The sequence below is a fragment of the Lentzea sp. DG1S-22 genome (genome assembly GCF_036321065.1).
GTDB lineage: Bacteria > Actinomycetota > Actinomycetes > Mycobacteriales > Pseudonocardiaceae > Lentzea > Lentzea jiangxiensis.
In genome coordinates, this window is record NZ_CP143276.1 from 4270038 (window position 1) to 4325268 (window position 55231).

At 70.2% G+C, this 55231-nt stretch carries 61 protein-coding genes and 1 tRNA gene (2 of these 62 only partly in view); 22 read left to right on the plus strand and 40 right to left on the minus strand.

Going from position 1 to position 55231, the window contains the following annotated elements; translation table 11 throughout:
• A protein-coding gene (locus tag V1227_RS19310; protein ID WP_329787023.1) for a sensor histidine kinase crosses the window boundary here: on the plus strand, positions 1 to 244 show its final stretch. The gene continues 1982 nt to the left of window position 1, outside the view; 244 of the gene's 2226 nt are visible here — the last part of the coding sequence; its start codon lies off the left edge, out of view; it ends in the stop codon at positions 242 to 244.
• A 291-nt stretch (positions 245 to 535) separates the two neighbouring features.
• Here the strand turns inward: V1227_RS19310 and V1227_RS19315 are convergent, their stop codons facing one another.
• Together V1227_RS19315 and V1227_RS19320 are read right to left on the minus strand one after the other, a co-directional pair.
• A complete protein-coding gene (locus tag V1227_RS19315; RefSeq protein WP_329787024.1) occupies positions 536 to 1543 on the minus strand; it encodes a ketoacyl-ACP synthase III family protein in 1008 nt (335 codons plus the stop codon).
• 5 nt (positions 1544 to 1548) lie between these two features.
• Entirely contained in the window at positions 1549 to 2136 is a 588-nt protein-coding gene (locus V1227_RS19320) for a flavodoxin family protein (RefSeq protein WP_329787025.1), read from the minus strand.
• Positions 2137 to 2244: 108 nt separating this feature from the next.
• Between V1227_RS19320 and V1227_RS19325 the strand changes: the two genes are divergently transcribed.
• A complete protein-coding gene (locus V1227_RS19325; RefSeq protein WP_329787026.1) occupies positions 2245 to 2850 on the plus strand; it encodes a response regulator transcription factor in 606 nt (201 codons plus the stop codon).
• A gap of 106 nt (positions 2851 to 2956) precedes the next feature.
• On the opposite strand, the gene V1227_RS19330 is transcribed toward V1227_RS19325, so the two are convergent.
• From V1227_RS19330 to V1227_RS19345, 4 genes are all read right to left on the minus strand, one after another.
• Positions 2957 to 4174, minus strand: a complete 1218-nt coding sequence (locus V1227_RS19330) for an NAD(P)/FAD-dependent oxidoreductase (RefSeq protein ID WP_329787027.1) — start codon at positions 4172 to 4174, stop codon at positions 2957 to 2959.
• A 1-nt stretch (position 4175) separates the two neighbouring features.
• Positions 4176 to 4955, minus strand: a complete 780-nt coding sequence (locus tag V1227_RS19335) for an SDR family NAD(P)-dependent oxidoreductase (RefSeq protein ID WP_236223591.1) — start codon at positions 4953 to 4955, stop codon at positions 4176 to 4178.
• Between the two features lie 13 nt (positions 4956 to 4968).
• The gene (locus V1227_RS19340; protein WP_236223592.1) at positions 4969 to 5292 is read right to left on the minus strand and encodes a 2Fe-2S iron-sulfur cluster-binding protein; all 324 of its coding nucleotides are present in this window, start codon (positions 5290 to 5292) and stop codon (positions 4969 to 4971) included.
• Between the two features lie 150 nt (positions 5293 to 5442).
• Positions 5443 to 6687: a cytochrome P450 gene (locus V1227_RS19345; RefSeq protein ID WP_329787028.1), complete on the minus strand. Its 1245-nt coding sequence runs from the start codon at positions 6685 to 6687 to the stop codon at positions 5443 to 5445.
• Between the two features lie 143 nt (positions 6688 to 6830).
• Here V1227_RS19345 and V1227_RS19350 point away from each other — a divergent pair, with 143 nt between their 5' ends.
• Positions 6831 to 7952 carry an epoxide hydrolase family protein gene (locus V1227_RS19350; RefSeq protein WP_329787029.1) on the plus strand — a complete coding sequence of 374 codons (1122 nt, stop codon included), beginning with the start codon at positions 6831 to 6833 and terminating at the stop codon, positions 7950 to 7952.
• Positions 7953 to 8014: 62 nt separating this feature from the next.
• On the opposite strand, the gene V1227_RS19355 is transcribed toward V1227_RS19350, so the two are convergent.
• Complete coding sequence (locus V1227_RS19355) at positions 8015 to 9442, minus strand: DHA2 family efflux MFS transporter permease subunit (protein WP_329787030.1); 1428 nt, start codon at positions 9440 to 9442, stop codon at positions 8015 to 8017.
• Positions 9443 to 9660: 218 nt separating this feature from the next.
• On the opposite strand from V1227_RS19355, the gene V1227_RS19360 reads away from it, so the two are divergent.
• Positions 9661 to 10143, plus strand: a complete 483-nt coding sequence (locus V1227_RS19360; protein WP_329787031.1) for a hypothetical protein — start codon at positions 9661 to 9663, stop codon at positions 10141 to 10143.
• Positions 10144 to 10930: 787 nt separating this feature from the next.
• On the opposite strand, the gene V1227_RS19365 is transcribed toward V1227_RS19360, so the two are convergent.
• The 3 genes from V1227_RS19365 to V1227_RS19375 all read right to left on the minus strand — a co-directional run bounded on the left by V1227_RS19365 (position 10931) and on the right by V1227_RS19375 (position 13914).
• Positions 10931 to 12349, minus strand: coding sequence for an alpha/beta hydrolase (locus V1227_RS19365; protein WP_329787032.1), 1419 nt, complete (start codon positions 12347 to 12349; stop codon positions 10931 to 10933).
• Positions 12350 to 12367: 18 nt separating this feature from the next.
• Positions 12368 to 13390: an NADP-dependent oxidoreductase gene (locus tag V1227_RS19370; RefSeq protein ID WP_329787033.1), complete on the minus strand. Its 1023-nt coding sequence runs from the start codon at positions 13388 to 13390 to the stop codon at positions 12368 to 12370.
• An 86-nt stretch (positions 13391 to 13476) separates the two neighbouring features.
• Positions 13477 to 13914 carry a nuclear transport factor 2 family protein gene (locus V1227_RS19375; protein WP_329787034.1) on the minus strand — a complete coding sequence of 146 codons (438 nt, stop codon included), beginning with the start codon at positions 13912 to 13914 and terminating at the stop codon, positions 13477 to 13479.
• Between the two features lie 158 nt (positions 13915 to 14072).
• Here V1227_RS19375 and V1227_RS19380 point away from each other — a divergent pair, with 158 nt between their 5' ends.
• A complete protein-coding gene (locus V1227_RS19380) occupies positions 14073 to 14555 on the plus strand; it encodes an SRPBCC domain-containing protein (protein WP_329787035.1) in 483 nt (160 codons plus the stop codon).
• 248 nt (positions 14556 to 14803) lie between these two features.
• On the opposite strand, the gene V1227_RS19385 is transcribed toward V1227_RS19380, so the two are convergent.
• Genes V1227_RS19385 through V1227_RS19395 form a run of 3 tightly spaced genes read right to left on the minus strand, consistent with a single transcriptional unit; the run spans position 14804 to position 17609 of the window.
• Positions 14804 to 15064 carry an ACT domain-containing protein gene (locus V1227_RS19385; RefSeq protein WP_090100688.1) on the minus strand — a complete coding sequence of 87 codons (261 nt, stop codon included), beginning with the start codon at positions 15062 to 15064 and terminating at the stop codon, positions 14804 to 14806.
• Positions 15064 to 16776, minus strand: coding sequence for an acetolactate synthase large subunit (locus V1227_RS19390; protein ID WP_329787036.1), 1713 nt, complete (start codon positions 16774 to 16776; stop codon positions 15064 to 15066). Before V1227_RS19390 ends, V1227_RS19385 begins: the two co-directional genes overlap by 1 nt.
• 17 nt (positions 16777 to 16793) lie before the next feature.
• Positions 16794 to 17609 carry an AfsR/SARP family transcriptional regulator gene (locus V1227_RS19395; RefSeq protein WP_329787037.1) on the minus strand — a complete coding sequence of 272 codons (816 nt, stop codon included), beginning with the start codon at positions 17607 to 17609 and terminating at the stop codon, positions 16794 to 16796.
• A gap of 406 nt (positions 17610 to 18015) precedes the next feature.
• Here V1227_RS19395 and V1227_RS19400 point away from each other — a divergent pair, with 406 nt between their 5' ends.
• Positions 18016 to 19080: a sensor histidine kinase gene (locus V1227_RS19400; protein ID WP_329787038.1), complete on the plus strand. Its 1065-nt coding sequence runs from the start codon at positions 18016 to 18018 to the stop codon at positions 19078 to 19080.
• A gap of 39 nt (positions 19081 to 19119) precedes the next feature.
• Here V1227_RS19400 and V1227_RS19405 read toward each other — a convergent pair whose 3' ends face one another.
• The 3 genes from V1227_RS19405 to V1227_RS19415 form a co-directional block, all read right to left on the minus strand.
• Positions 19120 to 19725, minus strand: coding sequence for a response regulator transcription factor (locus V1227_RS19405; RefSeq protein ID WP_329787039.1), 606 nt, complete (start codon positions 19723 to 19725; stop codon positions 19120 to 19122).
• A 246-nt stretch (positions 19726 to 19971) separates the two neighbouring features.
• Positions 19972 to 20652, minus strand: a complete 681-nt coding sequence (locus V1227_RS19410) for an SDR family NAD(P)-dependent oxidoreductase (protein WP_329787040.1) — start codon at positions 20650 to 20652, stop codon at positions 19972 to 19974.
• 66 nt (positions 20653 to 20718) lie between these two features.
• A complete protein-coding gene (locus V1227_RS19415) occupies positions 20719 to 21309 on the minus strand; it encodes a TetR/AcrR family transcriptional regulator (protein ID WP_329787041.1) in 591 nt (196 codons plus the stop codon).
• An 89-nt stretch (positions 21310 to 21398) separates the two neighbouring features.
• Between V1227_RS19415 and V1227_RS19420 the strand changes: the two genes are divergently transcribed.
• Genes V1227_RS19420 through lipA form a run of 3 tightly spaced genes read left to right on the plus strand, consistent with a single transcriptional unit; the run spans position 21399 to position 23651 of the window.
• Complete coding sequence (locus V1227_RS19420) at positions 21399 to 21707, plus strand: hypothetical protein (protein ID WP_236223608.1); 309 nt, start codon at positions 21399 to 21401, stop codon at positions 21705 to 21707.
• Positions 21704 to 22594: an oxidoreductase gene (locus V1227_RS19425; RefSeq protein WP_329787042.1), complete on the plus strand. Its 891-nt coding sequence runs from the start codon at positions 21704 to 21706 to the stop codon at positions 22592 to 22594. The genes V1227_RS19420 and V1227_RS19425 overlap by 4 nt, the downstream gene beginning before the upstream one ends.
• Before the next feature lie 55 nt (positions 22595 to 22649).
• Positions 22650 to 23651, plus strand: coding sequence for a lipoyl synthase (gene lipA, locus V1227_RS19430; RefSeq protein WP_236223610.1), 1002 nt, complete (start codon positions 22650 to 22652; stop codon positions 23649 to 23651).
• A 57-nt stretch (positions 23652 to 23708) separates the two neighbouring features.
• Here lipA and V1227_RS19435 read toward each other — a convergent pair whose 3' ends face one another.
• The 9 genes from V1227_RS19435 to V1227_RS19475 are packed head-to-tail and all read right to left on the minus strand — an operon-like array spanning position 23709 to position 27503.
• Positions 23709 to 24248 carry an alkaline shock response membrane anchor protein AmaP gene (locus V1227_RS19435; RefSeq protein WP_329787043.1) on the minus strand — a complete coding sequence of 180 codons (540 nt, stop codon included), beginning with the start codon at positions 24246 to 24248 and terminating at the stop codon, positions 23709 to 23711.
• Entirely contained in the window at positions 24245 to 24763 is a 519-nt protein-coding gene (locus V1227_RS19440; protein WP_329787044.1) for a DUF6286 domain-containing protein, read from the minus strand. Before V1227_RS19440 ends, V1227_RS19435 begins: the two co-directional genes overlap by 4 nt.
• Complete coding sequence (locus V1227_RS19445; protein WP_329787045.1) at positions 24760 to 25080, minus strand: Asp23/Gls24 family envelope stress response protein; 321 nt, start codon at positions 25078 to 25080, stop codon at positions 24760 to 24762. Before V1227_RS19445 ends, V1227_RS19440 begins: the two co-directional genes overlap by 4 nt.
• 2 nt (positions 25081 to 25082) lie before the next feature.
• Entirely contained in the window at positions 25083 to 25259 is a 177-nt protein-coding gene (locus V1227_RS19450; protein WP_236223614.1) for a hypothetical protein, read from the minus strand.
• A gap of 10 nt (positions 25260 to 25269) precedes the next feature.
• A complete protein-coding gene (locus V1227_RS19455) occupies positions 25270 to 25710 on the minus strand; it encodes an Asp23/Gls24 family envelope stress response protein (protein WP_329787046.1) in 441 nt (146 codons plus the stop codon).
• 57 nt (positions 25711 to 25767) lie between these two features.
• Positions 25768 to 26067, minus strand: a complete 300-nt coding sequence (locus V1227_RS19460; RefSeq protein WP_329787047.1) for a hypothetical protein — start codon at positions 26065 to 26067, stop codon at positions 25768 to 25770.
• Positions 26061 to 26408 (minus strand): Asp23/Gls24 family envelope stress response protein, encoded by a 348-nt coding sequence (locus V1227_RS19465; RefSeq protein ID WP_329787048.1) that lies wholly within the window; start codon positions 26406 to 26408, stop codon positions 26061 to 26063. The genes V1227_RS19460 and V1227_RS19465 overlap by 7 nt, the downstream gene beginning before the upstream one ends.
• A gap of 4 nt (positions 26409 to 26412) precedes the next feature.
• Complete coding sequence (locus tag V1227_RS19470) at positions 26413 to 26955, minus strand: Asp23/Gls24 family envelope stress response protein (RefSeq protein ID WP_329787049.1); 543 nt, start codon at positions 26953 to 26955, stop codon at positions 26413 to 26415.
• Positions 26946 to 27503: an RNA polymerase sigma factor gene (locus V1227_RS19475; protein ID WP_236223619.1), complete on the minus strand. Its 558-nt coding sequence runs from the start codon at positions 27501 to 27503 to the stop codon at positions 26946 to 26948. Before V1227_RS19475 ends, V1227_RS19470 begins: the two co-directional genes overlap by 10 nt.
• A 155-nt stretch (positions 27504 to 27658) precedes the next feature.
• Here V1227_RS19475 and V1227_RS19480 point away from each other — a divergent pair, with 155 nt between their 5' ends.
• Positions 27659 to 27847 carry a CsbD family protein gene (locus V1227_RS19480; RefSeq protein ID WP_329787050.1) on the plus strand — a complete coding sequence of 63 codons (189 nt, stop codon included), beginning with the start codon at positions 27659 to 27661 and terminating at the stop codon, positions 27845 to 27847.
• Positions 27848 to 27856: 9 nt separating this feature from the next.
• On the opposite strand, the gene V1227_RS19485 is transcribed toward V1227_RS19480, so the two are convergent.
• The 8 genes from V1227_RS19485 to V1227_RS19520 all read right to left on the minus strand — a co-directional run bounded on the left by V1227_RS19485 (position 27857) and on the right by V1227_RS19520 (position 32599).
• Positions 27857 to 28882 (minus strand): saccharopine dehydrogenase family protein, encoded by a 1026-nt coding sequence (locus V1227_RS19485; protein ID WP_329787051.1) that lies wholly within the window; start codon positions 28880 to 28882, stop codon positions 27857 to 27859.
• Between the two features lie 9 nt (positions 28883 to 28891).
• A complete protein-coding gene (locus V1227_RS19490; RefSeq protein ID WP_329787052.1) occupies positions 28892 to 29185 on the minus strand; it encodes a hypothetical protein in 294 nt (97 codons plus the stop codon).
• A gap of 105 nt (positions 29186 to 29290) precedes the next feature.
• Positions 29291 to 29755 carry a GNAT family N-acetyltransferase gene (locus V1227_RS19495; protein WP_329787053.1) on the minus strand — a complete coding sequence of 155 codons (465 nt, stop codon included), beginning with the start codon at positions 29753 to 29755 and terminating at the stop codon, positions 29291 to 29293.
• A gap of 13 nt (positions 29756 to 29768) precedes the next feature.
• Positions 29769 to 30968, minus strand: a complete 1200-nt coding sequence (locus V1227_RS19500; protein WP_329787054.1) for a cytochrome P450 — start codon at positions 30966 to 30968, stop codon at positions 29769 to 29771.
• A 40-nt stretch (positions 30969 to 31008) separates the two neighbouring features.
• Entirely contained in the window at positions 31009 to 31389 is a 381-nt protein-coding gene (locus V1227_RS19505; protein WP_329787055.1) for a hypothetical protein, read from the minus strand.
• Positions 31390 to 31512: 123 nt separating this feature from the next.
• A tRNA-Val gene (locus V1227_RS19510) sits at positions 31513 to 31584 on the minus strand.
• Between the two features lie 42 nt (positions 31585 to 31626).
• The gene (locus V1227_RS19515) at positions 31627 to 32091 is read right to left on the minus strand and encodes a peroxiredoxin (protein ID WP_329787056.1); all 465 of its coding nucleotides are present in this window, start codon (positions 32089 to 32091) and stop codon (positions 31627 to 31629) included.
• Positions 32092 to 32167: 76 nt separating this feature from the next.
• Positions 32168 to 32599, minus strand: a complete 432-nt coding sequence (locus tag V1227_RS19520; RefSeq protein ID WP_090100657.1) for a DUF3052 domain-containing protein — start codon at positions 32597 to 32599, stop codon at positions 32168 to 32170.
• 320 nt (positions 32600 to 32919) lie between these two features.
• Between V1227_RS19520 and aceE the strand changes: the two genes are divergently transcribed.
• Complete coding sequence (aceE, locus tag V1227_RS19525; RefSeq protein WP_329787057.1) at positions 32920 to 35679, plus strand: pyruvate dehydrogenase (acetyl-transferring), homodimeric type; 2760 nt, start codon at positions 32920 to 32922, stop codon at positions 35677 to 35679.
• Positions 35680 to 35745: 66 nt separating this feature from the next.
• Here aceE and V1227_RS19530 read toward each other — a convergent pair whose 3' ends face one another.
• From V1227_RS19530 to pnuC, 3 genes are all read right to left on the minus strand, one after another.
• Entirely contained in the window at positions 35746 to 36513 is a 768-nt protein-coding gene (locus V1227_RS19530; RefSeq protein ID WP_329787058.1) for a GNAT family N-acetyltransferase, read from the minus strand.
• A 115-nt stretch (positions 36514 to 36628) separates the two neighbouring features.
• Positions 36629 to 37804, minus strand: a complete 1176-nt coding sequence (locus V1227_RS19535; RefSeq protein ID WP_329787059.1) for a M14 family metallopeptidase — start codon at positions 37802 to 37804, stop codon at positions 36629 to 36631.
• A complete protein-coding gene (gene pnuC / locus V1227_RS19540; protein WP_329794062.1) occupies positions 37801 to 38412 on the minus strand; it encodes a nicotinamide riboside transporter PnuC in 612 nt (203 codons plus the stop codon). The genes V1227_RS19535 and pnuC overlap by 4 nt, the downstream gene beginning before the upstream one ends.
• 67 nt (positions 38413 to 38479) lie before the next feature.
• Here pnuC and V1227_RS19545 point away from each other — a divergent pair, with 67 nt between their 5' ends.
• Both V1227_RS19545 and V1227_RS19550 read left to right on the plus strand, forming a co-directional pair.
• The gene (locus V1227_RS19545) at positions 38480 to 39568 is read left to right on the plus strand and encodes a phytase (RefSeq protein ID WP_329787060.1); all 1089 of its coding nucleotides are present in this window, start codon (positions 38480 to 38482) and stop codon (positions 39566 to 39568) included.
• Between the two features lie 9 nt (positions 39569 to 39577).
• Entirely contained in the window at positions 39578 to 40618 is a 1041-nt protein-coding gene (locus tag V1227_RS19550) for a winged helix DNA-binding domain-containing protein (protein WP_329787061.1), read from the plus strand.
• On the opposite strand, the gene V1227_RS19555 is transcribed toward V1227_RS19550, so the two are convergent.
• The 3 genes from V1227_RS19555 to V1227_RS19565 form a co-directional block, all read right to left on the minus strand.
• Positions 40615 to 41658 (minus strand): glucose-1-phosphate thymidylyltransferase, encoded by a 1044-nt coding sequence (locus V1227_RS19555; RefSeq protein WP_329787062.1) that lies wholly within the window; start codon positions 41656 to 41658, stop codon positions 40615 to 40617. The genes V1227_RS19550 and V1227_RS19555 overlap by 4 nt on opposite strands.
• A 141-nt stretch (positions 41659 to 41799) precedes the next feature.
• Positions 41800 to 42570, minus strand: coding sequence for a mechanosensitive ion channel family protein (locus V1227_RS19560; RefSeq protein WP_329787063.1), 771 nt, complete (start codon positions 42568 to 42570; stop codon positions 41800 to 41802).
• Positions 42571 to 42776: 206 nt separating this feature from the next.
• The gene (locus V1227_RS19565) at positions 42777 to 44336 is read right to left on the minus strand and encodes an alpha/beta hydrolase (RefSeq protein ID WP_329787064.1); all 1560 of its coding nucleotides are present in this window, start codon (positions 44334 to 44336) and stop codon (positions 42777 to 42779) included.
• Between the two features lie 119 nt (positions 44337 to 44455).
• Between V1227_RS19565 and V1227_RS19570 the strand changes: the two genes are divergently transcribed.
• The 5 genes from V1227_RS19570 to V1227_RS19590 all read left to right on the plus strand — a co-directional run bounded on the left by V1227_RS19570 (position 44456) and on the right by V1227_RS19590 (position 49256).
• The gene (locus tag V1227_RS19570; RefSeq protein ID WP_329787065.1) at positions 44456 to 45655 is read left to right on the plus strand and encodes a PucR family transcriptional regulator; all 1200 of its coding nucleotides are present in this window, start codon (positions 44456 to 44458) and stop codon (positions 45653 to 45655) included.
• Positions 45656 to 45849: 194 nt separating this feature from the next.
• Complete coding sequence (locus V1227_RS19575; RefSeq protein WP_329787066.1) at positions 45850 to 46779, plus strand: ACP S-malonyltransferase; 930 nt, start codon at positions 45850 to 45852, stop codon at positions 46777 to 46779.
• Positions 46776 to 47753, plus strand: a complete 978-nt coding sequence (locus V1227_RS19580) for a beta-ketoacyl-ACP synthase III (protein WP_329787067.1) — start codon at positions 46776 to 46778, stop codon at positions 47751 to 47753. The genes V1227_RS19575 and V1227_RS19580 overlap by 4 nt, the downstream gene beginning before the upstream one ends.
• Positions 47754 to 47787: 34 nt before the next feature.
• Complete coding sequence (locus V1227_RS19585) at positions 47788 to 48024, plus strand: acyl carrier protein (RefSeq protein ID WP_030465146.1); 237 nt, start codon at positions 47788 to 47790, stop codon at positions 48022 to 48024.
• Positions 48021 to 49256, plus strand: a complete 1236-nt coding sequence (locus V1227_RS19590) for a beta-ketoacyl-[acyl-carrier-protein] synthase family protein (protein WP_236223637.1) — start codon at positions 48021 to 48023, stop codon at positions 49254 to 49256. Before V1227_RS19585 ends, V1227_RS19590 begins: the two co-directional genes overlap by 4 nt.
• Positions 49257 to 49480: 224 nt before the next feature.
• Here V1227_RS19590 and V1227_RS19595 read toward each other — a convergent pair whose 3' ends face one another.
• Positions 49481 to 50053, minus strand: a complete 573-nt coding sequence (locus V1227_RS19595; RefSeq protein WP_329787068.1) for a hypothetical protein — start codon at positions 50051 to 50053, stop codon at positions 49481 to 49483.
• Between the two features lie 603 nt (positions 50054 to 50656).
• On the opposite strand from V1227_RS19595, the gene lanKC reads away from it, so the two are divergent.
• The 4 genes from lanKC to V1227_RS19615 form a co-directional block, all read left to right on the plus strand.
• A complete protein-coding gene (gene lanKC, locus V1227_RS19600) occupies positions 50657 to 53221 on the plus strand; it encodes a class III lanthionine synthetase LanKC (RefSeq protein WP_329787069.1) in 2565 nt (854 codons plus the stop codon).
• A gap of 37 nt (positions 53222 to 53258) precedes the next feature.
• A complete protein-coding gene (locus V1227_RS19605; protein ID WP_090006228.1) occupies positions 53259 to 53420 on the plus strand; it encodes a SapB/AmfS family lanthipeptide in 162 nt (53 codons plus the stop codon).
• A gap of 143 nt (positions 53421 to 53563) precedes the next feature.
• Positions 53564 to 55180, plus strand: a complete 1617-nt coding sequence (locus V1227_RS19610) for an ABC transporter ATP-binding protein (RefSeq protein WP_329787070.1) — start codon at positions 53564 to 53566, stop codon at positions 55178 to 55180.
• Positions 55180 to 55231: the 5' portion of an ABC transporter ATP-binding protein gene (locus tag V1227_RS19615; RefSeq protein WP_329787071.1), read on the plus strand. It continues 1664 nt past the right edge of the window; the window shows 52 of its 1716 coding nt (coding positions 1-52); it begins with the start codon at positions 55180 to 55182; its stop codon lies beyond the right edge, outside the window. The genes V1227_RS19610 and V1227_RS19615 overlap by 1 nt, the downstream gene beginning before the upstream one ends.

Consider the following 55231-nt stretch of genomic DNA (forward strand, 5'->3'; position numbering starts at 1 on the left):
GGGCGTGACGAACCTGCTGCGGCACAGCAAGGCCGGGCGCTGCGAGATCGTGGTGTCCAGCTCTGGCGAACTCGTCACGATGGACATCGTCAACGACGGGATCTCGTCGAGCCACCAGAGTTCGCGGGACGGCAGCGGGATCGGCAACCTCACCACCCGCGTCCGCGCGCTGGGCGGTGACCTGCAGGCGGGCCTCACGCCCGAGCACACCTACCGGTTGCGGGCCGAGATCCCCATCGCCTGATCGCCCGCTGCCGCGGCGGCACCCAACACCCGGCTGGACGCCGGCCGCCGAGGTCGGCGGGTGGGCACCGCCCGGGTTGCTCGGCACCCACCACGAGGAACGCCGACTTCGCGGCCAGGCGGATGATGTTCACGCTGGTCCAGCCGGCACTGCTCAGCCCGGGCAGGGCGGTACGGCGAACCCGCCTCGGCGCTCGCCGCCCGGCCTGGCGTCCGGCACGGGGTCACCGGTCCACCAGCCCGGAGGCCGGACGGAGGCCCTGGGCGCGGCTCGCCAGCAGCTCGCCGGCGGTCACAGCATCTCGAGGACCGCGCATCCCCAGCTGTAGCCGGCGCCCACGCCGAACATGACGATCCGCTGCCCGGACCTGGCCTTGCCGGTCCGCACGAGGTGGTCGAGGCTCGCGAACTGGTCGCCCGCGCCGAGGTGGCCGACCGTGCGGCTCCACTCCCAGGTGGTGCGCTCCGGCGCGATGTCGTACGGGCGCAGGTAGTTCACGTCCAAGCGGCGGCGGCCGAAGTGCGGCAGGATCACCCAGTCGGCGTCGCCGATCTTCATGTCGGCCTCCGACAGCGCCTGCTCGACGGCGAGCGCCTGGCCTGCGTTGGCCTTGTTGATGCCGTAGGAGAGGCCGAACTCCCGGCTGAACGTCTGCTTGGCCTCCTCGAAGTCCACCGGGATGCGGTGCGAGAACGGCGCGAGGCCGAACGGCACGTCGCCGCGGTGCAGCGGCTCGAGGTCCGAGTCGGCGTTGATGGCGAGCGAAAGCAGCTGCGCGTAGCCGCCGCGCGTGGACAGCACGATGGCCGACGCGCCGTCGCCGTAGGGAGTTCCGGGATCTGTGCGCCACCGGTCGATGCCGGGCAGGCAGAAGCGGTCGGAGGACGTCAGGAGCGCGTCCCTGCCCGGCCTCGCGGCGAGGTAGGACACCGCGAGGTCCATCGCGGCCAGGCCGCCGTTGGACATCTGCCGGATCTCCAGCGCCAGGCAGGAGTTCCGCACTGTCTCGCGTTGGATGTACGAGCCGACGGGCCACAGGTCCTGGCCCTGGTGGTAGGTGGTGGCGTGCAGGATCAGATCGACGTCGCCGGGCGTGGATCCCGCGTGGGCCAGCGCCGCCCTCGCCGCCTCGACCGCCATTTCCGCCGCCGACTCGTCCGGGGACACCGAGACGGACTCGACGTCCGTCCGCGCGACGAGCCTGGGCTCGCACTCCCCCGAGACGATCGCGTCCGCGACCGTCAGCGTCGACGGCAGCCGCACTCCGTTGCCACTGACGAAAACATCCTTCACTCGCACCGCGGTCAGACCTCCTTCAGCGCGCGTGCGACCCGCACGACGCGTTCCGCCTGCAGTTGAGCCGCCCGCAACGCCCTGTCGCCGACCGGCGCGTTGTCCGCGCCCAGGACGTGCGAGGTGCCGTAGGGGTTCAGGTCGCCACCCGGGGGCACGATGATCCCGCCGAAGTGGCAGGCCATGTTGTAGATGGACACGAGCGTGGTCTCCATACCGCCGTGCGCGCTGACGCCGGAGGTGAAGGCGCTGTACACCTTGTCCGCGAGCAGGCCGCCGGACCACGCGGGCCCCAGCGTGTCGATGAACTGCTTGAGCTGCGCGGAGACGTTGCCGAAACGGGTCGGCGTGCCGAACAGGACGGCGTCGGCCCACAGCACGTCGCCGGCCGACGCCACCGGGACGTCCTCGGTGTCCCTGAGGTGCGCCGCCCAGGCGGGCCGGGAGTCCACCACGTGCCGCGGCGCCAGCTCCGCGGCACGGACCAGCCGCACCTCGGCGCCCTGCTTCTCGGCCGTCTCGGAGATCTCCGAGGCCAGGCGGTGGATCGTCCCGGTCGAGGAGTAGTACACGACTGTCACGTTGACGCTGCGTTCCACGGCGCATCCCTTCACCAGGCGGCTCTTCCCACCCTTCTCGGGTCGCCTCGATGTGGCGTGGAGCGCGACATGAACGTTCGGAGATATGGTGGCGCGCGGAGGGGCGCGATGATCAGGGTTCTGCTCGCGGAGGACATGCACATGGTGCGCGGTGCTCTCATCGCGCTGCTCAACCTCGAACCGGACATCGAGGTCGTGGCCGAGGTCAGCTCGGGCGACAGGATCGTGCCGACCGCGCGTCACCACAGCCCGGACGTCTGCGTGATCGACATCGACCTGCCGATCCTCGACGGGCTGACTGCCGCGGCGACGATCCGCGAGACGATGCCGCAGATCAGAACGCTGATGCTCACCTCGCTCGGCCGGCCGGGCACGCTGCGCCGGGCGCTGGCGGCCCGCGTCGACGGGTTCCTGCTGAAGGACGCGCCACCCTCGGAGCTCGCCGAGGCGATCCGCCGCGTCAACGCGGGCGAGCGCGTCGTGGACAGCCAGCTCGCCCTCGCCGCGTGGGACCGCGGCGAGTGCCCCCTCACCGACCGCGAGCTCGAGGTGCTCCGGCTGGCGGCGAACGGCACCGACGCGCCTGACATCGCTGTCGCACTGTCGCTTTCGGTCGGCACCGTCCGCAACTACCTGACGACGATCATGACGAAGCTCAACGGCCGCAACAAGGTGGACGCCATCCGCATCGCCGAGGAAGCCGGCTGGCTCTAGCCGTGTCCCGCGAGTCCGTCCGGCGGGGGTCACGGGCGAGGGCCGCGACCCCCGCGGACGGGAATCGCGGGACGGCGCCCCGGGCATCAGCCCCGGCCCGCACCCGTCACGCCGCCTGCTGCCCGCTCGTCCGCAGGTCGAAGCCCGGACGGGCGACGATCTCCGGGGTGAGCGCGTTGCCCGCCTCGAGGATCCGGCGTCCCATCAGGAAGTCGATCGGGCGGTTGCACGCCTCGACGCCGACCAGCCGGTCGTCCTTGAAGCAGAACACCGAGAACCTGCCTTCCGCCGGGTCGCCGACGGTGACCGCGCGGTCGTGGCCGTCGGTGAGTCCCGCGATCTGCAGCTTCAGGTCGTACTGGTCGCTCCAGAACCACGGCAGGGCGGTGTAGGGCTCCGCACCGCCCAGGATCGCGCTCGCGACCGTCGTGGCCTGGTCCGTGGCGTTCTGCACGGACTCGAGGCGCGTGAGGCCGCCGGTGAGCGTGCTGGCGAACCGCGCGCAGTCCCCGACCGCGTGAACGCGCTGGTCGGTGGTGCGCAGGTGCGCGTCGACGACGATGCCGTCGTCCACCGCGAGTCCGGCGCTCCGGGCGACCTCGGTGTTCGGGACGACCCCGATGCCGGCGACGACGAGGTCCGCCACGAGCACCGTGCCGTCGGTGAGCTCGACGAGACCTTCCCTGACGGCCGCGACACCTGTTCCGGTGAGCACCTGGACGCCCTCGCTCCGGTGCCGGTTGGTCAGGTGCCGCGCCGTCTCGGCCGAGACGGCCCTGTTCATGACCAGCGGCTGGGCCTCGACGACGGTCACCTCGTGGCGCAGTTTCCTGACCACGGCGGCGAACTCGAGGCCGATGAACCCGCCACCGATGACGACGACGTCGAGACCGGTCCGGCCGTCGAGCTTGCGCCGGATGGCGTCCGCGTCGGCGACCGTGCGCAGGTTCAGCACGTGCTCCGCGCCGGGGATCGGCAGCGTGCGCGGCCGCGCCCCCGTCGCGAACACCAGGTGCTCGTAGCTCACGGTGCGGGCACAGCCGAGCACCGCGACGCGCGCCTGGAGGTCGACACCGACCACCCGCTCGCCGCGGACGAGGTCGATGCCCTGGTCCTCGTAGTAGGAGTCCTGCCTCAGGACCAGCCCGGCCAGGTCGGTCTGCCCCGCCAGGTAGTCCTTCGTGAGCGGAGGCCGCTGGTACGGCGCGGCCTGCTCGTCACCGATGAGCGTGATGGGGCCGCGGTGTCCCTGCTCGCGCAGGGACACCGCGACCTGGCAGCCCGCCTGCCCGGCCCCGACGACGACTACCGACTCGCCGCGCATGTCAGTAGTTGCCCAGCCCGCCGCAGACGTTGAGCGCCTGCGCGGTGATCGAGGACGCGGTGTCCGTGGTCAGGTACGTCACGAGACCGGCGACCTCTTCCGGCGTGCTGTACCGACCCAGCGGGATCTTGGCGTTGAACTTCTCGAGGACCTCGTCCTCGGTGACACCCCAGTGGTTCGCGTAGCCCTGGCGGACGCGGCCGGCCATGGGGGTCTCGACGTAACCGGGGCACACCGCGTTGACGGTGATGCCGGACTTCGCGAGCTCGATGCCGACGGCCTTGGTGAAACCGACGACGCCGTGCTTGGACGCCGAGTAGGGCGCGGCGAACACGACACCCTGCTTGCCGCCGGTGGAGGCGATGTTGATGATCCGGCCCCAGGTCTGCTCGACCATCTTGCCGGTGGACAGGACCTCTTTGGTGAAGCGGAAGACACCGTTGAGGTTGGTGTCGATGACGTCCAGCCAGAGGTTCTCGTCCAGCTCGGCGGTGATGCCGCCGCCGCCACGACCCGCGTTGTTCACGAGGATCTCGACGGGCCCGAAGACGTCGACCGCCTTCTGCACCGCGGAGCGGATGTCCTCAGTGGACGTGACGTCGGCGGCGGCGCCGTCCGCCTCGTACCCTTCTTCCCGGAGCTGCTTCACCGTGGTCTGCACGTTTTCGGCGGTGCGCGCCACGACGAAGACCGCGTGGCCCTCCTTGCCGAGGCTGCGCGCGACCTCGAGACCGATTCCACTGGTGGCGCCCGTGACCAGGGCGACCCGTCGCTGGCTCATGCTTCTTCTCTCCTCAGAGTTGCTTCTCAGGCATGTGCACGACGAGGCCGTCCTGCTCCCCGGTCACAGCCAGCTGACAGCTCAGCCGGCTGTTCGCCTTGCGCTCGCAGGCCGTGAAGTACAGCAGCTCGTCCTCGACCTGGTGCATCGCCGACAACGGCTTGGTGTTCTCCGGATCGACGTACACGTGGCACGTGCCGCAGGAGGCGCCACCGCCGCACTGGGCGACGATTCCCTTGATGCCGTTGAGAACAGCGCCGCGCATCACGGTGTCGTCCTGGGCAACGTCGACAACGGTCTCGATGCCGTCGTGCGTTACATAAGTGATCTTTGGCATGGCAGTTCTCCCACGGATCTGCGGCTCGCCGGACAGGTCCACAGTGACGGGTGGCGCTTTGCACGCGGTGGAGACCACCTTGAACGTGCCGCCGGCCCTCCGGACACGACGAGAGGGCCCCGCCGAGGCGAGGCCCTCTCCCGTGTCCGCTCAGCCTTCCGCGGGGACGTCCCAGGTGACCGGCAGCTCCCAGAGGCCGTAGATCACGGCGCCCTCCTTGCGCGGGATCTCCAGGAACGGCTTGGCCAGCCGCAGCGAGGGGATCCGCTGGAACAGCGTCGTCCACACCAGCTGCATCTCCAGGCGCGCGAGGTCGGCGCCGATGCAGTGGTGCAGGCCGTGGCCGAACCCGAGGTGCTTGCGGGTGCCGCGCTCCAGGATCAGCTTGTCCGGCTCCGGGAAGACCTCCGGGTCGCGGTTGCCGTTGAGCCCCAGGCACAGGATGCCGTCACCGGCCTTGATGGTCTTGCCCGCGATCTCGATGTCCTCCAGCGCGACGCGCGGGATGGCGGTGTCACCGATGGTCGCGAGGCGCACCAGTTCCTCGACGGCCGGCTCGATCATGCCCTCGGGGTCGTCGAGCAGCAGCTCGAGCTGGTCCGGGTTCTCCAGCAGGGCGGCGGTGCCCAGCGACAGCATCGAGGCCGTCGTCTCGTGGCCGCCGTTCATCAGCAGGCGGATCATGTTGAACAGGTCGCGGCGCGTGTACTCCTCGCCGGACGCGGCGTACTCGGCCATCGCCCTGCTGAGCAGGTCCTCGCCGGGCTCCTTCTCCTTCAACGTGATCAGCTTGTCGACGTAGGCGTTCACCTCGACGATCGCGGCCTGGCGCTGCTCGGGCGTCGAGTGGCCGCCCAGCAGACACGTGCCGTGCTCGATGAAGAAGTCGTGCTCGTCCTGCGGGATGCCGAGCAGCTCGCAGATGACCGTCATCGGCACGGCGAGCGAGAACTCGCGGTGGAAGTCGATCGGCGGCGTCATCGTCAGGATCTTGTCGATGTAGTCGTCGACGATCTCCTGGATCCGCGGCCGCAGCCGCTTCACCTGGCGGTTGGTGAACGTCACGGCGGCCTTGCGCCGCGTCTTCGTGTGCTCCGGGTTGTCGTAACCGATGAACGAGGTCTCGGTGCGGAACTCCGGCGGCGCGATGAAGTAGAACGGGAAGTTGTCGTGCTTCCGCGACGCGCTGATCCGCGGATCGGTCAGGAGCTCTTTGATCGTGTGGTAACCGCTGATCGTCCAGATACGCAGCCCGGAGCCCGTCAGCGTGACCTGGACGACGTCTTCGTCCATCATGTCGTCGTACTGCTTCGGAGGCGTGAACGGGCACTGCCTCTGGTAGGGGAACGTCTCCTCGGCTTCGGCGCTGCCGGGTTCGACGGCACTTGTGGTCATGACGAGTCCTCCTGGTCGGCTGCCGTGAGGGTGCCACCGCGATCTGGAGCGTCACTCAAAGGTCCATTGTGGACTCAAGGGTGTGTCGAGCGTGAGGCCCTAGCGTCGTCCGCGTCGAAGTCACTCCTACTGGAGGTGAGCAGGTGAGCCAGAAGATCGAGCCGTACACGGTCTCCGTCGCGCAGTCCGCGTTGGACGACCTGAAGGAGCGACTGGTGCGAACGCGCTGGCCGGACGCCGAGACCGTCGACGACTGGTCGCAGGGGCCACCGCTGGCGTACCTGACCGAGCTCGCGGACCACTGGGCGAACGCGTACGACTGGCGCGCGGTGGAGCGCAGGCTGAACTCGCTGCCGCAGTTCCGCACCACGATCGACGGCGTCGGCATCCACTTCCTGCACGTGCGGTCGCCGCACCCCTCGGCCACGCCGATCCTGCTGACGCACGGCTGGCCCAGCGCGCCCGTCGAGTTCCTCGACATCATCGACCTCCTCACCGACCCGGAGGACCCGGCCGACGCGTTCGACGTCGTGTGCCCGTCGCTGCCGGGCCACGGCTTCAGCGACAGGCCGGCGACGACCGGGTGGACGGTGCAGCACATCGCGGAGGCGTGGGCGGAGCTCATGTCCCGGCTCGGGTACGAGCGCTACGTCGCGCACGGCGGCGACTGGGGGTCGTGGGTCTCGGCCGCGCTCGGCACCGCCGACCCCGAGCACCTCGCGGGCATCCACCTCACGATGCCTCTCGCGCGCCCGCCGCAGGAGCAGGTCGAACTCGACGAGCGCGACCAGCGGGCGATGGCGCGGATGCAGGCGTTCGGCAAGAACCGCTCCGGGTACGCCGCGATCCAGTCGAGCCGCCCGCAGGCGCTCGGTTACGGCCTCTCCGACTCCCCCGCGGCGTTGCTCGCCTGGATCGTCGACCGCTTCTGGGAGTGGGCGGGGCACGACAACGACCTCGAGCAGGCCGTGCCGAAGGACAAGCTGCTCGACATCGTGTCGACCTACTGGCTCACCGGCACCGGCACCTCGTCGGCCCGGTTGTTCTGGGAGAGCTTCGACAAGGAGCCGATGAACCCCACGGACGTGCCCACCGGCGCGTCGGTGTTCCCGAACGACGCGTGGCTGCCGCGTGCGTGGGCCCGCACCCGCTTCACCGACCTGCGGTACTGGCGCGACCTGCCGGAGGGAGGCCACTTCCCGGCACTGGAACGCCCCGTGGAACTCGCCGCGGAGCTCCGCGCGTTCCTGCGCGTGCTCGACTGACCGGACGGGCACGGAAAAGGGGGAGCTCCCGCTCGGGAAGCTCCCCCTTTTCCGTTGCGCGCTCAGACGTGCGTGACGACCCGCGCCGGGTCCTTCGTCACGGCACCGGACGCTTTGGGCACCGTCAGCGCCGCGAGCAGTCCGATGACGAGCAGGCCGGCCGCGCCGAGGAACGCGTGCGAGTACCCGGACGCCATCTCGTCACCGATCTGCGACTTGCCGCCGCCCGCGTTGGCGACGGCCACGAGCAGGGCCAGGCCGGCCGCGCCACCGACCGTCTGCCCGGTCGTGAGCAGCCCGGACGCGAGACCCTGCTGGCTCGACGGCAGCGACGCGGTGGCCAGGTTCGCCGTCGTGGCGAGGATCATGCCCACGCCGATGCCGAACAGCACGCACGGGCCGAGCAGGTCGATGACGTACGACGCGCGCGCACCGGCGAGGGCCATCCACCCCAGCGCGAGCACACCGACGCCGAGGCCGCTCACCAGCGTGAACCGCTCGCCGAGCTTGCTCGTCTGAGCAGCGACCGCGGTGGCGCCGAGGAAGATCGCGAGCGACAGCGGCAGGTACGCGAGACCCGTGAGCAGCGGGCTGTACCCGAGGACGAGCTGCATCAGCAACGTCAGGAAGTAGAACGTCGCCGCCATCGCGGCGCCGATGCAGAACATCGAGACGTTCGCGGCGACGACCGCGCGGTTGCGGAACACGTTCAGCGGCATCAGCGGCGCGCTGGAGAGCTTCGCCTGGTCGAACAGGAACAGCCCGATGCCGACGACCGCGATCGCGAACGAGACGACGCTGACGGGCGAGGTCCATCCCTCGCGCTCGCCCTCCGCGATGCCGTACACCAGCGCCGCGATGCCGATGGTCACCGACAGGGCGCCGAGGACGTCGAGCTTGCGCGGTCCGGCGGGGGCGGCCGACGGTGCGATGGAGATGGCGGCCACGACGAACAGCGCGATGCCGACCGGGACGTTCAGCAGCAGCACCCAGCGCCACGACAGCCAGTCCGTGACCACGCCACCGGCGAGCACGCCGATCGCACCACCACTGCCTCCCGCGGCACCCCACAGCCCGAACGCCTTGGCCCGCGCGGCGGGTTCGGTGAACGTCGTACCGAGCACCGTCAGCGTCGCGGGTGACATCAGCGCGACGCCGACCCCCTGCGCCGCACGGGCGATGATGAGCGTCGTCGCGTTCTGGGCGAACCCGCCGGCGAGGCTCGCGAGGGTGAACAGCCCGACACCAGCGAGGAAGAAGCCGCGCCGGGAGAACAGGTCTGCCATGCGACCGGCGAGGAGCAGCAGGCCGGCCATCGGGATCAGGTACGCGTTGATGACCCACGGCAGGGTGCTCGCGTCGAACTGCAAGGCCGACTGGATCGACGGCAGAGCCACGTTCATGATGGTGCCGTCGAGCACCACCAGCAGCTGCCCCACGCAACAGGCGAGCAGCACGAGGCCTGTTCGCCCTTGGTTGGTATTCGACATCGGTTGGCTCCTTCGCTGATGTACCGAGAGCGCGCGCAGGCGGTGTGCGCACTCCTCAGGGGACCCAGCCTCTCGCCACGCGGTACATCCGCGATCGGACCGCGCTCAAGCCCCGCGCCCGCGGCGGCATCGGGCCCTGTAGTCGTCCTCGACCGCACCTGGAGGTGCGTTGGCCACGCTGCCTTCGATCGCCTTCGATCCGCAAAGGAATGATTCAGATGCCCCGTATCGTCAAGAACTTGGCCGTGTTCGCCTCGGCAGCGGCGTTCGCGCTCACCGGAGCCGTCCAGCCGAGCGCCGCAGCGGCCGGAGGGGAACCGGTGACCAGCACAGAGTTGAAACCCAAGTTCCACTCGGTGGTCGGTGCCTGGAAGGGGACCGTGCAGCACCAGGGCGGCAGCGGCCCGATCAGCCTCAACTTCGCGTCCTCGGGCTCCGTGTGCCTGCGCTCCGGCGATGGTGAACACGGCTACGGCGAAGGCACCGGCACGTGGGTGTCCACGGGCACCAACTCCGTCAAATTCACCGTGCGGGAGTACCTGTACGACAACGCGGGCAACCCGACCGGTTCGGTCGACGTGAGGCAGGCCGGCTCCATCTCCGGCAACACGCTGTCCACCTCGGGCATGTCCACGATCTACGACGTCAGCGGCAACTTCATCGCGACCGCCCCGGCGTCGATCACCGTGGCCCGCATCTGACCTGATGGAGGAGACCCTGTTCCGCGGCGGCGGGGCAAACTTGCGGAACAGGGTCTCTCGCAGGTGTTCTCCGGCGGCCACCGCCCCGATCTCCGGTGACGCCACACCGCCCTGGACGTCCGCGACGCACCCGCCCGGCTCCGGGCCGGGCCCCGTGACAACGCCCGTTCGAAGGCGCGGCCGGGGAAACACCGCCTCGCGTGGACAGACACCGACGACGTGCAGCCCTCGCGGCCGCATCTCGAACTCCAGGTCGTCGTCCGGGGCGAGCCGGCACGTCGTCGGGCTCGACCGGGCCCAGGCAGTCGCTCAGCCCCGCGAACACCTCGCTCGCCCACTTCTCCGGTGCACCCGGCCACTGCGCGAACCGGCGCGGTGTCGCCGGGCACTGGCGTGAAGTCCGGCAGCCGACGCGGCCACCTCACGGTGACCCCGGCCCAGCACCTGGTTTCCGCGATCACCCGCTCGCCGATGTGCAGCTCGGCGTCGCGGGCCGCGCCGCAATCGTGGTGACCGCACCGGTACGCGTCGACAGGTCCGCGATGGCGAGCGAGTGCACCGTTCCCCGCGGGCCGGAAGCCCCGCCCGGCTCGCGGCTCGCCCGCAACGCGGTGCGAACGTCCACACGGGACGCTTCGGCCACGCGGAGTCCAACGGGCGGTCCGGCGGCGGACATCACCTGCGCGTGCGTCCCGCACTCGCGCCACTTCGGTTCCTCGCTCTCAGCGGGACGAAGTCTGCGGGCGGGCCGTCGGGTCGACGGCCCGCCCGCAGGGGAGGGAAGACTTCAGCGAACCACGTCGTCCGCGGGTACTTCGGGCCGCGGGTCACCCGTGCACGTCACGTCCTCTTCGGGCAGCTCGCCGTCGACCAGGTAACGGGTCACCAGGTGGTCGACCACGGCGTTGCCGGCGAAGGCGAACGTCTCGTGCCCGCCCGAGTCCGTCACGGTGATCATGCGGTGCCCCAGGGACCGCGCCATCTCGACACCGCCCTCGTAGCAGCTCCACGGGTCGCTGTCGGTCTGCACGACGAGGCCCACGGGGTATCCGTCGCGGACCACCTCCGTGAACGGCTCGGTGTGCTTGAACGTCGCGAACGTCCCGACCCACGGCTGCGCGCGCATCACGCCGAAGCCGTAGGGGTACTTCTCCCGGAACTCCCGCATGTCCGCGTAGTAGACCTCGAGGTCGGTCGGCCACTCGCTCTCCAGCGTCACCGCCTCGAGCACCGCCTCCCGGAGACCGCCCATCGTGGAACCGGGGCGCCACGCGCTCTGGCCGGCGAGCAGTGCCTCCGCCGCCGCGGAGTCGCCGTGCGACACCGCCTTGCGCAGATCCACCACGAGCCGGGCGAGCTGGTCCCACTCGTGCCGCCGCGGCGCCAGCACGCCGATCCGCTGGTCGAACAGCGTGCGCAGCAGCGGGCTCGGCGTCAGCGCGGCGAGCCCGGCCGCGACGTCCTCGACGGAGCCGATCACTTCGGCCGCGCCGGCACCGAGCTCGTACCGGCTCACGCGGTCGCCGGCCCACCCCGCCCACGCGTCGACGCTGCTCCGGATCGCGGGGCCCTGCGCCTTGAACTGCGTGCGCCAGTCCCATCGGGGGTGTTTGCACGAGTCCAGCACGCTGCGGTCCAGACGATCCGGGAACATCGTGCCGTACACCGCGCCGACCATCGTGCCGTACGCGTAGCCGAGGTAGTTGATCTTCTCCTCGCCCAGCAGCGCGCGGATGGACTCGATGTCACGCGCGAGGTTGCGGGTGCTGACGTGCCGGCGGAGGGTGCCGCCTGCCCGGCTGCAGCCCTCCTCCCGCTCCTTCATGTCGGCGGCGATCAGCGGGAACTGCTCGTCCGGTGGCCGCGAGTCGAAGGTCGCGGTGATCGGACTCGCCTCGGCGCCGAGGAACGTGGAGTCGCCCGTACCCCGCGGGTCGAACCCGACGAGGTCGTACACCTCGTTCAACGAGGTGGTGCGCCGCAGTTCGGCCGGCATGCGGGCGCCGAGGCCGTCGTCTCCGCCTGGTCCGCCGTTGATCGCCACCAGCACGCCGCGCCGGCGTGCCGGATCGATCGCCGGGATGCGGGTGAGCTTCAACGAGATCCGCTCACCGGCCGGATCGGCGTAGTCGAGCGGCACCTCGACGACGGCGTGCTGCACACCGTCCTCGTCTGCTGCCGACCACACGGGTAAGGACGTCGCCACGTTAAGTCCCCTTGGTTGTCAGGTGAGCTTCACCAGAACGTTGCCGAAGTGCTTGCCCCGCAGCAGGTCGATCAGTGCCTCCGGCGCCTTCTCCAGGCCACCTTCGACGATCGTGTGCGGGAAGACGAACTTGCCTTCCTTCAGCCACGTGCTGAAGTTCTGCTGCCACGACCAGATCTGCTCGGGCGTGTGGTAGGTCGCGAACGGCCGGATCTGGATCTGGCGCACGATCGCGGTCATGATGTCGAGGCGCGGGAACGCGCCGTCGCTGTCGCCGACCTGGCCGGACAACGCTCCGCACAGGGCGAAGCGCGCGTCCTGCGCCGCCGCCTGGACCGCCGCCTCGAACTGCTCGCCACCGACGACGTCGAAGAAGACGTCGATGCCGTCCGGCGCCAGCCGGCGCAGGTTGTCGACGGCCTTGCCCTCCTTGTAGTTGAAGGCGGCGTCGAAACCGAGCTCGTTCACCAGGTAGTCGATCTTCTTCTGGCTGCCGGCGGAGCCGATGACGCGCTTGGCGCCGAGGCACTTCGCGATCTGCCCGGCGAGGGAGCCGACACCACCGGCGGCACCGGAGACGAACACCGTGTCGCCTTCACGCACCTGCGCGATGTCCACGATGCCGTGGTAGGCGGTCGGACCCTGCGTCAGGTAGTGCTGCGGCGTCGGGAACAGGGAGGGGTCGAGCTTCCAGAACGACTGGGCGGGCCCGACCGCGTACTGCTGCCAGCCGTTCATGCCCTGGACGCTGTCTCCCACCGCCAGGTCGGGGCTGTTCGACGCCACGACCTCGCCGACGGCGAAGCCCCACAGCGCCTCGCCGACCTTGTAGGTGGGCATCGGCAGGTCCGCGTCTTCGCGCATCAGGTCCTGCATCACCGCGGTGACCTGGAGGTAGTCGTAACGGACGACGACCTCTCCGTCACCGGGTGCGCGGACATCGACCTCGACGACGTCGAAGTTGGCCTCGGACACGACGTCCGTCACGTGGGAGGCGAGACGCACTTCCCGTGTCTTGGCGGGAATCGCCGTGGTAGCCATGAGGGGGACCTCCATACTAGGAACCGGTTTGGAGACCAGCCTCGGGCATCGCCCTAGAGCGGCGGTCGAGTCAGGCGGCCCGCAGGTCAGGAAGCCCGTGCGACCGGCTCCGCCTGCCCGTCGCGGTGGACGGTCCGCGACTTGGTGCGGAGCTGCCCGTCGACGCGCACCAGGACGTCCTCGATGAAGAACGTCGGCTCGAACGTGACCTTGCCTTCGGCGTCGGTCCGCGTCACGAGAGAGCAGTACGTGACGTTCAGGGTGTTCTCGTCGGCTTCGTCGATCAGGTAGTGGTCGTTCCAGTGCCGCACGGCCACGCCCCGGTACCGCGGCAGGGCGGCGTTGGCGCCGGCGATCAGAGCGGCACGGCCCTCGACCTTCTCGCCGCGGTGGGCGTGGTCGGTGACACCGTCCTCGGTGAACGTCTGGGCGTAGCCCTCGATGTCCAACGCGTCGAGCAGCCGCATCTGCTGCGCGTAGAACGTCTGGACCTCGATGTGGACCTCAACACTGACACGGGACACGACAACTCCTCGTTCGCCGGCTTCGTACGGCGAATATGCGTGGCCCGGCTGGACATCCGGTCGAGCCGTCCTCGTTCGACCCCGCTTCCATCCGGCGTCGAGAGGTGCTCGCCAGGCTGGGGCGACAGCATCCACACCGACCCGCGAGGAGGGCCACTATGGCCTCAGTTCCCGACGTCACCAAGTCGGTGACGGTCGAGGCGACCATCGAGCAGGCGTTCGCGATCTTCGCGGAACGGCCGTTGGAGTGGTGGCCGGAATCGCACGTGTTCGTCGAGCAACGGACGGCGATCACGATCGAACCGTTCGTCGGCGGTCGCTACTTCGAGCGCGGTGCGGACGGTGAGGAGATCGCGTGGGGCACCATCGTCGAGTGGGACCCGCCGAACCGGCTCGTGATGACGTGGCGGGTCGGTCCCCACTGGCAGCCCATCTTCGACGACGAGAAGGCCTCGTTCATCAAGGTCGACTTCGTCGCCACGGGCCCGTTCACGACGACCGTGACCCTGACGCACGCCGACCTGCACCGGCACGGTGACATCGCCGAGACCATCCACCAGGCGCTCAACGGTCCCTCACCCGGCGAGACGCTGGAGCAGTACGCGGCTGTCGTGGCCAAGCACATCCCCAAGGCGGCCTGATCCGCCTCGGCGCGCGAGCGCGACATGCGCTCGCGCGCCGAGGTGCCGGCAACCGCGACCCGACCGGCCGCGGGACAGGGGCGCCGTCGATCACCTCGGCGGCGCCTTCTCTTGTGCCGAAACGATTTCCCGGCGCGGACGTGCTGATCGACGGCGCGTGGCGGCGCGCTCACCGGGATCACTGCCGAACCGTCCCGGGGCGGTGAGAACCTCACCGCCCCGGGCGACTCGCGTTCGTCGTCGCCTGGTCAGGCGCCGAGTTCGAGCTCCTCGTCGGTGTGGCGGACCTCGCGGACGTCGACGAGCCTGCGCAGCTGCTCGACCAGCTGGGCGGGCGAACGGCCTGGCGGGAGCGCGACCTCGACGTCGAGGAGGAAGAGCCCACCGGGACCGGCCGGGCGCAGGCTGAGCCGTTCGACGCCGACTCCCCGGCTCGAGAACAGCACCACGACGCGCGCGAGACCGCCCTGCTCGTTGCGCAGCGACATGGAGAGCGAATGTGTTGTCATCACTCATCTTCCTCGTCGAACAGGGGCCTGATGCCCCTCGCGGCCATGATCTCGTCGTTGCCGGTTCCCGCGGCCACCATCGGCCACACCTGCGAGTCCTGCCCCACCACGAAGTCGACCACCACGGGGCGGTCCCGCACCGCCATCGCCTCGGTGATCACGGCGTCCACCTCGGACCTCTCCGAGCACCGCAGACCCGCGCAGCCCATCGCGTCCGCGAGCTTCACGAAGTCCGGCAGACGGTTGTGGGTGTTCAGCCGCGTGTGGGAGTAACGGCCACCGTAGAACAGGTTCTGCCACTGCCGGACCATGCCGAGGTTGCCGTTGTTGATGATCGCGACCTTGATCGGGATGCCCTCGATGGCACAGGTCGTCAGCTCCTGGTTGGTCATCTGGAAGCAGCCGTCGCCGTCGATCGCCCACACCACCCGGTCCGGTGCGCCGACCTGCGCGCCCATGGCGGCCGGAACCGCGAACCCCATGGTGCCCAGGCCACCGGAGTTGATGAACGAGGCGGGACGTTCGTACTTCACGTACTGCGCGGCCCACATCTGGTGCTGACCGACGCCGGAGGTGTAGATCGCCTCCGGCCCGGCGAGCGTGCTCAGCCTCTCGATCACGTGTTGCGGGGCGAGCGCGCCGTCAGCCGGCCAGTCGTAGCCGAGCGGAAAGCTCGTCCGCAGGCCGTTGAGGTAGTCCCACCACGAGGTGAGGTCCGGGGTTGCGGTCACCACGGCGTTCAACGCGGCGATCACGTCCCGGCAGTCGCCGATGATCGGCACGTCGGCCCTGCGGTTCTTGGAGATCTCCGCGGGGTCGATGTCGGCGTGCACCACCGCGGCGTCCGGCGCGAAGTGGGGCAGCGATCCCGTCACCCGGTCGTCGAACCGGGTTCCCAGCGCGATCAGCAGGTCGGACCGCTGCAACGCGGCGACGGCGGGCACCGTGCCGTGCATACCGGGCATCCCCAGGTGCTGCGGGTGCGAGTCGGGGAACGCGCCACGCGCCATGAGCGTGGTGACCACCGGAATGCCGGTGCGGGTGGCCAGCTGGAACAGCGCCCGGGCCGCGCCGGAGCGGATCACCCCGCCGCCGACGTAGAACACCGGCCGGCGCGCGGTCGCGATGAGCTGGGCGGCCTTGCGGACCTGCACCGGTGACACGGCGGGACGGCGCCGGCCCGCCGGCGGTGCCGGTGTGTAGGTCACCGGAGCCGCCTGCACGTCCTTGGGCAGGTCGACCAGCACCGGGCCCGGCCTGCCGGAGGCCGCGAGGGCGAACGCCTCCGTGATCACCGCGGGGATGTCCGCGGGATCGGTCACCTGGAAGCTGTGCTTGGTGATCGGCAGGGTGATGCTGCGGATGTCCGCTTCCTGGAAGGCATCGGTGCCGATCACCGAGCGGGCGACCTGCCCGGTCACCGCGACGACGGGCACCGAGTCCATGTAGGCGTCCGCGAGCGGAGTGACGAGGTTCGTCGCACCCGGCCCCGACGTCGCCATGCACACGCCCACCCGTCCGGTCGCCTGCGCGTACCCCTGCGCGGCGTGCCCGGCGCCCTGCTCGTGGCGCACCAGCACGTGCCGGATCTTGACCGAGTCGAGCAGCGGGTCGTACGCGGGGAGGATCGCCCCGCCGGGCATTCCGAAGATCACCTCGCAGCCGACGTCCTCAAGCGCCTTGACCAACGCACCTGCACCGGTGGTATCCACGGTTCTCCCGAACGGGTTCAGCCCGCTAGCTGGCGCTCCAGCTGGCGCGGGGACAACGGCTTGTCGAGCGACGGGTCGGAACTCAGGATGGCCCGCTGCAACTGACGCAGCCTTTCGGACGGCTCAAGCCCCAGTTCCTCGATCAGCGTGTCCCGCAGCGACTGGTAGGCCTCCAGCGACTTCCACTGCCTGCCCGCCCGGTACAGCGCGAGCATGTACTGCGCACACAGGTTCTCGTGCATCGGGTGCTGCGAGGTGAGCACGGACAGCTCGCTCAGCAACGACTGGTGCTTGCCGAGCTGGAGGTCGGCCTCGATGCGGGTCTCCAGCACGCCGAGACGGCTCTCCTGCAACCGGGTGACCTCCATGCCGAGCCGGACGCCGATCTGCACGTCCACCAGGACCGGTCCGCGCCACACCTCGGCCGCGCTGCGCAGCAGCCGGCTCGCGGAGTCCAGGTCGCCGATCTCGAACGCCCGCTGACCCGCGATCGCGAGCCGCTCGTAGCTGCGGACGTCGACGCTCTCCGGCGGAACGGCCAGCATGTAGCCCCCGTACCGGGTCACCAGGACGTTCTTCGCGATGCCGGGTTCCTCGCCCGGCATGGCCGCCTCGATGCGCCTGCGCACCTGCAGCACGTAGGTCTGCAGCGTTGTGAGCGCGCTGCGCGGTGGTGTCATCCCCCAGAGCTCTTCGATCAGCGTCGGCACCGTGACGACGTGGCCCGCCTGCAGCCCGAGCAGCGAGAGCACCTGCCTGGGCTTCACCGCGCTCGGCGCGATCGAGATGCCGTTCTCCCGTGCTTCCAGCGGTCCGAGAACCTTGATCTCCATTGGAGCCTCCCCAGCTCAGCAGCGGCCGACTTGGTCGTGCCACAAGTTCACCTGAGCTGGGCTATCTCCCGCCACGGACGGCACCACGACCTTCGGATGGCGCGGTACCGGGTCGGGGGTGAAAAACTCATGTACCGGACGAACCCGGACCGATCCGGCTGGTGATCGGCCGGACACGGTCGGTGACAACAGCGCGGAATACTCGTCCTCCGGCCCGGCATTGACTCGCTGGTCAATGTCGCGCACATCTTCTGAACCGATACAGAACAGTCCCCTGAACCGCGCTCGCCTGTCTACGATTCGAGCTGGGCGCCCTGGGGCCGCGTTTGCTCTGGAGCAGTTGCTCTTGGGGGTAAACGTGAATGCGACGTCTTCTACGCCGAGTTACCGCGCGATCATCGTCGCGGTGTTCACCGCCGTCTGCCTGACCGATCTGACCCGCGCGCTGCTCCTCGCCGGGGAAATCACCGAATTGGCGGTGTCAATCGTCGGCTTGGCGGTACTTGTTCTGCTGCAAGTGTCGTTTTTCAGGCCGCTGGACACTCTTCGGCGGCACCTCGTCCTCGCCGCCCAAGCCGTGCTGCTGGCCCTGCCCCTCGTCCTCTACGGCCATTTTTGGACGGGCGTCGCGGGCCTGGTCGCGGGCAACGCCCTCCTCGTCCTGCGCCCCGTCGCGGGCTGGACGGTCTTCGTGACGACCGTGGCGGCGACCGGTCTCACCCAGGCCACCCACGACGACCCGATGACCGCCGTCGCCGTCACCGCCCTGCTGCTCGCGGGCCTGGCCACCGGCTTCGCCACCCACCGCACGACCTCGTCCGACCAGCAGGCCCCACCGGTCGTCGCCGTCGTGGACGCCACCGTCGCGGCCGTCGCCGCCGAACGCGTCCGCGTGGCCAGGGACCTCCACGACCTGCTCGGGTACAGCCTCAGCGCCATCAAGCTGAAGAGCGAGCTCGCGCACCGGATCGTCACCGACCGCCCCGACCGGGACTGGGACTTCGTGCGCGAGCACATCGTCGAGATCATGGACCTCACCCACAACGCCCTGGCCGACGTGCGCTCACTGGCTCGCGCCTACCGGCCGATCTCCCTGGCGGACACGTCCGACTCGGCCAAGGCGATGCTGGCCGCCTCGAACATCGACGCCCGCGTCCAGCTCAACCACGACCCGCTGCCGGAGACCGTCGAGACGGTCCTGGCGGCCGTGCTCTGCGAGGCCGTCACCAACGTCCTGCGCCACAGCGACGCGAGCACCTGCACCATCGACGTGCGGCAGCGCGGCGCCACGATCCTGCTCGACGTGATCAACGACGGCGCCGCCGAGCGCGCCGTCTCCGCCGACTGCAACGGCGTCCGCAACCAGGCCGAACGCGTCCACGCCGCCGGCGGCACCTTCACCGCCCGTCACGTCGGCGACGGCTCGTTCCACGTCCACGCCACCGTTCCGGCCGCGCTCCCGCACGCCTGACGGCGGTTCACCGGCACACCGCCCGGCGCCGCCGGCCGGTCAGAACCACCCGGACTTGCGGGCGATCCGGACGGCGTCGACGCGGTTGCGGGCGTCGAGCTTGGCCGTGGCGGACGTCAGGTAGTTGCGCACCGTCCCGACGGACAGGAACAACGTCGTCGCGATCTCCATCGCGTCCGCGCCGTCGGAGGCGAGCCTCAACACCTCCAGCTCGCGCGGTGTCAAAGGGCACTCGTCCGTGTCCCACGCCGACAGCGCGAGATGGGAGTCGATCACCCGGCGCCCGACCGAGACGCCGCGGATGGCGTCCGCGAGCTCACCGACGGGAGCGTCCTTGAGGATGAAGCCGTTGACGCGGGCGTTCAGCGCACGGCGCAGAGTGCCCGGCCGGCCCAGGCTCGTGAGAATGAGCGTGCGGGTGTCAGGGGCGGTGTCGTGGATCACGGTGGCCGCGGAAAGACCGTCCATACCGGGAAGATCGATGTCCAGGACCGCCACGTCCGGTTTGTTCTCCGCCACCGCCGCGATGATTTCGTCGCCCGTTGCGACGGACGCGACAACCTCAATATCCGGTTCTAGATTCAACAAAGCGACCAACGCGCCGCGGACCATTTGCACGTCCTCGGCGAGCAGCACTCGGATCATCCGACCCCCCTTGCCCCCAGGTCACCATTTCGAGTTTTACACTCGGTGACCAAGCAGGCAAGCGGTCCGGTCAACTGTTCGGAGCGTTACTCCGAATGCGCCAGCATTATGTGGATTCGTAATCGGCGAGTGACCCGGGGTTACCGCGCGCTCACACGCGGCTCAAGAGCCGAATCGGCGACCGGGACATCCGGGCACGGTCCGGGCGGAACCGGTGGACGCGGTTCGGCGACTCGCCGCGGTGGCTCAGCGGGGCTCGCCCCACCGCTCCAGCAGTCCGAGGCCGCCGTCGACGGTGATCACCTGTCCCTGGATCCAGGCGGCCTCGTCGGTGCAGAGCAACGACACGGCGTCGGCGATGTCCTCGGGCAGGGTGACGCGGCCGGACGGGCTCTTGATCGCGAGCCGGTCGACCAGGCCGGGGTCGATGTTCATGGGGCCGTTGTCGACGACCTCGGTGACGACGGCGTTGACGGCCACCCGGTACCAGGCCAGTTCCAGCGCGAGCGTCCTGATCACGCCGTACACCGGAGTCGCCGTGTAGGCGGCGATGACCACCCGGCCACCGTCCTGCAGCGACTTGGCGAGCGGCTCCACGATGTTGAGCAACGGCGTGAGATCGGGCGTTTCGGCGTGGTGCACGAACATGTCCAGCTGGCCGCGCTCCTGCTTGACCCGGTCGAGCAGGCGGCGCACCGAGAGCTCGTCCTGGACGTCGAACTGGGCGACGGTCACCGAGCCCGGCCTGCCCGTCAGCACGAGCCTCGCCCGCTCCAGGTCGACGTCGTCGCCGGAGGTCGTGATGATGACGTGGGCACCGTTGTCGCAGAGCTTGCTCGCGATGGCGAGGCCGAGTCCGTGCGTTCCCGACGTGACCAGGGCGATCTTCCCGTCGAGTCCCAGGCGCGTGTTGACCGGTTCGATCATGATCGTGACCACCTCGTTGTCCGCGTGGTGATCGACGTTCCGCCGGGGCGCTAGGGCCGAACTCGACTACTTCTTGCGCAAACCCTCCAGAACGCGGAGGATCGCGCGTTCGACCTCGCGGCCGGTGCGCTTCGGGTCGGACGAGCTGGCGATGGTGCTGGCGCACGCGGACAGTGCTCCGAACAGCAGCCGGGCCATGATCTCCACCGGTGCTTCCTCGATCTCGCCGGCGTCCACGAGCAGTTGCACGGCCGTGCGCAGCAATCCGAAGCTGAAGTGCTCCTCGGCCTCGCGCCAGCGCTCCCAGCCCATCACGACCGGCGCTTCGTGGACGATGATCCGCTGGTATTCCGGTTCCAGGCACTTGCGCACATAGGCGCGCAGGCCCGCGACAGCGGTGTCCCAGGGCTCGCCGTCACCGGTGACGACCGCCGTCAACGACTCGATCGAGCGGGTCTCGACCTGGGTGAAGGCCGCCTCGAACAACGCCTGTTTGCCGCTGAAGTGGTGGTAGAGCGCGCCTTTCGTCACGCGGGCGCGTTTGACGACCTCGTCGAGCGAGGTGCCGGCGTAACCGCGTTTGGTGAAGAGGTCGACGGCGCTGTCCACGAGCGCCTGCCTGGTCGACTCCGAGTACTCGGAGCGTCGAGTTCGCACGCACGAAACGTATCTCACATACCGCCGGTACGTACCGGTGGTATGGTCGTGTCATACCGAGGGTATGCGAGAAACCGGGGGTACGAGAAATGGGCTGGGCAGACCACTACCGCCGTCGTGACGCGCTCGACGCCGTGCTGCGCGACGCTCACCGCGACCCGTCCGCACCGCTGATCGTGGATCCGGACGTCTTCGGCTCGCTGCACGAACTGCTGCTGGCGCTCGACCACCGCTGGCAGAACAAGCTGACAGCGCGCATGGAGGCCGCGGCGTTGGAGGGCCCCGTCGACGAGGACCGGGTGACCGCCGAACTGGCCGCCGAGGAGCCGGTGTTGCGAGCGGTGCTGGACGCACACCTTTCGCTCGGCAGTTACCGGACGGTAGGAATGACTCCATGAGTCGTTGGACCGAAGCCGACATCCCCGACCAGACCGGCCGCACCGTCCTCGTGACGGGCGCGAACTCCGGTCTCGGCCTGCGCACCGCCCAGGTGCTCGCGGGGAAGGGGGCCCATGTGCTCATGGGTTGTCGCTCGGTCCAGCGCGGTGAGGCCGCGCGGCGCACGGTGCGCGGGTCGGCGGAGGTCCTCGAGCTCGACCTAGCCGACCTCGGCTCCGTGCGCGCCGCTGCGGAGAAGGTCGAGGCGCTCGACGTCCTCGTCAACAACGCGGGCATCATGGCCGTCCCGAACGGCCGGACCGCCGACGGCTTCGAGCTCCAGTTCGGCACCAACCACCTGGGCCACGCCGCGCTGACGTGGCTGCTGCTCCCGGCGCTGAGGCGACGTCCCGGCGCGCGCGTCGTCACCGTCTCGTCGCTGATGCACCGCGCCGGCCGGATCGACTTCGAGGACCCGAACTGGGAGCGCCGGCCGTACAGCCTGCAGGGCTCCTACGGGCAGTCGAAGCTCGCCAACATCCTGTTCGCGCGCGAGCTCGAACGCCGCTCGCCGGACGTGACGTCCATCGCGGCCCATCCGGGCATGACGGCCACCGAGCTGACCGACAACATGGCCGACGCGCACCGGTCCGCGGTCATGAAGATCGGCGGCCGCATCTCCCACCTGTTCTCGCAGCCGGTCGAGATGGGCGCGCTTCCGCAGCTCTACGCGGCGACGTCACCGGACGCGCGCGGCGGCCAGTACTACGGCCCGGACGGCTTCAACGGCCTGCGCGGCTACCCCGGCGTCGCGCGGATGACCGCCGCGGCGCGCGACGACCTGGCCGCGAACCGCCTCTGGGAGCTCACGGTCAAGCTCACCGGGATCACCCCGGACCTCCCGTGAGCCTCCCCGGTGTGCGTGACGCCGGACACGCGGGCGCGGAGCGTAGTGTGAGGTGGTGACTGTGGTACCAGAGGGTCGGAAGCTGCTGCGGCTCGAGGTCCGCAACAGCCAGACGCCGATCGAGAAGAAGCCGTCCTGGATCAAGACGCGGGCGAAGATGGGCCCCGAGTACCGGGAGCTCAAGGGCCTGGTCAAGCGCGAGGGCCTGCACACGGTCTGCGAAGAGGCCGGCTGTCCCAACATCTACGAGTGCTGGGAAGACCGCGAGGCCACGTTCCTGATCGGCGGGGAGCAGTGCACCCGGCGCTGCGACTTCTGCCAGATCGACACGGGCAAGCCCGCCGACCTCGACCGCGACGAACCTCGTCGCGTCGCCGAGTCGGTCCAGGCCATGGGTCTGCGCTACTCGACCGTCACCGGTGTCGCCCGTGACGACCTGCCCGACGGCGGCGCGTGGCTGTACGCCGAGACCGTGCGCCAGATCCACGAGCTCAACCCCGGCACCGGTGTCGAGCTGCTGATCCCGGACTTCAACGCGGTCCCCGAACAGCTCGACGAGGTCTTCGAGTCCCGCCCCGAGGTGCTCGCGCACAACCTGGAGACCGTCCCGCGGATCTTCAAGCGCATCCGCCCGGCGTTCCGCTACGAGCGCTCCCTCGAGGTGATCACGAAGGCCCGCGAGTTCGGCCTCGTCACCAAGTCGAACCTGATCCTCGGCATGGGCGAGACCCCCGAGGAGGTCACGGAGGCGCTCGCCGACCTCCACGACGCGGGCTGCGACATCATCACCATCACCCAGTACCTGCGCCCGTCGCCGCGGCACCACCCGGTCGAGCGCTGGGTGAAGCCCGAGGAGTTCGTCGAGCACAAGGAGACGGCCGAGAAGATCGGCTTCCTCGGCGTGATGGCGGGCCCGCTGGTCCGCTCGTCCTACCGCGCCGGCCGCCTCTACGCGCAGGCGAAGCAGGCGCGCGGCGAGGAGCTCCCGGAGAACCTCCAGCACCTGCTGACCGTGTCGGCGTCGCAGGAGATCACGAGCCTGCTCGCCCCGCGGTAACGCGTCACGGCAGAGCCGAAGCCCAGGTCGTCGACCTGGGCTTCTGCTTTCCCGCGATCAGCGCACCCGTGCCCCGGCCTTCGCCGCGGCGATGCGGAACTCGATGGTGGTGGGCAGTTCGGGCGCCTCCAAAGCCTCCCGCAGGCGCGGCAGCCCCTCGTCGTCGATGCGGCGGCGGATGTCCCGCAGGTCCGCGTCACCGTGGGCGCGCACGACGAGAGCCAGGCGCGGAGCCGTGTGCGGCCCGGTCAGCTCCGCGTCGACCTTGCGCACACCGGGATAGGCGGTGACCTCGTCGGCGAACGGAGCGACGGCTGTCGACGTGCTCAAGCGGGTCGCGCCCGCCTCGTCGGCCCAGCGCCACGAGGTGACCTCGCGCCGGGGCACCTGGGCGACGAGCCACCGCAGGCAGAGCAGCGCGAGCAGCACCGCGACCGCCGCCACCACCCAGAGCACCCCCGTCGGCGGCAGCGCCGTGCCGGGCACCAGCACGGCGCCGCGGTCCACCCGCGGAACGTGCCCGAGGGTGATCGCCAGCGCCCCACCGCCCGCGACCAGCAGGACGAGGCCCAGCAGTCCGAGCAGGAAGCGGTTCACGGTGTGCTCCTCAGCGCCTTGACCCTCACCACGACCTGCGGCGGCCGGACGAGGGCGAACTCCCCGACGCGGTTCTCGAGCGCGGTGCGGACGGCGTCGCCGAGACCGTCCGCGGCGGCCCGCTTCGTGCGCACCACCGCCTTCACGCGGCGGCGGCGCACCTTCACGGAGGCGGACTCCACGCCGTCGACGTGCGCGGCGAGGCGCAGTGCGTTGCGCAGGCCCCGCACCGACACGGCGGTGTTGCCGTCCAGCTCCACCGTCCTGGCGCGGCCGGGCACGACCGCGGCCAGGAACAGCAGCAACCCGATGGCCGCGGCGACCCCGCCCGCCACGGCCACGGTCGTCGACGACCACCTCACCTCGTTCAGCCGGCCCGCCACCGCGTCGTACGACAGCCAGGGCGGCTCACCGAGGGCGAGCTGGACCGCCGTCACGGCCACCACGACGGAGGCCGCGAGCAGGACGAGCGCCGTGAGCGTGGCGGGCAGGGCACGACGGGAACGCCGAGTCATCGGACCCTCCTCACCACAGCGGTGTCGGCGCGCAGCAGACCGATCGACACGTCCACCACGGACACCCGCAGACCGGTCAGCTCGGCGACCCGGCCGACCAGGTGCGCGCGGACCCTGGCGGCGGTCGAGGCGACCGGTGCGGGGTACCGGAGGTCGAGGCGCGCGTCGAGCGTCGCCACCGCCCCGGTCACCCGTGCGGTGACCGCGCAGCCGAGCACGTCCGGCACCTCCATCGCGGCCCGTCCCGCGATGCGGCCGACCGCGCGGTCCGCGACGGTGGTCAGGCCCGGCTGCGCGGCGGCGAGAGAGGCGGTCATGGTCAGTCCCGATCCCTGCCGAGCAGCTGCGCGAGGTCGAGCTTGCCCTCGGCGACCCGGCCCGCGACCAGGCCGAGCGCACCGAAGACGAGCACGACCAGGAAGGCGCTGAAGCCCCCGAACGCGGCGGCCAGGCCGAGCGCGAGCCCGGCCAGCAGACCCAGTGCGGTGGTGCTCATGACGCCTCCCTCACTGCACGCGAGCGGTGCCGGGCTCTTCGCCCTCGGACTCGTCCGGGATGTGCACGTCGTTGACGTTGATGTTGACCTCGACGACCTCGAGGCCGGTGATCTGCTCGATGGCGGTGATCACGTTGCCGCGCACGGACTTCGCGAGTTCCGCGATCGGCACGCCGTACTCGACGACGAGCTCCAGGTCCACGGCCGCCTGCTTCTCGCCGACCTCGACCGACACGCCCTGACCCGCGCTCGCCGTGGCACCGGGGATGCGGTCGCGCAGTGCGCTGAGCGCCCGCGTGGCACCGCCGCCGAGGGCGTGCACACCGCGGATCTCCCGTGCCGCGAGGCCCGCGACCTTCTGGACCACGACGTCCGCGATGGTGGTGGAACCCTTGTCCGTCACCAGCTTCCCGTTGGTGGTGTTGACCTTCTCCACGGCCTGCGTGCTCATGGCAACCCCTTCCTCCGAAGCGTTCACATCAGATGAACACGGCGGCCCCGGAAAACGTCACGCCCCGTTCAGGTGATCGAGTGCACGTTTGTCCACATCGGTCACGACGATCCGGAGCCCCGCCTTTTCCCACGGCGTGCCAACGAGAACAGCGCGCAGCGCCGCACCCGCCTCGTCCAGCGACAGCGGCAGGCTCGTGGCGACGACGCGGACGCACACCTGCTCGTCGGTCACGTCGACGGCCAGCACGTCGACGTCCCAGGGGATCCACGACCGAGCGGGCACGGACGCGGGCGTCGACGGCCGCAAGCCTTCGACCTTCTCCAACGCCTTCAACAACTCCGCGACGATCACCATGCGACGTCCACCACCGTCACCGCCACCGAGCCCACCGCGACCCCGGTCAGTTCGGGGACGACCGTGCGCACCGACCGCTGCACGGCGCGGGCCACGGCCGCGGCCTGGTCCAGGCCGGAGATCACCACGTCCACCTCCAGCACCGCGACGGCGCCCTCCCAGCGCACCCGCACGCCTTCCACCGGCGCGGGCTGCAGACCCTTGACCTGCTGCCGCGCCACGCGCACCACCGAACTCACCAGTCCGGCGACGCCCGGCTGCACGCGCACGCCGGGGACCAGCTCGGCCGCGTGCACCGCGACCGCCGCCACCGCCGGGGCGGACACGACTGCCTCGATCACTCGCTCATCCTTCGAGAACGTCGGACACGACGAGGTCCAGGCGGGCGAGCCGCACACCGATCCGTGCCGAGGCCGCGGCCAGCACGCGCCGCCGCACCTCGTCGTACGTCTCGCGCGTGACGAGGCCCGCGGCGATCGCGATGGTCAGCTCGACCTCGATCACCGGGTCCGGCACGGTCGACTCCGGCGCCTCGGCGACACGGCACCCGCGGGCGCGCACGCCGCTCACGCCGTCCGCCGCGTACCGCAGCACCGCCGCGACCGCCCGCGTGCTGATGCGAGCCAGTCCGTCGCCGGGCAGGGGGACGGCGCCGGACCGGCGCACATCGGCCCGGACGGCCGACATGATGCGGCTGACCAGGCCGGACGGTGGTTCGACCTCTTCGCGAGCCATCTCCTCGGTGGCTTCGCGCAGCACCAGGAGGCTCTCGCGCACAGCCGCGCAGTGCGGGCAGGCGCGCGTGTGTTCGTCGGAGAGGTCGATCGCCTCCCAGACCTCTTCGACGTCCCGCCCGCACGGCAGGACGTAGTCGGATGTCACCGCCACGGCGCCATCACCTCCGCGAGTTGTGCCCGTGCTCGCGCGAGCCTGCCGCGCACCGACTGCTGGGTCGTGCCGATCGCCTCGGCGATCTCGTCGTAGGACCGGCCGTGGACCTCGCGCAGCACCCAGCACGCCCGCTGTTCCGGCGTGAGGCCGCGCAGTGCGGCTTGCAGCGCGTCGAGCTGCGCGTTCACCTCCACCGCGCGGTCGGGCCGGGTGCGGGGCGCCGGCGACTCGTGCTCGTCGAGCTCGGTGTCGGCGTGCGGCTTGCGCTTGCGCAGCACGTTCAGGCACTGGTTGGTGGTCGTGCGGTAGAGCCAGCCGAGGAACGCCCCGTCGTCGTTGAGCTGCCCGAGACGCCGCCACGCGGTCAGGAAGACGTCCTGCACCGCGTCCTCGGCGTCACCGGTGCTGCCCACGATGCGCAGCGCCAGCCGGTACATCGGCCCCTGGTAACGACGCACGAGCTGCTCGTAAGCCCTCATGTCGCCGTCACGGGACCTGGCCACCAGCGTGGCATCGTCGAGTGCGGCTACCTCGGCCACGCTCATGCGCACACCTCCGCCCACTTTGCTCTGTCGTCTTGAAGACACGATCGAACCCGGAACGTCACGCGGTTCCCCGACTTCCCGCCGGTGACCGCGTCGACCCCGGATTTCACCCGGCAGTGGCGTGAGGACAGCGGAAGTGCGGGTGTCGGACAGGCGTGGACGACTCGGTTCCAGCCTGGGGCAACTCGACACAGGAGGACGCGGGTGAGGTCACCGGCGGCCGGGAGCTCGCGGACGAGGGCCGCGCGGACCAGGCGAAGGCCGCCGTCAAGGAGGGTGTGGAGAAGGTGGAGGACGCCGTCGGCGGAGTCGTCGACAGCGTCGCCAAGCACCTCGGGAAGTGACGCCCGGGATCAGGTGAAGCGGACCTCGCCCACGACGACGCCGTCGAGCTCGCGCACGAAGCCGGCGCCGAAAGCGCTCGACGGCGTGTGCGAGCCGGGAGCGACGTCGCCGATCCGAGTGACGGCGCGCAGCACGGCGTCCGCGGTGAGGCTGTAGGCGTTCGGCGTGGTGACCGCGCACTCGACCTTCGTGCGCGCGTCCCACGCCTCGCCGAACACCTCGGCGCGCGTCTTCGCGCGCTTGCGCTCGTCAGGTCCCTTCACCTTCCCGGCGACCGTCTTGGCGAAGCTCTGCACGAACGAGGTCTGCAGCACCGGCGCGAACACCTGCTGCAGCTGCCCCAGCACCCCCGGCACGAGGGTGAACGTGGTGATGTTCGGGATGCCGGTCGACCGGTAGGCGGTCGACACGTCGCCCCACGGGATGCTGCCGACCTCGCGCGGTCCCGACCGGAAGCGGGCGGTGCGCCGGCGGTGCCCGATGCGCACGCTCCTCAGCTCGCCGTTCACCCGGATCCGCCCGCCCACGGCCGCGGCCTCGACGGAGGTCTTCGTCGTGCCCGCGCTCGCCCCTCCCCCGACGACGAACGCCAGGTCGAGGTGCGTCGCCGACGGCAGCGCGTTCTTCAGGATCGCGGCCACGCAGTCCGTGGGGACGACGTCGAAACCGGCGCCGGGCAACAGCACGATGCCGGCCTTGCGCGCGTCGACGTCCCTCAGGCTGACGGACTCGAAGACGTCGATCTCACCGGTGATGTCGAGGTAGTGCGTGCGGCTCCGCAGACAGGCGTCCACCATCGCCTCGGAGGTCTGCGAGAACGGTCCCGCGCAGTGCACGACGGCATCGACGTCCTCGAGGTTCCGGCCCGCCTCGGCCAGGCCGAACGCCCGGTGCTCCAGCCCGAGAGCCGCGGCGAGCGGTTCGACCTTCTCCCGCGAGCGCCCGGCGAGGATCGGCCGTTCACCGCGCTCGACCGCGAGCTCCGCGATGAGACGACCGGTGTAGCCGTTGGCGCCGTAGACCATCCACGTCATGCCGCGACCTTACCGGCGAGTAGCCCTGCGGGCACCGACCGAAGAGCCGAGCAGCAGCAACGCCCCCAGCCCGGCCACCGGCACGCCCCAGAGCAGCCGCCGGTGCCGGAGATCGGCGCAGATGTCCACAAAGGCCGGACTGACCGCGGAGGCGGCCGGCTCGTCGAACCCGATCCCCAGGGCGTTGCCGCACGGGATCAGCGACCCGCTCGGCGCCTCGACGGCGAGCGCCACGAACAGGATCGCACCCCCGCCGAGCAGGAACGCGAGACCCACCACGACGGCGAAGGTGCGCACGGACATGAGGAAAAGTTACGTCTCAAGTGGACTTCGGGATAGCCCTGGTCAGCCGCATTGGGGTTGATCCCCTGATCCCCCGCTGAGCGTTCCGATGATCCCCGGATCCCATCATGCGGGCGAGAACGCGTAGCGCTGCTCCACACGGCCGTGGCGCGGATGCGGCGCAGTGTCGCCGACCTTGATCCATCCGAGGCGTTCGTAGAGCCGCACGCCCCGCACGTTGTCGACGAAGACCATCAGCTCCGCCTTCTCGTAGCCGCACCCGGTCAGCGCAGCGGGCAGCGCACGCAGCAGCGCCTCCCCGACCCCTTCGCCCCACGCGTCGGGGTGCACCCCGACGTAGTTGATGTACGCCGTCCTCGTCTCCTGCGGACCGCCGGCGACGAACCCCACCGGCACACCGTCCCGCATCGCGAGCAGGAACAACGACGGCTCGCCCGCGAGGGCGTTCTCGATGCCGGGCCGCGCCTCTTCCAGCGCCGGAACCCCGTACCCGTCCCTCTCGGCGACCGCGTGCGCCCAGATCAGCGCGGCCGCGTCGACGTGCTCCGGTCCCCCGGTGACGATCTCCACGCGCTCCAGCGTCTCAGCGTCCGAGGACGACCGGAAGCGATTTCAGGCTCGCCATGATGTCGCTGTGCGTCACCTCCGGCGGTTCCCCGGCCGAACAGGTGGTGCGCGGGAACCGTGACGTGAGGTGGCGCAGCACCGTTTCGGCCTCCAGGCGGGCGAGCCCCGAGCCGAGGCAGAAGTGCGGCCCGTACCCGAACGCCACGTGGCCGGTCGTCTTCCGGTCGACCAGGTACCGGTCGGCCCTGTCGTGCGCCTCCGGGCACCTCCCGGCAGCGCCGAGGTTGATCAGCAGCACCGTGCCGGCCTCGACGGGTACGCCGCCGATTTCGACGCGCTCGGTGGCGATGCGGTGCGTGGCGCTGCGCACCGGCGGGTTGTGCCGCAGCGTCTCCTCGACGAGCACCGGAACGAGCCCGGGGTCCATGGCGGCCTTCGCCCACAGATCGTTGTCCAACGCGTCGTGCACAACGTTCGCGATGAGGCCTGCCGACGTCTCATGACCAGCGACGACCAGAAGGAAGGCCATCGCTATGAGCTCGTCATGGCTCAGACGGTCACCTCCGTCGTCGGCTGCCACCAACGCACCGAACAACGACTCCTCGTCGAGAGACTTGCTCGTCAACAACGCGTGGAAGTAGCCGCCCAACTCGTCGCTGGCGGGCTGCGACACCTCGGGCACCATCGACATCATCGTCTCGATCAACACCCGGACACGGCCCCGATCGCCCTCCGGCACCCCGAGGACCTCACCGATGACGTGCAGCGGCACCGGCACGGCCACCCGTTCGACGAGATCGACCTCCCGCCCCTCCGGCAGGCCGCCGACCAGCTCCGCGGTGATCTCCTCGACGCGCGGCGCCAGCCGCTGCACCGCCCGGCCGTTGAAGGCCTGCACCGCCAGCGCCCTGAGCCGGGCGTGCTGCGGGTTGTCGCTGTTGAGCATGCTCGGCCCGAACAACCCGGCGAGGTTCTCCTGCGTGCTCCCCCTGGCCGTGAGCTGCCGCTTGATCTCGCGCTGCAGCCTCGCGCTGTCCTTCGAGAGCCGTTGATCGACGAGCAGCTGACGGGTGAGCTCCAGCCCAACAGTGACAACCTGCATCTCGACACCGTTGGGCAGCGTCACAGCGTGCAGCGGCCCTTCGGCCCGTGCGTCGTCCTCGATCCGATGGTGCTCCCGCGCGCGCAGCTCACCGCCGATAAGCAAGTGGGACATGGCCCCTCCGTTGGATACGGCTGAAGACCGTTCTACCGCCCTAACGGAACGAGTCCAACGCCCGAATCGACTCGATCGAGGGCAGCCGAGGCGGCGCGGAGGCGATGGCCCTGCGCCCGAGCACCCACTCCGGCAGGTGGTGCCGCAACGCCAGCCGCCCCTCGGGCGTGACGTCGACCGGCGCCGCCATCCCGTGCTCCACCTGCCGCGCGGGCCTGGCCCACGTGATCCAGTTCCTCCGCTCGAGCACCTCGAGGTCGTCCGCGTCCCACTGCTTGGCGGGCCGGTACTCGAGGTACCAGCTCGTGGCACCGCGGTGCACCCCGCCCTGCTCGACGAGGGCCAGCAGCTTGATCTGCTGCTGGGTGACCTCGGTGCTGACGGGCTCGGCGGCCTTGGTCTTGCGCCTCAAGCGCTTCACGGGTCTTCGTCGTCCTTCGGAGGTGGCGGGCCCGAACGTCCCCGACAAACGTCGGACAAGATACCCCGGAAAACACCGAGGCGACGTGGTCTGCGCTTTCGCAGACACGCCGCCTGGGACGAGTGGGCGCGACAGGGTTCGAACCTGCGACCGCTCGGGTGTAAGCCGAGTGCTCTTCCGCTGAGCTACACGCCCCAACACCCCGGCGACGACAACCACCGGGGAGGTACAGCTACATCATGCCCCCAACGAGGCTACGGCCTTCTTCCAGGCGTCCTGATCGCGGGCCTCACCCGGCGAGTTCACCTCGGCGAACCGCACCACGCCCGACACGTCGATCAAGAACGTCCCCCGCAGCGCCGTGCCCGCGGCCTCGTTGAACACGCCGTAGGACTGCGCGACGGCCCCGTGCGGCCAGAAGTCCGACAGCAGCGGGAACTGGTAGCCCTCCTGGTTCGCCCACACCTTCAGGGCGAACGGGGAGTCCACGGACACGCCCAGCACCTGCACGACCGAGTCCTCGTAGGCCGAGATCTCGTCGCGCAGCCGGCAGAGCTCGCTGCGGCAGGTGCCGCTGAACGCGAACGGGTAGAAGACCAGGAGCACGTTCTTCGAGCCGCGGAACGACGACAGCGTCACGCGCTGCTTGTTGTAGTCGTTGAGCGTGAAGTCCGGGGCTTCCGAACCGACCTCGACCGCCATGGGACGACCCCTCCAGCAAGGCACAGGACCACGGGCGGACCTACGCCCGTGGACCGAACCCTATGTCAGCTGGGGATCACCGCTTCGCCTTGGCCGACTTCGGCCACACCAGGCGGATGCCCGCCCAGTCCTCGGCGACGCTGATGTTCGAGGTCTGCGACAGGCCGGCGGTCGGGACCGCTTCGGCCACGTCGGCCGGCTCCACGTGGCCGGGACGGCCGGTCTTCGGGGTGAGAACCCAGATGACGCCGTCCTCGGCGAGCACTCCGGTGGCCTCGAGGAGAGCGTCCACCAGGTCGCCGTCGTCCTCTCGCCACCAGAGCAGGACGACGCTCACCGTCTCGTCCGCCTCCTCGTCGAGGAGGTCGCCCCCGATCTGCTCCTCGACGGCGGCACGGAGGTTGTCGTCGACATCCTCGTCCCAGCCGAGTTCTTGGACGACCATGCCCGGTTCGATCCCGAGCTTCTCGGCGACGCCGATCCTGCCGGCGTCTTCCGCGGCGACCACGGTTTTCACTCCTCCAACTACGCAAGAGCGACAGCCCTGAGACTGCCGCTGAAGTCCGTTACTCCGGCTAGCGAACACTGTCAGCTACCTCCGGCGCAACTGTTGACCACGTGACACGCCGTAACAGGCACCCCTCTCGAAGCACCTACACTGGCATGAGGCACGCTCTACATACCTCTTATCGCGCGCGCGTGAGTGACACGATCCAGAACTACCGATCAGTAGCGGTGACGAAGTCGTCGCGCAAGGACAACGATAGGGGCGCGTGGCACGGTTTTCCGGGCCACCGCGTGTACCGCCAACGAAGCCGAGGAGACACCTTGAGCCCGCAGAACACCGGCCCCGAGCGGGTACGTGTCATTCGCGACGGTCTGGCAGCGCACCTGCCGGACATCGACCCCGAAGAGACGGCCGAGTGGCTCGAGTCGTTCGACGAGGTGCTCAAGGGCGGTGGCCAGCAGCGGGCGCGTTACCTGATGCTGCGTTTGCTGGAGCGCGCGGGCGAGAACCAGGTCGGCATGCCGTCGCTGATCAGCACGGACTACGTCAACACCATCCCCACCGAGCGGGAGCCGTGGTTCCCCGGTGACGAGGAGGTGGAGCGCCGTTACCGCGCGTGGATCCGCTGGAACGCCGCGATGACGGTGCACCGGGCGCAGCGCCCCGGCGTGGGTGTCGGTGGCCACATTTCGACGTACGCGTCCAGCGCGTCGCTCTACGAGGTCGGCTTCAACCACTTCTTCCGCGGCAAGAACCACCCCGGCGGCGGCGACCAGGTCTTCATCCAGGGCCACGCCTCCCCCGGTGTCTACGCCCGCGCGTTCCTCGAGGGCCGCCTGTCCGAGCACCAGCTCGACGGCTTCCGCCAGGAGTACTCGCACGCCGGTCCGGGCGGCGGCCTGCCGTCGTACCCGCACCCGCGCCTCATGCCGGACTTCTGGGAGTTCCCCACGGTCTCCATGGGCATCGGCCCGATGAACGCGATCTACCAGGCGCGGTTCAACCGCTACCTGCGCGACCGCGGCATCAAGGACACGTCCGACCAGCACGTGTGGGCGTTCCTCGGCGACGGCGAGATGGACGAGCCGGAGTCGCGCGGCCTGCTGCAGCTCGCGGCCAACGAGCAGCTCGACAACCTGACGTTCGTCGTGAACTGCAACCTGCAGCGCCTCGACGGCCCGGTGCGCGGCAACGGCAAGATCATCCAGGAGCTGGAGTCGTTCTTCCGCGGTGCCGGCTGGAACGTCATCAAGGTCGTCTGGGGCCGCGAGTGGGACGCGCTGCTGCACGCGGACCGCGACGGCGCGCTCGTCAACCTGATGAACACCACGCCCGACGGCGACTACCAGACCTACAAGGCCAACGACGGCGCGTACGTCAAGGAGCACTTCTTCGGCCGTGACCCGCGCACGAAGGCTCTCGTCGACGCCATGAGCGACGACGAGGTGTGGAACCTCAAGCGCGGTGGCCACGACTACCGCAAGGTCTACGCGGCCTACAAGGCGGCGACCGAGACCGTCGGCCAGCCCACCGTCATCCTCGCCAAGACCATCAAGGGCTACTCGCTCGGCCCGCACTTCGCGGCCCGCAACGCGACGCACCAGATGAAGAAGATGACCCTGGACGACCTCAAGGGCTTCCGCGACAGCCTGCGCATCCCGATCTCGGACGCGCAGCTCGAGGCCGACCCGTACCTGCCGCCGTACTACCACCCCGGGCAGGACTCGCCGGAGATCCAGTACATGCAGGAACGCCGCCGCCAGCTGGGCGGGTTCGTGCCGGAGCGCCGCACGAAGTCCAAGGCGCTGGTGCTGCCGGGCGACAAGGTCTACGAGGGCGTCCGCCGCGGTTCGGGCAAGCAGGAGGTCGCCACCACGATGGCGTTCGTCCGGCTCGTCCGCGACCTCGCGAAGGACCCGGAGATCGGCCCGCGCATCGTGCCGATCATCCCGGACGAGGCACGGACGTTCGGCATGGACTCCATGTTCCCGACGCAGAAGATCTACAACCCGAACGGCCAGGCGTACACCTCGGTGGACGCCAACCTGATGCTCGCCTACAAGGAGTCCGAGCAGGGCCAGATCCTGCACGAGGGCATCAACGAGGCGGGTTCCACGGCGTCGTTCACGGCGGTCGGCACGTCCTACGCCACGCAGGGCGAGCCGATGATCCCGATCTACATCTTCTACTCGATGTTCGGCTTCCAGCGCACGGGCGACGGCCTGTGGGCGGCGGCGGACCAGATGGCGCGCGGCTTCGTGCTCGGCGCCACCGCGGGCCGCACCACGCTGACCGGTGAGGGCCTGCAGCACGCCGACGGCCACTCGCTGCTGCTGGCGCACACGAACCCGGCCGTGATCGCGTACGACCCGGCGTGGTCGTTCGAGGTGGCGCACATCGTCAAGGACGGTCTGCGCAGGATGTACGGCGAGAACGCCGAGAACATCTTCTACTACATGACGGTCTACAACGAGCCGTACGTGCAGCCGGCCGAGCCGGAGAACCTGGACGTCGAAGGCCTTCTGCGGGGCCTCTACCGGTACCAGGAGGGCCCGCAGACCGGCGGTCCGCGCGTGCAGATCCTCGGCTCGGGCGTGGGCCTGCCGTGGGCGCTCAAGGCCCAGCAGATGCTGGCCGACGAGTGGGGCGTCTCCGCGGACGTGTGGTCCGCCACGTCGTACTCGGAGCTGCGCCGCGACGCCGTCGAGACCGACCGCCACAACCTGCTGCACCCGGACGCCGAGCCGCGCGTGCCGTACGTGACGCAGGTGCTGAAGGACGCGCAGGGCCCGGTCGTCGCCGTCTCGGACTGGGCGTCGGCGATCCCGGACCTGATCCGCCCGTACGTCCCGACCGACATGACGACCCTGGGCACGGACGGCTTCGGCTTCTCCGACACCCGCCCGGCCGCCCGCCGCCACTTCCTGGTGGACGCGGAGTCGGTCGTCGTCGCCACGCTGGCCGCCCTGGCCCGCCGCGGCGAGGTCGAGCAGTCGAAGGTCGTCGAGGCGGCCCGCAAGTACCGCATCGACGACGTGCAGGCCGCTGGGCCGTCCACGTCCGACGCGGGTCTGGCGTAGCACCGGAGCCCTCTCGAGGGCTCAGAAACGATCTGAGGGGCCGTTCCGCAGCTGCGGAACGGCCCCTCAGCCGTTGAGGGCGTACTCGGTGAAGTGACCGCACGGCGTGAAGCCGAGCCGTCGGTACACGGGCTCGCCGTCGGCGGACGCCTGCAGCACGGCGACCGGGAGACCTTCGTCACGGGCGACGTGCAGGGCGGCGGCCGTGATGGCGCCGCCGTACCCGCGGCGGCGGTCGCCGGCGAGCGTCGCGATGTTGTAGATGCCCGCGACACCCGCGTGCAGGAACACCTCGGCCGTGCACACGGGGCGGTCCCCCACGTACCCGACGAGGTAGCGCGCCCGGCTGCGCAACGCGGGCCCGGCCACCTCGGCGTAGAAGCGGCGGACGGTCTCGGCGGGCGGGTCCCAGTTGGCGGCGAGCACGGCGGCGTAGTCGGCCAGCTCGTCGGCGGTGGACACCCGCCGGACGTCGAGGCCGTCGGCGTGCGCGCCGGGCAGCGGGCCGTCCAGGCCGAGCCACATGCCCGTTTCGGTTTCGGACGCGCTGAGTCCCGCGTCGGTGAGCAGCGCGCCCAGTCCGGGCGAGCCCGGCCCGACCCACCACGAGAACGGGCGGCCGGTGGCCTTCACCGCGCTCACGGTCTCCGCGACGCGCGCCGCGTCGGCGAAGCGCGCCGAGGCGACGATGTTGAACGTGTCGTCGGCCAGGCCGCTGTCCGCGACCAGCAGGTCGCCGGTGTCCGTGACGGTGCCGCCCGGCAGGTGCCGGTGGAGGTGGCAGGCGTGCTCGGCGAGGTTGCGCTCCACGCGCTCGGCCAGATCGGTGTCCATTGATGCACGGGCCCTTGCAATGAGTCTTTTGCGGACGAAGTCAAAAGTCTCGTTGCCAAGGGCCAGGTCAGACAACCGATATATCAGTTGAGAAGCGATATATCAGTTAGAGCATCTAGCACTGTGCGACGACGCGGGCCTTGAACAGCGGTTCGTCGGCGCGCGGGTCGAGCAGCAGCGGGATGATCGGGCGGGCTTCCTGGCGCACCGGCACGATGCGGTCACCGCCTCTCAGGTACTGCGACGTGACGCCGTGCAGGGCGAGCCGGTCGCGCACGGTCAGGAACTCGGCGGCCGTCAGCGCGTAGCCGCACGGCTGGGGTGAGACGACGTCCTCGGGTGCCGGGGGCTGGTTGTCCGCGCCGCCGAAGTACACCGGGCCGGTCCGCACGGCCCGGGAGGCGGCGGTGGCGGCCTCGATCGCCGAGCGGTTCCCGTCGACGAACGACCGGGTGCCGTCGAGGGCCTTGAGGTGCGACTCGACGCGGAACGCGGGCGTGTTGTCGACGTTGGTCTCGACCAGCAGGCCCATGCCGTGCTTCAAGCCGCCGGTGTTGCGCAGGATGCGCTCCTGGCCGTCGCCCGCGACCTGCCGGATCGGCTCGCCGGTCACCGGGTCGACGTAGACGCCGTAGACGCCGGAGGTGCGGCCGGCGGCCTCCACCGCGGGCCGGACGTACGAGCGCGACAACGTCTCCGACAGGTCGTGCACGCCGTCGGCGACGTTGAGGTTGCGGGGCCACAGCCAGAGGACGTCCTTGACGTAGTACGGCGCGGAGGGGCCGAACTCGTGCAGGTCGTGGATGACGTCGGGCTTCCAGTCGCGGATCACCGACGCCATCGCGCGGGCCTCGGCGGTGCGCAGCAGCAGGTGGTCGCGGTTGACGTCGATGCCGTCGGAGTTGCCGCGGGTGTCGGCGGCGCGGCCGTCGGGGTTGGCGTTCGGGACGAACAGGTACGTCACGGACGACGTGCGCGGCAGAGAGCGCATGCGGATCAGGCACGCCTCCCGGCCGGCGGGTTCGTCACCGTGCTGGGAGCAGATGAAGAGAACCACCGTGCGCGCGGTGCGGGAGCCCACGCGCACGAGCTGGATCGGGCGGCCCTGCGCGGTCGTCCCGATCTCCGAGACCGGGAGGCCGGTGGCGCGCAGGTAGGCCTGTTCCCCGGCCTCGGTGGTCCACTCGCCGGTGAGCTCGAACCCGGTGCGAGGCTGCGGAGCGGCCTGGGCGGCGGGAAGGGCTACCAGCGACGAGACAGCGGTCAGCAGAGCGATCAACAGTCCCCTCATAGGGGAGACTTTGCCGCCTGTGTCAACCGGCGGGCGGTGCGGTTCCAGTCGATGAAACCGTGGACCACCAGGCCCGCGAAGATCAGGTAGACGAGCGCGCTGAAGTACAGGCCCGACTGGATCTGCAGCGGCACGCCGACGGCGTCGACCACCAGCCACACCAGCCAGAACTCGACGAGGCCGAGGCCCTGCAGCGCGAACGCCAGGATCGTGCCGACGAAGATGGCGGCGTCCGGCCACGGCGCCCACGACGCGTCCAGCGCGTCCAGGACCAGCGCGAACGCGACCGTGCCGACGACGAAGGCACCGACGACGGCGACCCGCTCCCGCCACGAGCCCTTGCGCACCACCACGCCGAACACCGGGTCGCGGCGGCGCACCCACGCGTACCAGCCGTAGACGGCGATCGCACCGACCACGATCTGCCGCGTCGCGAGGCCGCCCAGGTGGCTCGACATGTAGACGGTGAACAGCAAAGCGACGGAGACCAGCTGCACGGGCCAGGTCAGCAGTGACCGCCGCTGCGCGAGGAACACCACCGCGAGCGCCAGCACCTGCCCGACCAGCTCGGTGTAAGCGATCTTCTGGCCGAAGATCGTCAATCCCATCTCGTACCACACGACTTGTTCCCCCGGGGTTCAGTCGCCGTATACCGGTGTTCCCTACGGTCCCACCATGTCATCTCCCTTAGCACTGGCGCTCGTGCCTTTGTTCCTCACCACCCCCGCGCCGCCCGTCATCACACCGACGGTGATCACGCAGACGTTCGAGGAGCCCGCGGACGCCGACGACCCGGCCATCTGGGTGAACCCGCGCGACACCGAGCGCAGTGTGGTCCTGGGCACGCTCAAGGAAGGTGGTCTGGCGGCGTTCGACCTCGACGGCCGCACGATCGGCGTCCTCCCGGCGCCGCAGCCGCCGACGCCCGACGCCAAACCCGGCCGCTACAACAACGTCGACGTCCTCGGCGACCTGGCGTTCGTCAGCGACCGCGGCCGTGACCGCATCCGGGTGTTCCAGGTGGACGAACACGGCGCGCGGGACGTCACGAACCCCGCGACGAAGCCCGTGTTCAGCCGGACCGAGGCCGAGGTCGACGGCCAGCACACCGTCTACGGCCTGGCCGCCGGGCGCGTCCAGGGCAAGGACGTCGTCGTGACGAGCCGGCGCAACGAGACGAGCATCGCGTTGCTGCAGGTGCAGAAGGGCAGGACGTACGACACCCGGAAGGTGTCCACTCTGGACCTGCCGAGCACCTTCACGCTGCCGGACGGCAAGAGCTGGACCGTGTGCGGCGAGCCCGGCGAGGGCCCGCAGGTCGAGGGCATGGTGATCGACGAGCGGACGAACACCCTGTACGCCGCGCAGGAGGACGTCGGCATCTGGCGCATCCCGTTGCGCGCCAACGGCTTCGGCAAGCCGCAGCTCGTGGACAGGGTCCGCTCGTTCGGCGCGCCGCAGAAGTACGACCCCGAGACCGAGGAGTGCGAACCGGACGGCCCGAACCCCGGGTTCGGCGGGAAGTGGCTCGAAGCCGACGCCGAGGGCCTCACGATCGCGGACGACGTGCTGCTCGCGTCCAGCCAGGGCGACTCGCGGTTCGTCGCCTACCGCAAGGCCGACATGGTGCCGCTCAGGGACTTCCGCGTGAAGGACGTCGAGCACTCCGACGGTGCCGACATCGTCCTCGGCGAGCTCAACCTGCTCGTCGTCCACGACGGGGAACGCCCGGACGGCACCGGTTTCGCGTTCATCAGGTTCTAACCTGTCCCGATGGGGACCCTCAGCCAGGACCGGCTCAACAGAGCGCTGATCGAACGCCAGATGTTGCGCGAGCGCGCCGGCAAGAGCGCGCTCGCCGCCATCGAGCACCTCGTCGGCATCCAGGCCCAGGAACCGAAGTCGCCCTACGTCGGCCTGTGGACGCGCATCCACGACTTCCAGCCGCGGGAGCTGGAAGACCTGCTGACCCACCGCGAGGCCGTCCGCATCCTGCTGATGCGCGGCACGATCCACCTGGTCAGCGCACGGGACGCGCTCGGGCTGAGGCCCCACACCCAGCTCCGGCTCGACCGCGAGCTGCGGAGCGGCCCGTTCGCCGCCCGCCTGAGGGGCCTCGACCTCGACGAGGTCGCCGAGGCCGGCCGCGAGATCCTCGACGACACCCCGCAGGGCACCGCGGACGCCGGCAGGCGGTTGCGGGAGCGCTGGCCCGACCGCGAGCACACCGTCCTCGGCAACGCCCTGCGCAACAAGCTCGCCCTGGTGCAGCTCCCGCCGCGCGGGCTGTGGCACCGCAGCGGCCGTGCCGTCTGCACGACGCTGGAGAACTGGCTCGGGCGACCGCAGCAGGCGATGGACAAGCGCGAACTGGTGCTGCGCTACCTGAAGGCCTTCGGCCCCGCCACCGTCATGGACGCCCAGCAGTGGTCCGGCCTCACGAAGCTCAGCGCGACGTTCGAGGAGCTCAGGCCGGAGCTCGTCACCTTCCGCACCGAGGGCGACAAGGAGCTGTTCGACCTCCCCGACGCCCCTCGTCCCGACGCGGACACCCCGCTGCCGGTCCGGCTGCTGCCCGAGTTCGACAACGTCCTGCTCGCCCACGCCGACCGCCGCCGGGTCATCGCCGACGACCGCCTCGGCGTCGTCATCGGCGGCAAGCCCACGGTCCTCGTCGACGGCTACGTCGCCGCCACCTGGGCGGTCACCAAGGAGCGCACGATCACCGTCGACCACATCGACGAGCTGCCGCCGAGCAGGAAGAAGGCGGTCGCCGAGGAGTGCGACCGGCTCCAGGACTGGATCCGCGGCTAGGCGGCCACCTCGACGTGCGCGCCGTCACCGACCACGAGCCGGTGCTGGCGCGCCGACCCGACGCGGGCCCGGCGGCCGATCAGCGACGTCTCGATGCCCGACACGTTGTGCACGGAGGCCTCGTTCAGCACGATCGAGCCGGCCACCCCGGACTCGGTGATCCGGCAGTCCGCGCCGATCGACGTGTACGGCCCGATGACCGACTCCTCGACGAGCGTCCCGGCGCCGATGATCACGGGACCGACGATGCACGACCGCACGACGCGCGCACCCTCCTCGACCACGACGTCGCCGATCAGCCGCGACTCGTCGTCGACGACGCCCTGGATGTCGGTCCGCAGCCTCATCAGCAGCTCGCGGTTGCACTCCAGCACGTCCTCGACCCTGCCGGTGTCCTTCCAGAACCCGGAGTACATCCGCGCCCGCACGTCGCGTTCGTGCGTCACGAGCCACTGCAGGGCGTCGGTGATCTCGAACTCGCCGCGCCACGACGGCTCGATCGCGTCGACGGCGGCGTGGATGGCGGGTGTGAAGAAGTAGACGCCGATCATCGCGAGGTCGCTGCGCGGCTCCCGCGGGTGCTCGACCAGCCGCGTCACGCGCGAGTTCTCGTCGACCTCCGCGACGCCGTACAGGCGCGGGTCCTCCACCTTGTCGACGAGCACCTGGGCGGACGGGCGCAGCCGCGCGAACTCGTCCGCGATCTGGCCGATGCCCTCGACCAGCACGTTGTCGCCGAGGTAGAGCACGAAGTCGTCGTCACCGAGGAACGGCCGGGCGATCCGGACGCAGTGCGCGAGCCCGAGCGGCAGGTCCTGCCTGATGTAGGTGATCGAGACGCCCAGGTAGGAGCCGTCGCCGAACAGCTCGGAGATCTCCTGGCCGTGGTCACCGACGACGAGGCCGATCTCGGTGATCCCGACGTCCCTCAGGTTCTCGACCACGTACTCGAGCACCGGCTTGTTCGCGATGGGGACGATCTGCCTGGGCAGCGAGTACCCGGCCGGGCGCACGCCCGCGGACAGCACAAGGGCTTTCATAGGTCCTCCACCGCGACGGAACAGTTCGGGTGCCTACGAGGCTCCGTGCGCACACTGGACCGGAACTGGAGAACCTCCGGAACACGAAGAAGGGGCCCTGCGCGTGATGTTTGCGCGGGACCCCCTTCCAGCAGGTGGGAACTACCTGCCGGTCATCGGCGTGCCCGACGGCGGCGTCGGGGCGTCGCCCGGGTGGCCACCGACGGTCTGCGGCATCTCCTGCGAGGCGCGCGGCATCGGGGACTGCGACCGCGCCTCGTCCTGCACGCGGGTCAGCCAGCCCTCCCAGCGCTGCTGCATCGGGCGGACCAGGCCGCCACCCACGCCGATGATGACGACGCCGGCGACGGTCGCGAGGACGGCGATCAGGACCGGCATGGTGACCGAGATCGCGATGCCCAGCTGGTTCAGCGCCGCGATGACGCCGAGCGCCATGACGAAGCCGTACGTGATGTTGCCCAGCAGCTTCGTGTAGGAGCGCTGGCCGAGCGCACCGGTGACGAGGCCCTTGAGCGCCGTGCCGATGGCCGACGCGACGATCACGAGCACCACGGCGACGACGATGCGCGGCAGGTACGCGATGACCTCGTTGAGCAGCGTGCTGACCGGGTTCGAGGCGCCGAAGACGCCGAACGCCAGCTGCAGCGCGATCAGCAGCACGAAGTAGTAGACGATCTTGGCGATCAGCCCGGCCGCGTCCATCGACGACTGGCGCATGGCGCCGCTCAGGCCCGACCTGTCGACCAGCTTCTCGAAGCCGACGCGCTGGAGCAGGAACCGGACGCCCTTGGCCAGCGCCTTGGCGATGAACCAGCCGATGACCAGGATCAGCAGGAAGCCGAGCAGCTTCGGCACGAACGTGGCCACCACCGCCCACGCCTGGCCCAGGCCCTCGGTGATTTGCGAGCCCACGGGCCCTCCTGGAACGAAGTCGCGGTGAGTGAAGATCCGACCGGTTGATCGTTTCGCGGATCACACCGCCCCACAACTTCGACACCGTGACACGAAAGGGTGGCTGACGTGGATTTTTGTCTCAATACAGTTCAGAGTGGAACCACCGGTGGGGACCGGGGAGAGGGAAGCGCCCGACACGCTCCGTGTCGGGCGCTTCCACATTTCTACGGCCGCACCGCGCTCAGCCCGCGCCCGTCGAGGTAGGCCTGGATCCGGCCGGGGGACAGCGCGGGAGCCGCACCTCCCTGGCCGTCCTGCGGCACCTCGGGCCGCGGGTCCCCGGCGCACTCGGAGCTGCTGCCGGGCAGCGCCCCGTCGACCAGGTACCGGTTCACCTTGGCGTCGACGCACGCGTTGCCGCCGTTGTAGAGGCCGTGCTTGCCCTCGTCGACGACGGTGACCAGGTTGTGCCCGAGCCGCTGCGCCATCGCCGGCCCGCTCGCGTACTGGGTCTGCGTGTCGCCCTCGGACTGCACCACGACGCCGACCGGGTAGCCCTTGCGGCTGATCCTCACCGGCGGCTCCGGCGGCGTGAACGAGCGGAAGGTGCACGTCATCGGCGCCGCCCGCACGATGCCGAAGCCGTACGGGTAGCGGTCGCGGAACATCCGCATGTTCTCGTAGTAGACGTGCAGGTCGGTCGGCCAGTCCGCCTCGCAGGTGACCGTGTCGAACACGCCGGAGCGCAGGTCCTGCAGACCGGTGTTCGCGAGCACCTGACCGGCCTTGGCGCCCTCGGCGTTCTGCGTCTGCTCCCCCGACCGCAGCTGGACCACGATCGACGCCAGGTCCGACCACAGCGGACGGTAGCGGGAGCCCACGCCCACCGCGCCGTCGAAGGCGGAGCGGTCGTACTCGCCCACGGGCGCCGCGTGCAGCTTCGCGGCGACCTTCTCGACCTCGGCCAGCACCTCGTCGCGCGACCTGCCCAGGCCGAACTTCTCGTGGCGCCGCCCCACCCACGCGGCCCACGCCTCGACGTCCATCCGGTACGCCACGGCCTGCTGGCGGAACTGCTCGTGCCAGATCCACTCCGGGTGCACGGCCGAGTCGAGCACGCTGCGGTCGAGCCTGTTCGGGAACAACGTCCCGTACACCGCGCCCAGGTACGTGCCGTAGGAGTAGCCCAGGTAGTTGATCTTGTGTTCGCCCAGGGCGCCGCGCACGACGTCCATGTCCCGTGCGGTGTTGGGCGTGCTGATGAACTGCCGGATGCCGCCGGCGGACCTCTGGCAGGCCTCCTCGGCCTCGCGCGCCTCGGCCGCCCACTTGCCGAACTCGCCGTCCGGGGGCCGCGACTCCGGTGTGGCGATCGCGGGCGCGGTGCGGCAGTTCAGCGCCGTGGAGCCGCCGACGCCGCGCGGGTCGATGCCGATCACGTCGTAGACCTTCCCGAGCTCGGACTTCGCGAGGAACAGCGGCAGGCCGAGCCCCGATCCGCCAGGTCCACCCGGATTGGTGAACAGCACGCCGCGCCTGCGGTCGGGCGCGGTCGCCTTCTTGCGGCTGATCGTCAGGTTGATCCGCTCCCCGGCCGGTCGGGTGTAGTCGAGCGGCGCCACGAGCGTGGCGCACTCCAGGTCGGCCAGCTTCCCGCCGCACTGCGCCCACCCGACCGGCTGCGCGTAGAACCCGGCCAGAGGGTCGGGAGGGCCGGCTGTGGCGGCGGTGCTCGTCGTCAGGAGCACCACCGCGCTCAAGGCAAGGGACGGGAACCTGTGCATGACGAACCTCCACGCCGCGCGAAAGACCTCTGCTGCCCGAAGGTATGGCCGCGAAAACGACCACATGGGTTCTGTCACCCGTCCCAGTGATGCCCCTCCCCTGGCCTTAGGCTGCGGGTATGACCAGCAGCAAGGCGAAGGAGGAGCACCCGCCCGCGCTCTCCGCCCGCACCATGCGCAAGATCGAACGCGCGTCGGGCTCGCTCGCGACCGCGAGCGTGTCGGAGATGGAGCGGCGGCTGTCCTGGTTCGCCCGGATGCCCGCGGACCAGCGGGCGAGCGTGCTGCTGCTGATCCAGAACGGCGTGGCCGGGTTCGTCGAGTGGCTGCACGACCGGCAGCAGGCGATCCGGCTGACCGCGGACGCGTTCCGCAGCGCCCCCAAGGACATCTCCCGCTGGGTCAGCCTGCGCCAGACCGTCGAGCTGGTCCGGATAGCGCTGGAGCTGTTCGAGGAGCAGATGCCGCAGATGGCGGCGAACGAGGCCGAGCGCGCGCTGTTGATGGAGGGCGTGCTGCGGTACGGGCGGGAGATCGCCTTCTCCGCCGCCACCTCCTACGCGGCGGCCGCCGAGGCGCGCGGTGCGTGGGACGCCCGGCTGGAGGCGCTGGTCGTCGACGGCATCGTGCGCGGCGACCCCGAGGAGTCGCTGCTCTCGCGCGCCGCCGCGCTCGGCTGGGACCCGGCGCTCGAGGCGACCGTGCTGGTCGGCAACCCCGGCGGCGAGGACCCGCCCGCGATCATCTACTCGGTGCGCAGCAAGGCGGCCCGCGCCGGCCGGCCCGTGCTGCTGTCCGTGCAGGGCTCGCGGCTGGTCGTCGTGCTCGGCGGGCCGACGGAGACCGGTGAGGACGTGCTGGGCCGCATCGCCGAGGGCTTCGGCGAGGGTCCCGTGGTCGCCGGGCCGACCGTGGCGAGCCTCTCGGAGGCGCACCGCAGCGCGAGCGACGCGCTGAGCGGGCTGCGGGCCGTCGTGGGCTGGCCCGCCGCTCCCCGGCCCGTCCGGTCCCTCGACCTGCTGCCGGAACGGGCGCTCGCGGGCGACCCGGAGGCCGAGTGGCAGCTCGTCGACCGGGTCGCGAGGCCTCTGGAGGACGCGGGCGGCGCGCTGCTGGACACCGTGGACGCGTTCCTGGAAGTCGGGGGCGTGCTGGAGACGTGCGCGAAAAAACTGTTCGTGCACCCGAACACGGTCAGATATCGCCTTCGGCGCGTTCAGGAAATGACGGGAAGAAATGCACATGACGCTCGAGACGCACTTGTGCTTCGCGTCGCTTTGTCTGTAGGGCGCCTTGCCCGCTCCCGGGGCCTGTGGTAGTGAACTGGTTGTGACGGAGTTCGCACCCATCCGTTGGGGTGAGGACCAAACGAACCCCCGACGCCCTGAGCTGGGCTTACGTCGTGACGCGTTCACCCAGGCGACACTTTTGTAGGGTTTCTACAAATACGATCGCCGTACTTAGTTGTTCACGACATGGGGTACCGGCGGGTCCACCGGCTTTAGTAATCGGCGTGATCGCACTCCTCGCGCCCGGACAAGGGTCCCAGACGCCCGGCATGCTCGCCCCCTGGCTCGAACTGGAGGGGGCCGAGAAGCAGGTGCGCACGTGGTCGGAGATCACGGGCCTCGACCTGGTGCGCCTCGGCACCACCGCGGAGGCCGACGAGATCGTCGACACCGCGATCACCCAGCCGCTCGTCGTGGCGCTCGCCGTGCTCGCGTTCGGCGAGCTGCGCAAGCGCGTCGCACTGCCGTCCGAGGTGGTGGTCGGCGGGCACTCGGTCGGCGAGCTCGCCGCCGCCGCGGTCGCGGGCGTCATCAGCGCCGACGACGCCGTCGCCCTGGCCGCCGTGCGCGGTGCGGCGATGGCGCAGGCCTGCGCCCTGGAGCCCACCGGCATGGCCGCGGTGCTCGGCGGTGACGAGCCGGAGGTGCTGGCGCGCCTCGAAGAGCTCGGCCTCGTGCCCGCGAACCGCAACGGTGCCGGTCAGATCGTCGCGGCCGGACCGCACGCCGCGCTCGACGCGCTGGTGGAGAACCCGCCCGGCCCGGCGAAGATCCGCAAGCTGGCCGTCGCGGGCGCGTTCCACACCAAGTACATGGCATCGGCCGAAGACGCCGTGCGCGCGCGTGCCGCCGAAGTCGCCACGCAGGACCCGTCGCTGCCGCTGGTGTCCAACAAGGACGGTCAGTTCGTCGCCGAGGGCGCCGAGGTGCTGCGGCGCCTGGTCTCCCAGGTCACCAGCCCCGTTCGCTGGGACCTGTGCCAGGCCGCGTTCGTCGCGAAGGGCGTCGGCGGCTCGGTCGAGCTGCCGCCCGCCGGCGTGCTCACCGGTCTCGCCAAGCGTGCGATGAAGGGCACCGCCACCCTCGCCCTGAAGACCCCTGACCAGCTCGAGAAGGTCGCGGAGCTCTTCGACACCGTTGGAGCCACCAAGTGACGACCTTCCAGGCCCCGCGGGCAGCCGCGGGTAGCCGCATCCTCGGCCTCGGCAGCTACCAGCCCGAGACCGTGGTGAGCAACCACGACCTGGCTCAGCGCATGGACACCTCGGACGAGTGGATCCGCGAGCGGGTCGGCATCGTCAACCGGCGCGTGGCGGCGAAGGACGAGGGCGTCGTCGACATGTCCGTCCTCGCGGGCGCGAAGGCGATCGAGGACGCGGGCCTCACGCCCGAGGACATCGGTGGCGTGATCGTGGCGACGTGCACCATGCCGTCGACGATCCCGAACGCCGCCGCGCAGGTCGCCACCCGGCTCGGCGTCAAGGCCGCGGCCGCGTTCGACCTGAACGCCGCGTGCGCGGGCTTCTGCTACGCCGTCGCGACCGCCGCGGACATCGTCCGCGCGGGAACGGTGAAGAACATCCTCGTCATCGGCGCGGAGAAGCTCACCGACTGGACCCACCAGGACGACCGCTCGACCGCGATCATCTTCGCGGACGGCGCGGGTGCCGTCGTGGTCGGCGCCAGCGACACGAACGAGATCGGCCCCGTCGCCTGGGGCTCGGACGGCTCGATGTCCGAGGTCATCAGGATCGACGACCGCGACTCGTTCATCCACCAGGAGGGCCAGACGGTCTTCCGGTGGGCCACGACCCAGATCGCACCGGTGGCGCTCCGCGCCGCCGAACTCGCGGGCGTCGAACTGTCCGACGTGGACGTGTTCGCCCCGCACCAGGCCAACCTCAGGATCATCGAGGCGATCGCGAAGCGCCTGCACAAGAATGGTGCGCGCGAGGACCTGAAGATCGCTCGAGACATCGTCGAATCCGGCAACACCTCCTCGGCCTCGATCCCCATGGCGCTGGACCACATGAGGTCGGCGGGCGAGATCTCCTCCGGAGACGTGGTGCTGATGGTCGGGTTCGGCGCGGGCCTGTCCTACGCGGGACAGGTGGTCCGGTGCCCATGAGTTTTTCCACCGTTTCAATCGAAAGGGAACTTCAGTGAGCGACAACGTCCTGTCCGGTCTTGCCGAGATCGTCGAAGAGGTCGCCGGCGTTGCCGCCGACGACGTCACCGCTGAGAAGTCCTTCGTGGACGACCTCGACATCGACTCGCTGTCGATGGTCGAGATCGCCGTCCAGGCTGAGGACAAGTTCGGCGTGAAGATCCCCGACGACGAGCTGGCCAACCTCAAGACCGTTGGTGACGCGGTGAACTACATCACCAGCAACAAGTGAGTTCGGGCATCGAGGTCGTCATCACCGGGCTGGGTGCCACCACCCCGCTCGGTGGTGATGTCACGTCCACCTGGGACGCGCTGCTGGCCGGCAAGAGCGGGGTCCGCCCCATGACCCACGACTGGGTCGAGAAGTACGACCTGCCGGTCAAGATCGCGTCGCAGCTCGTGGTGGACCCGACCGAGGTGCTCCCCCGCGTCGAGGCGCGCCGCCTGGACCGCTCCGAGCAGGTCGCCATCGTGGCGTCCCGCCAGGCGTGGGCCGACGCGGGCCACGACGACGACACCGTCGACCGCCAGCGCCTCGCCGTGATCATCGGCACGGGCATCGGCGGCGCGATCACCCTCCTGACCCAGGACGACCTCCTGGAGCAGCAGGGCCTGCGCAAGGTGTCGCCGCTGACCGTCCCGATGCTGATGCCGAACGGGCCGGCCGCGCACGTGGGCCTGGAACTGAAGGCACAGGCGGGCGTGCACGCCCCGGTCTCCGCCTGCGCGTCGGGCGCCGAGGCCATCGCGTGGGCCTACCGCATGATCATGGCCGGCGAAGCCGACGTGGTCGTCGCGGGCGGCGCGGAAGCGTGCATCACGGCGATCCCGGTCGCGGGCTTCTCGCAGGCCCGCACCATGAGCACCCGCAACGACGAGCCGGAGAAGGCCTCGCGCCCGTTCGACACGGCCCGCGACGGCTTCGTCCTCGGCGAGGGCGCGGGCGTCATGGTCCTGGAACGCCGCGAGTTCGCCGAAGCCAGGGGCGCCAAGATCTACGGCCGCCTCGCGGGCATCGGCACCTCCGCCGACGGCTACCACATCACCGCCCCGGACCCCGAGGGCGTGGGCCAGTCGCGTGCCATCGCCGCATCCCTGCGGTCCGGCGGCATCGACCCGTCCGACGTGGGCCACGTGAACTGCCACGCCACCTCCACCCAGGTGGGCGACGTCGCGGAAACCGTGGCGATCCGCAAGGCGATCGGCGACCACCCGGTCCTCACCGCCCCGAAGGGCGCCCTGGGCCACCTGCTGGGCGCGGCGGGAGCGGTGGAGGCGATCGTCACCGTCCTCTCGATCCGCGACGGCATCGTTCCCCAGACCCTCAACCTGGAGAACCTCGACCCGGCCGTCACGCTGGACGTGGTGGCGGGCGAACCGCGCAAGATCAAGCTGGAAGCCGCCGTGAACGACTCGTTCGGCTTCGGCGGCCACAACGTGGCCCTGGCCTTCACCCAGGCCTAGGTCACACCCGCACCACCGCGAAGCCCCGGTCGCCACCATCGGACCGGGGCTTCGCGCTTTCCGCGTGCGGGGGCGGTGGTGACGGCGGGAGGAAGCACGAGTGGCGCGGGCCGTCTTCACCGCGACGCCGAGGGCGAGCCGCCCAGCGCGACAGAGGTGCCATCAGCCCGCCCGTGGCGCCGACCGCTCGACGCGCCGGCCGCGAACGCACCAGGGCGCACCCCTCAGCACTTCTCCATCTGCGGGTTCCGGTTCTCAGGAGCCTCGTCCACCTTCAGCTCCCCGCCCTCCCACACCAGGACGTAGACGACCCGCCACCGGATGCACGGCTCGGGCAACGCGGGCGGAGCCTTGGAGACGTCCTGAGTGGACACGAAGGAGATCAGCACCCGCAGCCGCCGGCCCACCACGTCGGACTCGACCCGCTGCACCACCACCGACCCGTCCCGGGTCGTCTCGTAGGCGGCGATCCAGGCCGACTCCACGGTCGACGACACCCGCCGGGCGGACACCACCGACCGCCACGCGGCGAAGTCCAGGGTGTTGATCGAGTCGAAGTAGGACTGCAGCACCCGCTGCACCGACGTCCGGTCGGGGTGGGTGAACGAGTCGGGGCTCAGCCGCACCTCGGACGTCCCCGGTACGGGCCCGGCCACGGACGACGACGGCACCGCGGGTGATCCCTGGGCCTCGGCCGGGCGCGAGTACACGGCACGGCCCACCATGCCGGCCGCCACCGCGGCTCCGGTGATCACCACCACGGCCGGCACCAGCCAACGGCTCGCCACGCTCCCCACACGCGCAGCCTAGCCGCACGCCTGCCGGGGCAGCGGAGCGCCGCGGGCGGACGTGCCGCGTTACGCCCGAAAACTGATTTCACCCGAAAGAACACATTAGGCATCAAATTGACGATCTGCATGCAGCAAAACAATATTTGCTACATAAATTTTCAATGGACAATCTCATCCTACGAATGGGTCCGTTCGGAGTAGGGTATACCGCCGAACAGCGGTACCAAACACGCATGTGCAGCCATTTTCGACTTCACCCGGAAAGAGCAGCCGATACGGCGCGTGCACGACGTTTGCCCCCACCCAACTATACATCGAGTGTCAGCTGGAATAGACCAGGTCAGAGGCGCGCGGTTTGCTAGACGACTCAGTCCCGTTTAGTGGCGACACGCCGAACTGCCATCACACTACCGTTCCTCAAACGTCTCAACCGGGTGAGATGGTTCCAAACCTCATCACCGGATGTGACATACCCGCCAGTAGCGATGGCTCTTCTAGGCACGAACAGGTGACCCATATGACCCAGACGGCGGATTGGCCATAGATGCGAATTTGTGCGGGAATATGCCGCGTCAAAGAAAACGCAAACAAGCCGGGGAGGGGATTTCGGTGGACCTCAGATACGAGGCGTACTGCTTCGCCGACCGGCAATTCTACGATCTGCAGAGCAGCACCGAAAGCACTCCCGCGGACGACTTTTCCACCGAGCTCCCCGCGCTCCCGCCCGACTGGGTGACGGTTGAGCGCAACGTGTGGCGCCACCACCACCCCACGGGGGTGCAGCTGCCGAGCCAGGGTTGGAAGATCCACGTCTCCGCCGGTCTCGACAACGCCGGCCGGGTGCTGAAGGCGGCTTTCGACTACTGCGTCGACCGGCGAATTCCCTTCAAGTACCTGCGGACGATCTCGATCGTTCTGGCGCGCAACTCGAAGTACGCGCCCCGTGACGGCAGCGGCAAGCTCGTCACGATCTACCCGGTGAGTGCCGAGCAGCTCGAGACGATCTGCACCGAGCTCGCGCAGGTCCTCGACGGCGAGCACGGGGCCTACGTCCTGAGCGACCTGCGGATCGGCAAGGGACCGCTGTACGTGCGCTACGGCGGGTTCTCCGAGCAGTGGCTCGAGGTCGACGGGCAGCAGGTGCTCGCGATCGAGGGCCCGGACGGCGAACTGGTGGCGGACAAGCGCAAGCCGGTGTTCAGCCTGCCCGAGTGGGTCGAGCTGCCGGCGTTCCTGGAGCCGCACCTCGCCGAGCGCAACGCCGGTGACCAGGAGAAGTTCCCCTACGAGATCAAGAGGTCGCTGCACTTCTCCAACGGCGGCGGTGTCTACCTGGCGACGCGCAAGAGCGACGGCAAGGAGGTCGTGCTCAAGGAGGCGCGGCCGCACGCCGGGCTCGACCGCGAGGGCCGCGACGCCGTGGCACGGCTGGAGCTCGAGCACGAGATCCTCACGAGACTGCACGGCATCAAGGGTGTTCCCGAGGTGTACGACCGCTTCACGGAGTGGGAGCACCTGTTCGTGGCCATGGAGTTCATGCCGGGGCGTTCGCTCGGGCAGTGGCTCGGCCACAACTACCCGCTGACGCACCGGGACACCACCGACGAGCTGCTGCGGGACTACCGCGTCCGTGCCGAGGCGCTCATCGGCAAGGTCGAGGCCCTGGTGGCCGAGGTGCACGAGCGCGGTGTCGTCTTCGGCGACCTGCACACGATGAACATCCTGGTCGACGACAACGACGACGTCTCGCTCATCGACTTCGAGCTGTCGTCGACGATCGAGGCCCCGCACCGGCCCACGCTCGGCGCGCCGGGGTTCCAGGCGCCGCAGGACCGCGAGGGCTTCGAGGTCGACGCCTACCCGCTGGCCGCGCTCAAGCTGTGGATCTTCCTGCCGCTCAACGCGGTGCTGGAGCTCGCGCCGGCCAAGCTGCGCCAGCACGTGCACGTCGTCGCGGAGCGGTTCGGGCTCTCCGAGGACTACCGGCGGCAGATCCTCGACGTGCTCACGCCGCGCGTCGACCCGCCGGCCGATCCCGCGTTCACCGCGTTCGACGACGAGAACCCCGACTGGGCGGTGGTGCGCAAGGAGATCGCCGCGGCGATCCTGCACAGCGCGACGCCGCACCGCAAGGACCGGCTGTTCCCCGGCGACATCGAGCAGTTCGAGACCGGCGGCCTCGGCTTCGGCCACGGCGCCGCGGGCGTGCTGCACGCGCTGGCGGACAGCGGCGAGGGCCGCTACCCCGAGCACGAGCAGTGGCTCGTCGAGGCGGTCAGGAACGACCCGCCGAAGCAGCCCGGTTTCTTCGTCGGCGCGCACGGCATCGCGCACGTGCTGGAGAACTTCGGCCACCACGACCTCGCCGCGCAGCTCGTCGAGAGCTACGCCCCGCTCGTCCGCACCACGCAGGACCACGGGCTCAGCGCCGGCCTGTCCGGCATCGGCCTCAACCTGCTGCACTTCGCGGACTCCCGCCACGACAGCGGTTTCACCGCGCAGGCGGAAGAGCTGGCGCACCGGCTCGCGGCGCGGCTGGAGCAGGTGCCGCCGCCGGGCCCGAAGGCCAGGGCGGGACTGCTGCACGGCTGGTCGGGTCCCGCGCTGTTCTTCCTGCGCCTGTCGGAACACACCGGGGAACGGCGCTGGCTCGACCTGGCCGAGCAGGCCCTCGAACGCGACCTAGCGGAAACGATGGTCGCGCTGGACGGTTCCCTGCAGGTGCGCGACGGCACGTTCCGGTCGCTGCCCTACGTGGGCATCGGCGGCGCTGGAATCGCGTTGGTGCTCACGGAGTTCGCGAAGGCGGCGCCGGAACGCGCCTGCGCGGCAAAGCTTCCGGAGCTGCTCGGCGGGTGCACCGGCGAGTTCGTCATCCAGCCGGCGTTCACGCTGGGCAGGGCGGGGCTGATGGCCACGCTGGCCCACGCGACCAGGCACCGGCCGGACGAGCGGCTCGAACGCTCCGTCCGGCAGCACCTCAGGGCTCTCGGCTGGCACGCCGTGCGCTACGGCGGCGGGCTCGCCTTCCCCGGCGTGCAGCTGCGCCGGCTCTCCATGGACCTCAACACCGGCGGCGCGGGCGTCCTGCTCGCCATCGCCTCCACAGTGGACGGACATCCACCACTCCCCTTCCTCGGAAGGGCACAGGCCCCGGCCCTCGCGGACCGGTAGCAGGAAACATCGATCCCTCGACACTTAGGAGATTGTCATGGGCTTCATCCTCGACATGCAGGACCTCGAGACCCCCGAGGCGCCGAGCAACGCGATGGCGTCGGGCCACGGCGGCGGCGGTGGCGGCTCCACGACCGCGTCCAACGCGTCGCTGCTGCTCCCCTGCTCGCACAGCACCGTCAGCCTGCTGGCCTGCTGACTCGCGCCTCAACTGAACCACCGCGGTGGGTGAGCGGCATAGGCGAAGTATGCCGCTCACCCTCCGACTGCAGGGCCCGGCAGCCGGCCAGCTGTCGGGCCCTCGCTCATGATGCGCCCTCGTGACCTCCGGAGGAACAGCCGATGGCCAAACCAGGCGACGCCCTGCTGTTCTCGGCCGTCCGCCGCGACCACCGCCCGTGGCTGCTGATGCTCAACGCCGCGGTCGCCACGACCGGGGGCCTGCTGCTCCCCGCGGCTCTCGCGAACGCCGTCGACATGGCCCTGAGCGGCACGTTCGTGCTGTTCACGGTGGTGTGGCTGCTCCTGCTGGCGGCAACGGAGATCGTCGGGGACGCGATCGGCATCGTGCTCGCCGCGAGCACCACGAGCCGCGCCACGGCCTGGTTGCGCCGCGAGCTCTCCCGCAAGCTCCTCGCGCTCGGCCACCCCTCCCCGTTCGCCGCCGGTGACGCGGTCAGCCGCGTGACGGGCGACTGCGGCAACGCGGGCGGCATCGCCGTCACCCTGATCACGTTGCTCGTCACCGCCGTGTCCTCGGCGGGCGCGGTGGTCGCGCTCGCGTTGCTGGACTGGCGGCTCGCGGCCGTGTTCGTGGTGAGCGTTCCGCTGGCGGGCCTGCTGATCCGCACGCACATGCGCATGACCGCCGACGACGTGCTGACCTACCAGGAGGTGTCCGGCGAGGTCTCGGCCCGGCTGCTCGACTCGGTGTCCGGTCTGCGCACGATCGCGTCCGCCGGTATCGCGGGCCGCGAGACGAGCCGCGTGCTGGAGCCCCTGCCCCGGCTCGCCGCGGCCGGCGCGGGCATGTGGCGCACCCAGGCGAGGATGATGTGGCGGGCCGGGTTGCTGCTGCCCGCCGTCGAGGTGGCGGTGCTCACCGCCGCCGGGTTCGGTGTGATGCAGGGCAGGCTGAGCACCGGTGACGTGCTCGCCGCCCTCGGCTACGCGGCGCTCGGCATGGGCATCGTCGGCCAGATGACCCAGCTGACCGTGCTCGAACGCACCCGCGCCAGCGCCGCCAGGATCGCCGAGGTCCTCGGCACCCCGGTACCGCGACGTCCCGCGCCCAAGCCGTCCAACGGCGTCATCGAGCTGCGGAACGTCAGCGTCGACGGTGCGCTGCACGACGTGAGCCTCCTGATCCCGGCCGGCACGTTCACCGCCGTCGTCGGCGCTTCCGGCGCGGGCAAGTCGACGCTCGCGGCGGTGCTCGGCGGACTGTCCTCAGTGGACTCAGGCGAGGTGGCCGGCCACGACTCCGTCGGGTACGCCTTCGAGCGTCCCGCCCTGCTGGGCACCACGATCGGCCGTTCGATCGGCTACGGGACGGACGCGGACGAGGTCCGGGTCCGCGAGGCCGCCGTCGCCGCCCAGGTGCACGACGTGCTGGTCCGGCTGCCCCACGGTTACGACACCCCGCTGGCCGACGCCCCGCTGTCCGGTGGCGAGGCGCAACGGGTGGGACTGGCGCGCGCGATCATCCGCGATCCGGAGGTGCTCGTCCTCGACGACGCCACCGCGAGCCTGGACACCGTGACCGAGGCCAAGGTGGACGAGGCGCTCACCACGACGCTGCCCGGGCGGACGCGGGTGGTCGTGACCCACCGCCCGGCGACGGCCGCGAGAGCGGACCTGGTCGTGTGGCTCGAAGGCGGCCGGGTCCGCGGCACCGGCACCCATCGCGAGCTGTGGGACGACGAGGACTACCGAGCCGTGTTCACCGGGGGCCAGTGATGCGTTTCTACCTCTCCACGCTGGCAGGACACCGCAAGGGCGTTCTCGTCC

Bases quoted from the DNA above. Each gene is read 5' to 3' on its own strand.
- V1227_RS19440 (WP_329787044.1), bottom strand. From the start codon at position 24,763: ATGACTCGGCGTTCCCGTCGTGCCCTGCCCGCCACGCTCACGGCGCTC.
- V1227_RS19605 (WP_090006228.1), top strand. From the start codon at position 53,259: ATGGGCTTCATCCTCGACATGCAGGACCTCGAGACCCCCGAGGCGCCG.
- V1227_RS19610 (WP_329787070.1), top strand. From the start codon at position 53,564: ATGGCCAAACCAGGCGACGCCCTGCTGTTCTCGGCCGTCCGCCGCGAC.
- V1227_RS19335 (WP_236223591.1), bottom strand. From the start codon at position 4,955: ATGAGCCAGCGACGGGTCGCCCTGGTCACGGGCGCCACCAGTGGAATC.
- V1227_RS19380 (WP_329787035.1), top strand. From the start codon at position 14,073: ATGGCCTCAGTTCCCGACGTCACCAAGTCGGTGACGGTCGAGGCGACC.
- V1227_RS19550 (WP_329787061.1), top strand. From the start codon at position 39,578: ATGGGGACCCTCAGCCAGGACCGGCTCAACAGAGCGCTGATCGAACGC.
- V1227_RS19395 (WP_329787037.1), bottom strand. From the start codon at position 17,609: ATGGAGATCAAGGTTCTCGGACCGCTGGAAGCACGGGAGAACGGCATC.
- V1227_RS19485 (WP_329787051.1), bottom strand. From the start codon at position 28,882: ATGACGTGGATGGTCTACGGCGCCAACGGCTACACCGGTCGTCTCATC.
- V1227_RS19330 (WP_329787027.1), bottom strand. From the start codon at position 4,174: ATGCGCGGCGAGTCGGTAGTCGTCGTCGGGGCCGGGCAGGCGGGCTGC.
- V1227_RS19475 (WP_236223619.1), bottom strand. From the start codon at position 27,503: ATGAGCGTGGCCGAGGTAGCCGCACTCGACGATGCCACGCTGGTGGCC.
- V1227_RS19355 (WP_329787030.1), bottom strand. From the start codon at position 9,442: ATGTCGAATACCAACCAAGGGCGAACAGGCCTCGTGCTGCTCGCCTGT.
- V1227_RS19325 (WP_329787026.1), top strand. From the start codon at position 2,245: ATGATCAGGGTTCTGCTCGCGGAGGACATGCACATGGTGCGCGGTGCT.
- V1227_RS19370 (WP_329787033.1), bottom strand. From the start codon at position 13,390: ATGGCTACCACGGCGATTCCCGCCAAGACACGGGAAGTGCGTCTCGCC.
- V1227_RS19515 (WP_329787056.1), bottom strand. From the start codon at position 32,091: ATGGCGGTCGAGGTCGGTTCGGAAGCCCCGGACTTCACGCTCAACGAC.
- V1227_RS19530 (WP_329787058.1), bottom strand. From the start codon at position 36,513: ATGGACACCGATCTGGCCGAGCGCGTGGAGCGCAACCTCGCCGAGCAC.
- V1227_RS19460 (WP_329787047.1), bottom strand. From the start codon at position 26,067: ATGGTGATCGTCGCGGAGTTGTTGAAGGCGTTGGAGAAGGTCGAAGGC.
- V1227_RS19490 (WP_329787052.1), bottom strand. From the start codon at position 29,185: ATGTCCGTGCGCACCTTCGCCGTCGTGGTGGGTCTCGCGTTCCTGCTC.
- V1227_RS19420 (WP_236223608.1), top strand. From the start codon at position 21,399: ATGGGCTGGGCAGACCACTACCGCCGTCGTGACGCGCTCGACGCCGTG.
- V1227_RS19445 (WP_329787045.1), bottom strand. From the start codon at position 25,080: ATGACCGCCTCTCTCGCCGCCGCGCAGCCGGGCCTGACCACCGTCGCG.
- V1227_RS19450 (WP_236223614.1), bottom strand. From the start codon at position 25,259: ATGAGCACCACCGCACTGGGTCTGCTGGCCGGGCTCGCGCTCGGCCTG.
- V1227_RS19360 (WP_329787031.1), top strand. From the start codon at position 9,661: ATGCCCCGTATCGTCAAGAACTTGGCCGTGTTCGCCTCGGCAGCGGCG.
- V1227_RS19405 (WP_329787039.1), bottom strand. From the start codon at position 19,725: ATGATCCGAGTGCTGCTCGCCGAGGACGTGCAAATGGTCCGCGGCGCG.
- V1227_RS19455 (WP_329787046.1), bottom strand. From the start codon at position 25,710: ATGAGCACGCAGGCCGTGGAGAAGGTCAACACCACCAACGGGAAGCTG.
- V1227_RS19345 (WP_329787028.1), bottom strand. From the start codon at position 6,687: ATGACCACAAGTGCCGTCGAACCCGGCAGCGCCGAAGCCGAGGAGACG.
- V1227_RS19555 (WP_329787062.1), bottom strand. From the start codon at position 41,658: ATGAAAGCCCTTGTGCTGTCCGCGGGCGTGCGCCCGGCCGGGTACTCG.
- V1227_RS19425 (WP_329787042.1), top strand. From the start codon at position 21,704: ATGAGTCGTTGGACCGAAGCCGACATCCCCGACCAGACCGGCCGCACC.
- V1227_RS19565 (WP_329787064.1), bottom strand. From the start codon at position 44,336: ATGCACAGGTTCCCGTCCCTTGCCTTGAGCGCGGTGGTGCTCCTGACG.
- V1227_RS19570 (WP_329787065.1), top strand. From the start codon at position 44,456: ATGACCAGCAGCAAGGCGAAGGAGGAGCACCCGCCCGCGCTCTCCGCC.
- V1227_RS19500 (WP_329787054.1), bottom strand. From the start codon at position 30,968: ATGTCCCACTTGCTTATCGGCGGTGAGCTGCGCGCGCGGGAGCACCAT.
- V1227_RS19385 (WP_090100688.1), bottom strand. From the start codon at position 15,064: ATGACAACACATTCGCTCTCCATGTCGCTGCGCAACGAGCAGGGCGGT.
- V1227_RS19410 (WP_329787040.1), bottom strand. From the start codon at position 20,652: ATGATCGAACCGGTCAACACGCGCCTGGGACTCGACGGGAAGATCGCC.
- V1227_RS19545 (WP_329787060.1), top strand. From the start codon at position 38,480: ATGTCATCTCCCTTAGCACTGGCGCTCGTGCCTTTGTTCCTCACCACC.
- pnuC (WP_329794062.1), bottom strand. From the start codon at position 38,412: ATGGGATTGACGATCTTCGGCCAGAAGATCGCTTACACCGAGCTGGTC.
- V1227_RS19340 (WP_236223592.1), bottom strand. From the start codon at position 5,292: ATGCCAAAGATCACTTATGTAACGCACGACGGCATCGAGACCGTTGTC.
- V1227_RS19535 (WP_329787059.1), bottom strand. From the start codon at position 37,804: ATGAGGGGACTGTTGATCGCTCTGCTGACCGCTGTCTCGTCGCTGGTA.